A 57,671-nucleotide genomic window follows, 5' to 3' on the forward strand; every position below is an offset into this window, starting at 1 on the left:
CGAGCACGCCCTCCCAGTCGACCCCGTTCAGGCCGGGGTGCCAGAAGTTGTCCCGCATGACACGGCCGGTCTCCTCGTACATCTGGCGCCACTCGGCGGCCGGGTCGACGATCTGGCGGACCCTGCCGAGGTCGACGGTGATGTTGGTGTCGCTGTCCTCGTCGCCGGAGGCCCGCCGGTCGCTGGGGACGACCTTGAGGCGGCCCTCGGTCCAGAGCAGCAGGCGCTTGCCGTCGCCGCTGACCTCGAAGCCGTCGGCGTCGCCGGCCAGGTGCTCGACGCGGAGCTGGGCGAGGTCGTAGCGCTCCAGGTCGTTGCCCGGGTCGGAGGCGTCCGGGGTGGCGCGGGAGGCGCCGAGGACGCCGGTGACCGGGTGGCGCAGCCAGAGGACGCCGTCCTTGGCGGCGCGCAGCCGCGAGTAGCGGCCGGCCTCGACCGGGAAGGGCACGATGCGGTCGGCGAGGCCCTCGATGTCGATGCGGGTGGTGGGGGTGCCCTCGCTGTCGGGGGTCTCCTCGCGGTCCGGCGTCTCGAAGGGCCGGCCGTGGCGCTGCGGGCCGAAGGGCGAGGGGGTGGTCGCGGCGAGGGTGATCAGGTGGGGGCGGGCGCCCTCGACGAAGGCCAGGTCGAAGGCGTGCTCGTCGTAGACCGGGTCGAAGGAGCGGGTGGAGAGGAAGGCGAGGTGCTTGCCGTCCAGGGTGAAGGCGGGCGCGTGGTCCCGGAAGCGCAGCGGGGTGGCCTCGCTGACCGACAGATCGGTGGTGTTGGCCAGCTTGAGCTGGCGCAGCGGGTCGGGGCCGGGGTGGGACCAGGCGAGCCAGGAGGAGTCGGGCGAGAAGACCAGGCCGGTGGCGTCGCCGTTCTCGCTCCGGTCGACCTCGCGGACCTCGCCGGACTCGCGCTCGACGAGCAGCACCCGGCCGTCGTGCGAGGCGACGGCGGCGCGGCTGCCGTCGGGCGCCACGGCGAGGGCGAGGACCCGGCCGAGCCGTCCGGCGGCGAGGCGGCGCGGGGTGGCGCCGGGGGCGAGGCCGGTGGCGGGGGCGAACTCCAGGGCGTCGTCGCCCTCGGCGTCCGTCACCCACACCACCCATTCCTCGCCGTCGGCGCGGAAGGCGCGCGGCAGCCGGGTGCGCACCCCGGGGGTGGCGGCGAGGGCGCGGGCGGGGCCGGAGCGGTGGGTGACCCAGTGGACGCCGCCGCGCACCGAGACGGCGCTGCCGCGGCCGGTGTGGTCCGGGGAGGCGGCGCCGAGCCAGCGGGCGGCGTTGACCGGGTAGGGCTGGAGGTCGGTGCGGGAGCCGCCGAGGCGGATGTCGAGCCGGCGCGGCTCGGCGCCGTCCAGGTCGTCCAGCGTCCACAGCTCACCGGCGCTGGTGTAGACGACGCGGGTGCCGTCGGTGGCGGCCTGGCGGGCGTAGAAGCCGCCGAGTGGGGTGTGGCGGCGCAGGTCGCCGCCGTCGGCGAGGGAGGAGTAGAGGGCGCCGGTGCCCTCGTGGTCGCTGAGGAAGGCGAGGCGGTCCCCGGTCCAGAAGGGGTACTCGATCTGGCCGTCGAGGTCCTCGTGCAGCCGGACGAACTCGCCGTCGCCCTGGGCGTCGATCCAGAGCTTGCCGGCCGTGCCGCCCCGGTAGCGCTTCCACCAGGCGGCGTCGCGGCTCGCGGCGGACAGCAGCACGGTGCGCGGTCCGAGGGCGACCTCCCCGACGTGGCCGTAGGGAAGGGTCTCGGCGGGGCCCCCGTCGAGGGGCACGGCGCGGGCCCAGGTGCGGCGGACGCTGGCCTCGCCGTGGGCGCCGAGGGCGAGGACCCGGCCGTCCCGGGTCCAGCCGCGCACCTGGGTGCGCGCACCGCCCCAGTGGGTGAGCCGACGGGCGGGGCCGCCGTCCACGGGGGCGACGTGCACCTCGGGGGCACCGTCGCGGGTGGAGGTCCAGGCGACCGTGGTGCCGTCGGGCGAGATCCGCGGATGGCTGACCGGTACGTTGTCGGCGCTGACGCGCCAGGCGCGGCCACCGTCGAGCGGGGCGAGCCACACGTCGTCCTCGGCGGTGAAGGCGACCAACTCACCGTGCGGATGCGGGAACCGGAGATAGGCAGGCGCTGCGGGCTGTGTCACCCCCTCAGCCTATGCAGCCCCGGCGGCCGACCGACAGGGGTTCGGATCACTTCACCACGTCGAGGGCGGGACGGGGCCCATGACCGGAGGGGTGGGGACGGGCCGGGACGCCGGCCCGGCACACGCCGTCCGGCCGGGGCGCCGGTCGGCCGGGGCGCCGGGTGCGGCGGGGGGCCAAGCGCCCGGCGCGCCCCGTGGTTTCAGGACCAGCGGCCCGTGCGGGTCAGCAGGAGGGCCGCCGCCGCCGTACCGGCGGTGGAGGTGCGCAGGACGCTGCGGCCCAGCCGGTACGGGCGGGCGCCCGCCTCCGCGAAGAGCGCCAGCTCCTCCGGGGAGACCCCGCCCTCGGGCCCGACGACTAGCACGAGGTGACCGGCGGCGGGGAGCGCGGCTTTGGCCAGCGGTTCCTCGCCGCTCTCGTGGAGCACCGCGGCGAAGTCGGCGGTGGCCAGCAGCGCGGCGACCTGCTTGCCGGTCATCGCGTCCGCGACCTCGGGGAAGCGGGTGCGCCGGGACTGCTTCCCGGCCTCGCGGGCCGTCGCCCGCCACTTGCCGAGCGCCTTCGCCCCGCGCTCGCCGCGCCACTGCGTGACGCAGCGGGACGCCGCCCAGGGCACGATCGCGTCGACGCCGACCTCGGTCATCGTCTCCACCGCCAGTTCCCCGCGGTCGCCCTTGGGGAGGGCCTGGACGACGGTGATGCGGGGCTCCTCGGGGGCGTCCTCGCGGACCGTCCCCAGGCCGGTGACGACCAGGCGGTCCTTGCCCTCGGCGGCCCGGACCAGGCCCTCGGCCCAGCGTCCGTGCCCGTCGGTGAGGACGAGCGCCTCGCCGGGCCGCAGCCGCTTCACGGAGACCGCGTGCCGCCCCTCGGGACCGTCGAGGACGTACTCCCCGCCGGGGACGTCCTCGGACCGCAGGGAGCCGACCACGAACACGGGTGCCGTCATCAGCCCGCGCCTCCCCCGGTGTAGTGCGCCAACTCGGCCCCGGCGGTGGCCAGTTCGTCGACCAGCAGCTCGACCAGCCGCCCGGCGGGCAGTTCCCGGGCCAGCCGGTGCCCCTGGCCCGCCCACAGCGCCATGCCCTGCGCGTCGCCCGCCCTGGCCGCCGCCCCGCGCAGCGGCGCGGTGAGGTGGTGGACGTCCGGGTAGGCGGCGGGGACGTACGGCCCGTGCTCCCGCACGAAGCGGTTGACCAGCGCGCGGGCCGGGCGGCCGGAGAAGGCGCGGGTGAGTTCGGTCCGGACGTACAGCGGGTCGGTGAGGGCCCGCTTGTGCAGGGCGTGGGCGCCGGACTCGGAGGCGGCGACGAAGGCGGTGCCGAGCTGGGCCGCGTCGGCGCCGGCGGCGAGCACGGCGGCGATCTGGCCGCCGCGCATGATGCCGCCCGCGGCGACGATCGGCAGGTCCACGGCCTCGCGCACCTGGGTGATCAGCGCCAGCAGCCCGATGCCGGCCGCGTCGGTCTCCGGGTCGTCCCGGTGCCGCCCCTGGTGGCCGCCGGCCTCCACCCCCTGGGCGATCACCGCGTCGGCGCCGGACCGTTCGACGGCCCTGGCCTCCTCCGCGGTGGTCGCCGTGGCCAGGACGAAGCTGCCGGCGCGGTGCAGGGACTCGACGGCCTCGGGGCCGGGGACGCCGAAGTGGAACGAGACCACCGGCACCGGGTTGTCCAGCAGCACCGCGAGCTTGGCGTCGTAGCCGTCGTCGCGTCCGCTGTCGGGGTCGCCCAGCTCGGTCTCGTACCAGACGGCCTCCCCGGCGAGCTGGTGGGCGTAGACGCCGACGGCGGCGGGGTCGGCGGTCTCCGGCTGCGGCATGAACAGGTTGACCCCGAAGGGGTGGCCCGTCAGTCCCCGGAGCTGCTTGATCTCCTGGTACATCCCGTCCGCGGTCTTGTACCCGGCGGCCAGGAACCCGAGCCCGCCCGCCTCGGAGACCGCGGCGGCGAGCCGCGGCACGGCGACGCCGCCGGCCATGGGCGCCTGCACGATCGGGTAGGGGAAGAGATCGGTCAGTGCGGAGGACATGACCGCATGGTGTCATGCCTCCTGGGCAAGTCCGAACCCGACCGTCCGCCCGGCACCGGCGGGCCGGGCCCCGGGCAAGCCGGACAATCCCGAACACGCCGGGCGGGCCCCGCCGGACGGGCCCCGGACCGGACGGCGCGGGGCCGGACCGCCCGGAGGCACGCCCGGCCCCGCGCGGGTGTCAGCGGCCGTTGAAGGCGTCCTTCAGCCGGGAGAACAGGCCCTGCTGGCCGGGCTGGAACTGGCCCTGGGGGCGCTCCTCGCCGCGCAGCTCGGCCAGTTCGCGCAGCACGCGCTCCTGGTCGGGGTCGAGCTTGGTCGGGGTGGTGACCTCGACGTGCACGATCAGGTCGCCCCGGCCGCCGCCGCGCAGATGCGTGACGCCCCGGCCGTGCAGCGGGATCGACTGGCCGGACTGGGTGCCCGGGCGGATGTCGATCTCCTCCATGCCGTCCAGCGTCTCCAGCGGCACCTTGGTGCCGAGGGCCGCCGCCGTCATGGGGATGGTGACCGTGCAGTGCAGGTCGTCGCCCCGGCGCTGGAAGGTCGGGTGCGGCAGCTCCTGGATCTCGACGTAGAGGTCGCCGGCCGGACCGCCGCCGGGGCCGACCTCGCCCTCGCCCGCGAGCTGGATGCGCGTGCCGTTGTCGACGCCCGCCGGGATCTTCACCGTGAGCGTCCGCCGGGAGCGGATGCGCCCGTCGCCCGCGCACTCGGGGCAGGGGGTGGGGACCACGGTGCCGAAGCCCTGGCACTGGGGGCAGGGCCGGGAGGTCATGACCTGGCCCAGGAAGGACCGGGTGACCTGCGAGACCTCACCGCGTCCGCGGCACATGTCGCAGGTCTGCGCCGAGGTGCCGGGCGCCGCGCCCTCGCCGTTGCAGGTGTTGCAGACGACCGCGGTGTCGACCTGGATGTCCTTGGTGGTGCCGAACGCGGCCTCGTCCAGCTCCACCTCGATGCGGATCATGGCGTCCTGGCCCCGGCGGGTGCGCGAGCGCGGTCCGCGCTGCGACGCCGTGCCGAAGAAGGCGTCCATGATGTCCGAGAAGTTCCCGAAGCCGCCCGCGCCGAAGCCGCCGGCCCCCGCGCCGCCCGACTGGGACAGCGGATCGCCGCCGAGGTCGTAGACCTGCTTCTTCTGCGGGTCGGAGAGGACCTCGTAGGCGGCGTTGATCTCCTTGAACCGCTCCTGCGTCTTCGGATCGGGGTTGACGTCCGGGTGCAGCTCGCGCGCGAGCCTCCGGAACGCCTTCTTGATCTCGTCCTGGGACGCGTCGCGGCGCACGCCGAGTACGGCGTAGTAGTCCGTGGCCACCTACGACTCCGCCAGGATCTGTCCGACGTACCGTGCCACTGCGCGTACCGCTCCCATCGTTCCCGGGTAGTCCATGCGGGTCGGTCCGACCACGCCGAGCTTGGCAACCGCCTCGCCGCCCGAACCGTAACCGACCGACACGACGGACGTGGAGTTGAGTCCCTCGTGGGCGTTCTCGTGACCGATCCGTACGGTCACGCCCGCGTCCTTCGACTCACCGAGCAGCTTGAGGAGCACGACCTGCTCCTCCAGCGCCTCCAGGACGGGCCTGATCACAAGGGGGAAGTCGTGCCCGAAGCGGGTGAGATTGGCGGTGCCGCCGATCATCAGCCGCTCCTCGTTCTCCTCGACCAGCGTCTCCAGGAGAACGGAGAGCACGGTCGAGACCGTACCGCGGTCCTCGGCCTCGAAGGCGTCCGCCAGGTCCTCGACCAGGCTCGGCACATCCGTGAACCGGCGCCCCACGACACGGCTGTTGAGCCGCGCCCGCAGGTCGGCGAGGAAGACCTCGCCGAACGGCGCCGGACAGTCGACGACACGCTGCTCGACCCGGCCGGTGTCCGTGATCAGCACGAGCATCAGCCGCGCGGGCGCGAGGGCCAGCAGCTCCACGTGCCGCACGGTCGAGCGGGTCAGCGAGGGGTACTGCACCACGGCTACCTGCCGGGTGAGCTGCGCGAGCAGCCGCACCGTGCGGGCCACCACGTCGTCGAGGTCGACGGCGCCCTCCAGGAAGTTCTGGATGGCGCGCCGCTCCGGGGCGGTCATCGGCTTGACGCCCGCCAGCCGGTCGACGAAGAGCCGGTAGCCCTTGTCGGTGGGGATGCGCCCGGCACTGGTGTGCGGCTGGGCGATGAACCCCTCCTCCTCCAGGGCCGCCATGTCGTTGCGCACGGTGGCCGGGGAGACGCCGAGGTTGTGCCGCTCGGTGAGGGCCTTGGAGCCGACGGGCTCCTCGGTGCCGACATAGTCCTGGACGATGGCGCGCAGGACCTTCAGCCTGCGTTCACTGAGCACCGCGCGCACCTCCTGAAGTCGTCGCCCCACGTCGCCTGGTCCGTCCTGGCACTCATCGGGCGCGAGTGCCAGACTTCCCCGGCCCAGTGTACGGCCGTGGGGTACGCCCGGGGCAAGGCCGGTGCCGCGCCGCTAGCGTCGTCGCCATGAGCGTGGGATGGGAAGAGGCGGGCTGGGAACGGGTGGCGGCCGGGGTCGGGCGGTGCCGGCTGCCGGTGTGGGACTGCACGGCGGGGCTGGTCGTCGGCACGGACGCGGTCCTGCTGGTCGACGCGGGGTCGAGCCTGGCCGAGGGCGCCCGGCTGCGGGCGGCGGCCGAGCGGCTGACCGGCCGCCGTGTGACGCATGTCGCGCTGACCCACCCGCACTTCGACCACGTCCTCGGGGCGGCGGTGTTCGCCGGGGCGGAGGTCCTCGGGGCGGCCGGGACCCGGGCGCTGTTCGCGCCGGGCGGACGGGGCCGGGAGGCGCTGCGGGCGGACGCGGTGGCCAACGGGCTGGACCCGCGGCTCGCTGCGGAGGCGGTGGACGCGCTGGCGCCGGCGCGGCACGAGGTGACCGGCGGGCGGGAAGTCGACCTGGGCGGCGGGCGGCGCGCCCTGCTGACCGCGGTGGGCCCCGGGCACACCGGGCACGACCTGGCGGTGCTGGTGCCGGGCGACCCGGCGGTGGTCTTCTGCGGCGATCTGGTCGAGGAGTCCGGCCCGCCCCAGGCCGGGCCGGACGCGGCGCCCTCGCACTGGCCGCCGGCACTGGACCGGCTGCTGGAGCTGGGCGGGGAGGACGCCCGGTACGTGCCCGGTCACGGAGCGGTGGTCGACGCCGCCTTCGTACGGGCCCAACGGGACGCGCTGGCCGACCGGTTCGGCGTGTCGCGCTGATCGGGCGCCGCGCGTTCCTCGTATCGTCACCCGAATGCGCCAGTACTCCGCCGATATGACCCCTCCCTGGAAGAAGCCGGGTCCCGCGCCCGAGGTCCCCGCCGAACCGGGACTGGTCGTCGAGGAGCCCGGCACCGGGTTCTGCGGCGCGGTGGTGGGCTGCGAGGCGGGCACGGTCACCCTGGAGGACCGCTTCGGCAAGCGCCGGGTCTTCCCCATGGAGCCGCGCGGCTTCCTGCTGGAGGGCCGCGTCGTGACCCTGACCCGCCCCGGACGCGGTCCGGTCCGCCCCACCCGCACCGCGTCCGGCTCGGTCGCCGTCCCCGGCGCCCGCGCCCGGGTCGCCCGCGCCGGGCGCATCTACGTCGAGGGGCGGCACGACGCGGAGCTGGTCGAGAAGGTGTGGGGCGACGACCTGCGCGTGGAGGGCGTGGTCGTGGAGTACCTGGGCGGCGTGGACGACCTGCCGTCCGTCGTCGACGAGTTCGCGCCCGGCCCGGACGCCCGGCTCGGCGTGCTGGTGGACCATCTGGTGCCGGGCTCCAAGGAGTGGCGCATCGCGCAGGCGGTGACCGGTGACGACGTGCTGGTGGTCGGCCACCCCTACATCGACGTCTGGGAGGCGGTGAAGCCGTCGTCCGTGGGCATCGCGGCGTGGCCACGGGTGCCCAGGGGCGAGGACTGGAAGACGGGGGTCTGCCGGGCGCTGGGGTGGCCCGCCGACAACACCGGCGCCGCGTGGCAGCACATCCTGGGCCGGGTGGGCTCGTACAAGGACCTCGAACCGGCGCTGCTGGGCAGCGTGGAACGGCTGATCGACCATGTGACGGCGTGATCCGCGCGGGGCGCGCTCCGGGTGCCCCGCGACGGGGCGGGTGCGGCCTCCGCGGCCCGGCCGTGGCGGCGGGCGGTCCCGCACGCGCGGTGCGGAGGGCTCACCGCCGGTCCGCACCGGGTGGGGCCTCGCCGCCGGTCCGGCCCTTGGCACGGTGCCCGCGGGGGCGGACCTCGGGGCGGCCGCCCGGAGGGGCCGGCGGGGTGTGACGGGCGGCCCGCGCGGGGCGGCACCGCGCCCGGACCGGCTCAGGGGACGGGGCCCTGTGCGGCGGGGCCCGTACGACGTGCGGCAGGCGGCGGGGACGGCGCGGGGCGACCCTGCGGGGAGCGGCTCGCGGCAGGGGCGGCGCGGAGGGACCGCCCGCGAGGGGGGCGGGAGCCGTGCCCGTGAGGGGGTCGGCCCCGCTGGTCGCCGTCCCGGCCGAAGAGGTCCACGCGGAGGAGCGGGACCACGGCCACCGCACCGAGCAGCAGGCCGAGGGGTGCGACGAAGCCGAGGGCACGGCCCTCCGGGGGCGGGGCGGGGCCACGCCGTTCGTCCCCCGCCTCCCGCGATGGGACCCCGCTCCCCCACCGCGCGGGCCCCGGGGCGCACCGGCGGGCCCGCGCGGCGGCGCGGCGGGCCCCGGAAGGGCCCGGCGGGGTCGCGGGCCCGGGAAGGGCCGCTCAGTCGACCAGGTCGCGCACCACCGCGTCCGCCAGCAGTCGTCCGCGCAGCGTCAGCACCGCCCGTCCCCGCCCGTACGCCTCCTCCTGGAGGAGGCCGTCGGACAGCGCGCGGCGGGAGGCGGCGAGCCCCGCCTCGCGCAGCAGGTCCAGCGGCACGCCCTCGCGCAGCCGCAGTTCCAGGAGGACCCGCTCCACCCGCCGGTCCTCCTCGGTGAGCACCTCCCGCCCGGCCCCCGGGGAGCGTCCGGCCGCCAGGGCCGCCGCATAGGCGCCGGGGTGCTTCACGTTCCACCAGCGGACCCCGCCGACGTGCGAGTGGGCGCCCGGTCCGGCCCCCCACCAGTCCGCGCCCCGCCAGTACAGCTCGTTGTGCAGGCAGCGCCCGGCCTCGGAGGAGGCCCAGTTCGACACCTCGTACCAGGCGAAGCCCGCCGCCGACAGGGTCTCCTCGGCGATCAGGTACCGGTCGGCGTGCTCGTCGTCGTCGGTCATGGGCACCTCGCCCCGCCGGATGCGCCGGGCGAGCCCGGTGCCCTCCTCGACGATCAGCGCGTAGGCGGAGACATGGTCGGGCCCCGCGCCGAGCGCCGCGTCCAGGGAGGCCCGCCAGTCGTCGTCGGACTCGCCGGGGGTGCCGTAGATCAGGTCGAGGTTGACGTGCTCGAAGCCCGCCGCGCGGGCCTCCGCGACGCACTCCTCGGGCCGGCCGGGCGTGTGGGTGCGGTCCAGCACCTCCAGCACGTGGCGCCTGGCGCTCTGCATGCCGAAGGAGATCCGGTTGAAGCCGCCCGCGCGCAGGGCGGCGAGGTACTCGGGGCCGACCGAGTCCGGGTTGGCCTCCGTCGTAATCTCCGCGTCCGCCGCGAGCCCGAACTCCTCGCGCACCGCGCTCAGCATCCGGACCAGGTCGGCGGCGTCCAGCAGGGTCGGCGTGCCGCCGCCGACGAAGACGGTGCGGACCTCCCGGGGGTCGTCGCCGAGGACCGCGCGGGCGAGGCGGACCTCGTCGGCCAGGGTGGCGGCGTAGTTGTCGCGGGAGGCGAGGACGCCGCCGGTGCCGCGCAGTTCCGTGGCGGTGTAGGTGTTGAAGTCGCAGTAGCCGCAGCGGGTGGCGCAGTACGGGACGTGCAGGTAGAAGCCGAGGGGGCGGTCCGCCGCCCCGGCGAGCGCGGCGGCGGGCAGCGCGCCGTCGGCGGGGACGGGTTCGCCGTCGGGAAGTGCGGAGGGCATGCGTTCCATTGTCCCGTACGCCCGCGGGTGCGGTTCCCCCGTCCTCCCGGACGGGCCGGGACGGGCCGAGCCGGGACAGGCCGGGACGGGATGGGACAGGCCGGGCCGCGACAGGCCGGGACGGGCGGGCGCGGCGGGCGCGGCGACCGTCCGGGAAGGCGGCGAGCGCGGCGAGCACGGGGCACGGCGAGCGCGGGAGCGCGGGCACGGACCGCGCGGCCGGGGCCACGGCACGCGGGGGCGGGGCACGACCGGGGTCGGCCGCAGCGGGACGGGGGCGCGGCGGCGCGGGCGCGGCCGGTCCGGTCCCCGGGCCGTGAAGGGCGGGGCGTCCGCGCCCTCACTCGGCCTGGAGCACCAGCAGTGCCAGGTCGTCCCCCGGCGGCTCGGCGCCGAACTCGTGCACCAGCCGCCTGATCCGCTCCGCGACGAGCCCCGCGTCCAGCCCCGCGCACCCGGCGAGCGCCGCCGCGAGCCCGTCGCCGTCGTCGAACTGGCGGGAGCCGTCGCGCCGCTCGGTGACGCCGTCGGTGACGCACAGCAGGACGTCCCCGGAGCACAGCTCGAACGTCTCGCTGGTGTACGTCGCGTCCTCGACGACGCCGAGGAGGGTCTGCGGTTCCGCGACCGCGCGCACGGTGCCGTCGGGCGCGAGCAGCAGCGGCAGCGGATGCCCGGCGGAGGCCAGGGTGCAGCGGACGCCTCCGTCGACGGGGACCAGCTCGCCGTAGAGGAGGGACAGGAAGCGGGTCTGCGGACCGTCGCCCGGGGCAACCGGACGGCCTCCGGCGGCCACCAGGGCGCGCGCCGCGGCGTCGGCGGCCTCGGTGGCGTCGTCGAGGAGGAGCTGGTTGAGCCGGTCGAGCACGTCGGGGACCTCGTACCCCTCGCGGGCGAGCAGCCGCAGCCAGGGCCGGGCCAGGCCGATGACGACGGCGGCCTCGGGGCCCTTGCCCTGGACGTCGCCGACGGCGAAGCACCAGCGGCCCTCACCGGCCGGGAAGAGGTCGTAGAAGTCGCCGCTGGGGCCGCCCTTGTCGCAGGGCTCGTGGACGAGGGCGCTGCGCACCCCGGGGATCTCGGCCACCGCGCCGGGCAGCAGACCGCGCTGGAGGACGGCGCTGATGGTGGCCTGCCGGGCGTACTGGCGGGCGGCGCCGATGGCGAGCGCCACCCGGCGGCCGAGGTCCTCGACGAGGCCGCCGATCTCCTCGGGGAAGCAGGAGGTGCCGGCCCGCCCGATGACCAGGGTCCCCAGCGGCCTGCCCCCGGCGGCCAGCCGGTAGGCGAGCGCGGCGCCGTGGGCGCCGAGCGAGCCGCCGGGCCAGGGGTGGACGACGGGGCCCGCGTGCCAGGGGCCGCCTGGGCGGGGCGGGTCCTTCTCCAGGGCGCGGCGCAGTTCGTCGACGTGGTCCTCGTTGCCGTGCCAGACGCGGGGCGGGCGCAGTCCGGCGGTGCCGCCGGTGCCGTCGGCCCAGGCCCCGCGCGCCTCGTCCTCCAGCCACACCGCGCACCAGTCGGCGAGCCGGGGCACGATGAGCTGCCCGGCGAGGGAGGCGACCAGGTCCTCGTCGAGCTGCCCGGCCAGCAGGTCGGACGCCTCCGCGAGGAAGGAGAGGGCGCCCCGGCCGAGCCACTCCCGGTCCCGGATCCCGCGCCAGTCGGAGCCGGGGCCGGCGTCGGGCCACGGGGGGCGCCCCGGGCCGGGCCACCGCCGGAGGTCGTGTCCGGGGGCGTCGGCCGCTCCCTCCCCGTCGGCGGGCAGCCGGGCCCACACCGTCTTGGCGCCGGCACGGTGGGTGACGCCCCAGGAGTCCGCGAGCCGGGCGACCAGGCCCAGGCCGCGGCCGTACTCCTCGGGGAGCCCGCCCGGCGCGCCGCCCGGTCCCTCGCCGCCGTGCGAGGCGCAGTCGGGGTGGCGGTCCATGACCTCGACGACGAGCGTGCCGGACTCCTCCAGCAGACAGGCCACCTCGATGTCCGTACCGGCGTGCACCACGGCGTTGGTGACCAGTTCGCTGACGGTGAGCAGGGCGTCGGAGGCCAGCCGCTCGGTGAGGAGCGCGGCGCCGGGCAGGCCGCGCGCGGTCCACTCCGTGAAGGCGGACCGCAGCAGCGCGCGGGCGGAGCCCGGGGCGAGGGAGCTGCCGAGCATGATCACGTGGGCCCGCGCGTCCTCCGCCGCGGGCGCGCCGGTCGCGCCCCCGGGCGCACCGGCGGCGGGCGGGTGCGCCCCCTCGGCGCGTGGAACGGTCTCCCTCTGCGTCGGAATGGCCCCCATGGGCGGTCTCCCCCGGGCAAGTGCGTGCGGTGGGTCCGCAGTCGCCGACAGAGTGACAGACCGACCCGGTACGGAAGCAAGGAGTTACCGAAGTGGTCCGCCTTGAGGGAGAACCATGCTACCCGGATGGTCGAATCCGTCCGGAAACCGGACATATTTGAGCGACGGGCATATTCGTCCTCCGCCCGGGAGGGACGCGGGGGACCGGCCCCGACGCCGCGGACCCGGCCCTCGCCGCGCGGGCCGGGCGGGGCCCGCACGGGGCCGCGCGTCCGGGTCCGCCGCGGGGCGGGCGGCGGTCGGCCGGATCCCGCGCGGCGCGTCCGCCGCGGCCGGGCGCGCCGCCCCCGCGCCGCCCCGCGCCCGGCTATGCCTCGCGCGCGCCCTCGTACATCTGGTCGATGAGGTCCTTGTACTCGCGCTCCACCACCGGCCGCTTGAGCTTCAGGCTCGGGGTGACCTCGCCGTGCTCCACGTCGAGGTCGCGGGACAGGAGGCGGAACTTCTTGATGGTCTGCCAGCGCTGGAGGCCCTCGTTCAGCTCCGTGACGTAGCCGTCGACCATCGCGACCGCCGCCGGGTCCCCGACGACCTCGGCGTAGGTCCGGCCCTCCAGGCCGTTCTCCGCCGCCCACTTCATGATCGCGGGCTCGTCCAGGGAGATGAGCGCCGTGCAGTAGTTCCGGGCGGCGCCGTGCACGAGGATGTTGGAGACGTAGGGGCAGACCGCCTTGAACCGGCCCTCGATCTCGGCCGGCGCGATGTACTTGCCGCCGGAGGTCTTGATCAGGTCCTTCTTGCGGTCGGTGATGCTCAGATAGCCGTCGACGGACAGCTCGCCGATGTCGCCGGTGTGCAGCCAGCCGTCCGGCTCCAGCACCTCGGCGGTCTTGTCGGGGTGCCGGTGGTAGCCCTCCATGATGCCGGGGCCGCGCATGAGGATCTCGCCGTCGTCCGCGACGCGCACCTCGGTGCCGGGCAGCGGCTTGCCGACGGTGCCGGTGCGGTAGGCCTCGCCCGGGTTGACGAAGGAGGCGGCGGAGGACTCGGTGAGGCCGTAGCCCTCCAGGATGTGCACGCCGGCGCCGGCGAAGAAGTAGCCGATGTCGGGGGCGAGGGCCGCGCTGCCGGAGATGCAGGCGCGCAGCCGCCCGCCGAAGGCCGCGCGCAGCTTGGCGTAGACGAGCCGGTCGGCGACGCCGTGCCGGGCGGTGAGACCGAGCGGGGCGCTCGCGGTGCCGGTCCGCCGGAAGGAGTCCTGGGTGACCCGGGCGTACTCGCGGGCGACACCGACGGCCCACTGGAAGATCCGGTACTTGGCGGCGCCGCCCTCCTTCGCCTTGGCCGCGACGCCGTTGTAGACCTTCTCGAAGATGCGCGGCACGGCCGCCATGTACGTGGGCCGCACCACCGGCAGGTTCTCGATGATCCGGTCGACCCGGCCGTCGACGGCGGTGATGTGGCCGACCTCGATCTGGCCCGAGAGCAGCACCTTGCCGAAGACGTGGGCCAGCGGCAGCCAGAGGTACTGGACGTCGTCCCCGTTGATCAGGCCGGTGGCCGCGATGGCCTTGGCCATGTAGGACCAGTTGTCGTGCGGCAGGCGGACGCCCTTGGGGCGGCCGGTGGTGCCGGAGGTGTAGATCAGGGTGGCGAGCTGGTCCCCGGTGAGGGAGCCCACCCGCTCCTTGATGAGCTGCGGCTCCCGCTCCAGGCGGGCCGCGCCCCGGCGCTCCAGCTCGTCCAGGGTGAGCACCCGCTCGTCCGAGGTGTCGGCGCCCTCCGGGTCGATCACCACGACATGGGTGAGGTCCGGCAGCTCGGCCAGCCGCTCGCGGGCCTTGGCGAGCTGGACGGCGTCCTCGGCGACCAGGACCCGGCTCTCGGAGTCGGACAGGATGTAGGCGGACTCGTCGGAGTTGGTCTGCGGATAGACCGTGGTCGTCGCGGCGCCCGCGCACATGATGCCGAGGTCGGTGAGGATCCACTCCAGCCGGGTGGAGGAGGCGAGGGCGACCCGCTGCTCGGGCCGCACGCCCAGCTCGATCAGCCCGGCGGCGATCCGGTCGACCCGCTCGGCGGCCTGCGCCCAGGTCATCGACCGCCACTCGTCCGGGCCCTCGCCCGACACGGGGGGCACCGGGTAGCGGTACGCCTCGGCGTCCGGCGTGGCCGCCACGCGCTCCAGGAAGAGTCCCGCCACGGAGGGCGGGCGGTTCTCGATCAGTGCTTGTGTGTCGCTCACGACATCCTCCGGGCCCGCGACGGTGCGGCTGGCTCAGGTGTGGCTGGTTTTCACTCTCGGACGGTGGTTCGGTGCGGTGCGGGTGCGGCCGGGACGGCACGGTTCGGGGTGAGGGCACGGCCTGCCCCGGGCCGTTGCTTAACTCGCGAGTAACTACGGGGGTGGATTCAGACTAAGGGGCGACCGGCCGGGACGTAAGACTCCGCGCCCGGACACTTCCGCCGGGGAGCCGCCCGTGACGTGCGAAGGGGCCCGCCGCGCGCCGGGCGCGGCGGGCCCCTGGGCGTCCGCCGCGTCCGCCGCGCCCGCGGCGGGCGGCGGACGGCGGCGGCGGACCGGGCGCTACTTCTTGTTCTTGGCCGAGGCCGAGCCGTCGTCACTCGACAGCACCGCGATGAAGGCCTCCTGCGGCACCTCCACCGAGCCGACCATCTTCATCCGCTTCTTGCCCTCCTTCTGCTTCTCCAGCAGCTTCCGCTTGCGGGAGATGTCACCGCCGTAGCACTTGGCGAGGACGTCCTTGCGGATGGCGCGGATGGTCTCGCGGGCGATGACCCGGGAGCCGATGGCGGCCTGGACCGGCACCTCGAAGTTCTGCCGCGGGATCAGCTCCCGCAGCTTGGCCACGAGCCGCACGCCGTACGCGTACGCCTGGTCCTTGTGGGTGATGGCGGAGAAGGCGTCCACCTTGTCGCCGTGGAGCAGGATGTCGACCTTGACCAGGGAACTGCTCTGCTCGCCCGTGGGCTCGTAGTCCAGGGAGGCGTAGCCGCGGGTCTTGGACTTGAGCTGGTCGAAGAAGTCGAAGACGATCTCCGCGAGGGGGAGGGTGTAGCGGATCTCCACCCGGTCCTCGGAGAGGTAGTCCATGCCGAGGAGGGTCCCGCGCCGGGTCTGGCACAGCTCCATGATGGCGCCGATGAACTCGGTCGGGGCGAGGATCGTCGCCCGGACGACCGGCTCGAAGACCTCCTCGATCTTGCCCTCGGGGAACTCGCTCGGGTTGGTGACGACGTGCTCCACGCCGTCCTCCATGATCACCCGGTAGACCACGTTGGGCGCGGTGGCGATCAGGTCGAGGCCGAACTCGCGCTCCAGGCGCTCGCGGATCACGTCGAGGTGCAGCAGGCCGAGGAAGCCGACGCGGAAGCCGAAGCCGAGGGCGGCGGAGGTCTCCGGCTCGTAGACCAGCGCGGCGTCGTTGAGCTGGAGCTTGTCGAGGGCCTCGCGCAGCTCCGGGTAGTCCGAGCCGTCCAGCGGGTAGAGGCCGGAGAACACCATCGGCTTGGGGTCCTTGTACCCCCCGAGGGCCTCCTCGGCGCCCTTGTGCTGGGTGGTGACGGTGTCACCGACCTTGGACTGGCGCACGTCCTTCACACCGGTGATCAGGTAGCCCACCTCGCCGACGCCGAGGCCGTCGGCGGGGAGCATCTCCGGCGAGTTGGTGCCGATCTCCAGCAGCTCGTGGGTCGCGCCGGTGGACATCATCCGGATGCGGTCGCGCTTGTTGAGCTGGCCGTCGATGACCCGGACGTAGGTGACCACCCCGCGGTACGAGTCGTAGACCGAGTCGAAGATCATCGCGCGGGCCGGGGCGTCCTTGACGCCGACCGGGGCGGGGATCTCGGCGACCACCTTGTCCAGCAGCGCCTCGACCCCGAGACCGGTCTTCGCGGACACCCTGAGCACGTCGCCGGGCTCGCAGCCGACCAGGTTGGCCAGCTCCTCGGCGAACTTCTCGGGCTGCGCGGCCGGCAGGTCGATCTTGTTCAGCACCGGGATGATCGTGAGGTCGTTCTCCATCGCCAGGTACAGGTTGGCGAGGGTCTGCGCCTCGATGCCCTGGGCGGCGTCGACGAGCAGGACCGTCCCCTCGCACGCGGCGAGCGAGCGCGAGACCTCGTAGGTGAAGTCGACGTGCCCGGGGGTGTCGATCATGTTGAGGATGTGCGTGCTGCCCTTGTCGTGGGTGGGGGCCCACGGCAGGCGCACCGCCTGGGACTTGATCGTGATGCCGCGCTCGCGCTCGATGTCCATGCGGTCGAGGTACTGGGCGCGCATCTGCCGCTGCTCGACCACACCGGTCAACTGGAGCATCCGGTCGGCGAGCGTGGACTTGCCGTGGTCGATGTGCGCGATGATGCAGAAGTTGCGGATCAGAGCCGGGTCGGTACGGCTCGGCTCGGGCACATGGCTAGGGATCGCGGGCACGCAGGGTCCTGATTCTTGAGGCGTCCGCAGTGTCTGCGGTCTCGGGTCGGATCGTTACGCAGCCTCCATCGTCCCACGGGTGGGGACCGTGGCGGGGTCCGGGCGGGCCCCCGGCCGGGTCGGGGCCGGGCCGGAGCCGGGCCCGGGGCCGTCCCCGGGGGCCCGGGGGCGGGGAGCCGGGCGGTCCGCGGGGCGGGGGCCGGGTGCTTTTGGGAGGTCCGGCGGGCCGCTGGTAGTGTGGGTGGCTGTGTCCCGTGCCCTCGATCGGTACGGGACACGTCGGTACATATCGAAAGAGAAGGCTCATTTCGTGGCGAACATCAAGTCCCAGATCAAGCGGAACAAGACCAACGAGAAGGCCCGGCTGCGCAACAAGGCCGTCAAGTCCTCTCTGAAGACCGCGATCCGCAAGGCCCGCGAGGCCGCTGCCGCGGGTGACGCCGAGAAGGCCACCGAGTACCAGCGCCTCGCCGCGCGTCAGCTCGACAAGGCCGTCTCGAAGGGCGTCATCCACAAGAACCAGGCCGCCAACAAGAAGTCGGCGCTGGCGCAGAAGGTCGTCGCCCTCAAGGGCTGAAGTTCCTGACTTGACCGCCGGGAGGAACCAGAGCGGGCCCTCTCTCATCCGCTCCCACCCGGCATCCCGTGACCCGCGCGCGGCCGCGTTCGCGAGTCGGGTCGACTTTCACACCCCCGTGAGGAGCATCGAGCCCTCTACCTCGATTCACGGACAGACTTCGTAGTGCGCCACGCTGCGACAACGCCCCCGGACCCACTCCGGGGGCGTTGCTGTGTCATCACGACGGGTCGGCCGGGGCGCAGCGCGTCGCCCCGGCTCGAGGCCGGAGGGCGTCGGGCCGGTGCCCGTCGCGGTCCGGGCCGCGGGCGTCCGCCGTCTACGCGGCCGACCTGCGGCGCCTCGTCGGCCAGATCACCGCCCTCACCGACCTGCCCGACACGACCCGCCTCCCGCTCGGCGAACTCCACGCGGCCCTCGCCCTCGACGACCCGCCGCCCTCATCGCCCCCCCCTGGCCGCCGCCCGCCCCCACCTGGCCGCCACCCACCCCGACCTCGCCGCCCGGCTCGACGCCCTCACCACCCCGTAGCCCTCCGCGGCCTCGGTGGGCGCGGCCGACCAGTGGCGTGCCCGCCGGTTCCACGCCGTCCCGGCGTCCGGCACCGTGCTGCGTCCGGCCGCCTCCGGCGATCCGCGGGCATCGACAGGACGCCTGTTCGGAGGTGGCCTGAATCCGGCCACTCATTCGTGTGAGCCGCGCATATGTGGCTCTGTGGAAGAGCAGGACCGGTGCGGCGGGCCGCCCTGACCCATGGGCCTCTTCTCGTGGAGCGGGTGACCCGGACCGACCACCGGAACAGATCCAGGAGGCATTCATGGCCACCGAGTTGCAGGAGAGCTTCTACCGCCGGATCGACGCCGTGCTGCGATCGAGGGACGAGGGGCAGATCGCCTGGTTCCTCAAGGACACCCAGTACGTGCGCTACGACCTGAAGACCGACGAGGGCGTCAACGGAGCGAAGCCGATCGCGGGGCACTGGGCAGGACTCCCGGACTCCTTCACCCGAGGCATCGACGCCGCACTCAACCGCCGCGACCAGCCGACCGTGGGCTACCTGTTCAAGGACGACCAGTACGTCCGCTACAACCTGGAGGCCGACGAGGCCGCGCCCGGGTACCCGAAGACCATCGCGGAGGGATGGACGGGCCTGCCCGCCGCGTTCCAGCAGGGCCTCGACGCGGCGGTCAACCACCCGAGCGACGACGAGATCGTCTGGTTCTTCAAGGACGACCAGTACGTCCGCTACAACGTCCCCGAGGACAAGGTCGTCGTCGGCCCAAGGCGATCAAGGGCAACTGGCCCGGCCTGCCGGACTCCTTCAACCGCGGCATCGACGCCGCCGCCCCCCACCCCACCAACCGCGACAAGGTCTACCTGTTCAAGGACGACCAGTACGTCCGCTACGACCTCGAAGCCGACCGCGCCGACACCGGCTACCCCCAGCCCATCAAGGGCAACTGGCACTTCTTCAGCTGACCACAGCCGACCTGGGCACCGGCCCCCGGCCGAGCCGACGGCACCGGCCGGACCGGCCGCCAGGCCCCCGCCCGAAGCGATCCGCGCCCACGTTCGCGCCGGTCGGGGCGCGGCAGGGGGGCGAGGCGGAGCAGGCCGCGGGGCGCCCGTCCGCCCCTGCGGCGCCGCTCCGGCACCTGAACCGCTCGCCCACCTCGGTGGCCGCGGAGTCAGGCATGTCCGCCACGCCGCGCTCGGGTCTTCTCGTCGTCACCGTCCTCGACGAGACCAGCGAGTCGTACGTGTCGGTCTCGTACGGCCCACCGGTGTTCGGACGGCTCGGCAGGAGGTCGCCGTCCTGAGGGGAGTACCCGAAGACGGCATGGATCATCCGGAGAACAGGGTGATCACGCCGTGATCGGGCGCGCGCCCGGGTACTGCGGGAAGTGGTCAGACGCCGAACGCGGGAGGGTACTGGATGGTGCCGGTCGGGACGGGGCGGGCGTCGTCGAGGGCAAGAGCCATCATCGCTTCGTCGGGTACGTCGAAGGGTGCGCGGATGCCGAGGCGGGATGCGGGAGCGAAGCCGAACCGCGGATAGTAGGCGGCATGGCCCAGTACGAGGACGAGGTTCTCCCCCATGGCCCGGGCAGCGTCCAGGGCAGCGCGAATGGCGGCGGAACCGGCGCCGGTTCGCCGGGCCGAGGGCAGCACGGCGCACGGGGCCAGGGCGAGAGCGGGCCGGCCGTCGACATGGCAGCGAGTGAGCAGGGCGTACCCGACCGGGGCGCCGTCGGGGGTGGCGGCGATCATCGACAGGCCGTCCAACCAGGCACCGGGGTCCGCGCGCAGGGCGTCGACGATGCCGGCCTCTGCGGCCGTGGGAAAGGCTGCGAGGAGAATGTCCCGGACGGCGGAGACGTCCTCGGCGGTTTCGGGGCGAGCGGTCCAGGTGGTCATGGTTCCCTTCAAGGGTTTCGTGGGTGCGAAGCGGGCAGGCCACGTCCCGCCGGGCGGGCACGCGACGGTGCGCGGCGCCTCCGGACGGACCGGCGGGGAGCACCCCCGTCGGGCCCGGCCGGCGCGGGGTGCCGGCTCGACGCGCTCACCCTCCGGTGCGCGGCCCTGCGCGCCGCCCGGAGCCGACGGGCTTCTGCGTGCCAACTCTCGCTCATTCGGTGGTCGTTGGACTTCTGCGGTTGTCGTGACGGACACGGATCAGGGGCGGGCGCTGGGCGGCGGGGCGACGAACGGGTGACGACCGGTGTCGCTCATGAGTCGGGCCGCGAGATCACCGAACCGACTGCGGCGACACGGTCGGCCAAGTCGCCCGCAGGGATGTCGATGAGTTCGAAACCGAACGAACGGTAGCTCTGTTCATAGATCTTCTCGAATACGAGCGACTCCTGGAAACCGATCCGCCGGGCGCTGGTGGTCTCACAGAATCCCAGATTGCGGACGAACAGCACCTGTCGCTCGTAGACCTCCTCGGCAGTGATCCGCTGGATCTCTGCCGTCAGCGCACTGGACACCGGCCGCCCCAGGTAGTGCGCGAGCGCGTGGGTGCAGACGGGCGACCGGTCGAACACCTGGACGGAGTCCGTGGCCGGGGTTCCCAGCTGCCGTTGCTTCTGCAGTTCGACGACCTCGTCGATGAAGGATGCCCGCGCCCACGGCTCGGCCTCGCCCCGAGCCTGCGCTCGTGCGATGACCGCGGTCGCGGCCTCCTCGACCACCTCGAAGCCCTGCCTTGCGAGACATCGCAGGATCGATGTCTTGCCCGCGCCCGGCGTGCCGGTGAGAACGTACCGCCGCATGCTCAGAGACCTTTCGTGCGTCATGGGACTGGTCCACCGCTGCCCGGCAGAGCTCTCGTGAAGACATCGAGCCGGTGGGCCCCGGAGAGAGTTGTCGTCCAGCCGTGTCCGCTCGGTCACGGCCCGCCTGCGGGACACCATCGCCGAACGCGGCTGGCCGCCGTCCACCTGGACCGGGGCGGACGACCGAAGGTTCCGCCCGGTTGCGGCCGAGTTCGGTGCCGTGGGCGCATGGCTGCCGGGGCAGGTGCCGACCGGGATGTCGAGCGCCCCGGTGGTGGGATGGGGCGACAGTCGGTGTCCACGGGACCGGACGCGGACCAACTTCATGGGCTCCCGATGCCACGACGGTACGGGAGCGTCGCGGCTCTCTCTCCCCCCGCTCCGAACGGTAGACGTCGGTTCAGACAGCCTGGCCGCGGCCCCGGGAGCGGGCCGCTCGGGCGATGGTGACGACGGCTCTCTCCAGGGCGTACTCGGGGTCGTCCCCGCCGCCCTTGACGCCAGCGTCGGCCTCGGCGACCGCGCGCAGGGCCACGGACACTCCGTCGGGGGTCCAGCCGCGCATCTGCTGCCGGACCCGGTCGATCTTCCAGGGCGGCATGCCCAGCTCACGGGCGAGGTCGGCGGGACGGCCGCCGCGCGCGGAGGACAGCTTGCCGATGGCCCGCACGCCCTGCGCCAGGGCGCTGGTGATCAGCACCGGCGCCACCCCCGTCGCCAGCGACCAGCGCAGCGCCTCCAGCGCCTCCGCCGTCCGGCCCTCGACCGCGCGGTCCGCGACGGTGAAGCTGGAGGCCTCGGCACGCCCGGTGTAGTAGCGGCCGACGACCGCCTCGTCGATGGTGCCCTCCACGTCCGCCACGAGCTGTGACACCGCCGACGCCAGCTCCCGCAGATCGCTGCCGATCGCGTCCACCAGCGTCTGGCACGCCTCGGGCGTGGCCGACCGCCCCGCCGCGCGGAACTCGGCCCGGACGAAGCCCAGCCGGTCCGCGGGCTTCGTCATCCTCGGGCAGGCCACCTCGCGCGCGCCCGCCTTGCGCGCGGCGTCCAGCAGGCCCTTGCCCTTGGCGCCGCCCGCATGCAGCAGGACGAGGGTGATCTCCTCGGCGGGCGAGGAGACGTACGCCTTCACGTCCTTGACCGTGTCGGCCGAGAGGTCCTGCGCGTCGCGCACGACGACGACCTTGCGCTCGGAGAAGAGCGAGGGGCTGGTCAACTCGGCGAGGGTGCCGGGCTGCAACTGGTCGGGGGTGAGATCGCGCACGTCCGTGTCGGCGTCGGCGGCCCTCGCCGCGGCCACCACCTCCTGCACGGCGCGGTCGAGCAGGAGGTCCTCCTGGCCCACGGCGAGCGTCACCGGGGCGAGGAGGTCGTCGTTCGCAGTCTTCCTGGCCATCGCGCCAAGCATCCCACGCGCCACTGACAACGCGTCCCGCACCGGCACCCCACGCCCCCGGCCGGCGCCTCCCGTCCGGCGGCGGGCGTCACGGCTCCTCGCGCCAGCCGTCCCACTCGCCCGCGAACGCGTCCAGCGCGGCGGCGTCCAGCCGCCCGGCCGCGTCCCGCAGGACGACGAGCCACTGGGCGTCCTCGGCGTCGTCCTCTCCGGCCAGGGCGTCCCGGAGGAGCCGCGGCTCCTCGTCGACCCCGAACCGCTCCCCGAGCGCCTCCGCCGCCTCCTCCGCGGCGTCGCGGTCGGGCAGCACCAGCACATGTCGCACATCGTTCACGGGAGCCATTGTCGGGCACCGCCGGGGACGCTGCGGACCGGTCAGCCCTTGGGCACCAACTGCACGTCCAGTTCGACGCGGATGCTCGGCCCGACCACCGCGATCCCCCGCGCCAGCATCGTCTGCCAGCTCATGGTGAAGTCGTCGCGGTGCAGTTCGGTGGTGGCCCGGCAGGCCGCGCGGACCTCGCCCTCCACGCCGTTGCCCAGCCCGAGGTACTCCAGGTCCAGCGTGACGGTGCGCGTCACGCCGTGCAGCGACAGGGCGCCGGTGAGGCCCCACTTGCCGCCGCCCCGGTGGGCGAGCCGGTCGCCGTAGAACTCCAGGACCGGGAACCGCTCCACGTCCAGGAAGTCGGCCGAGCGCAGATGGTCGTCCCGCATCCGCACGTTGGTGTCGATGGAGGCCGCGTCGATCACCACGTGCATCGCGCTGCGCTCCACCTCGTCCGCGATGCGCACCACCCCGGCGAAGGAGTTGAACCGCCCGTGGACGCGGGCCAGTCCGATGTGCCGCGCGGTGAACGCGATCGAGGAGTGTGTGGGCTCGATCTCCCAGTCGCCCGGCGCGGGCTGCTCCGGCGGCCGGGCCGCCCGGAGCGTGATGTCACCGAGCGGGGCGAGGGAGTCCTCGGCCACCGCCACGGACGCCCGGTAGGGGGTGTGGCCCTCGGCGGACACCGCGAGCCGGTACTCCCCCGCCGGCACCGTCGCCACGAACGACCCGTACGGGTCCGTGCCGCCGCCGACCACCTTGCGCCCCATGGCGTCGGTGACCGAGAACTCCGCGTGCGGCACCGGCTCGTGGACCGGGTCGAGCACCCGGCAGCTCAGCACCCCGGCGCTGGGCGGTGTCCGCACCGCCGCCAGGGGGCCCGTCCGTCGCGTACGCCGTGTTCGGTTTCCCAGCCAGCGGCCGATCATCTGCGACACCCTCTGTGTGACCCGAAAGAACTGTTACCAAAAGCCCATTCGAACATCCATGGCGCTTTACCGCCAACACAGGGTCACAAGATGGGAATTCTCACACTCCGGACACATCCGGCACTCGGTCGAGCACGATGCCGAACCTCTCCCGGTACACCGTCAGCACCTCCTCGTCCGTCGCCAGGTCCCGTTCCTCCCGGTGCCCGTCGGCGGCCGTCACCACCAGCCTGCGGCCGCGGAGCGTGACCCGCCCGCCGTCCTCGGTGAGCCGGGAGCAGACCGGCGACGTCACGAACCGCGACCGCGGCGAGGTGCTGTGCCACCACGCCCCGGTCACGAAGTCGGACAGCGCGCGGGGCGTCGTCTCCAGCCGGTAGACCGGCGTCCCGTCGCGCAGCACGTCCAGGTCGCCGGGGCCCGCCGAGCCGCCCGCCGTGTCCCGGCCGCCGGGCGCGGGGCCCGCCCCGGTCACCCGGAAGACGCCCCCCGGCTCGTGCTGGTCGCCCCGCTCCCCGAGGTCGAGCGGATGGTGGCTGTGCGCGCCGAACCCGATGTCGGCCAGGAGGTCACCGCCGTCCTCCGTCCGCACCCGCAGCGCCATGTGGTCGTACGGGATGCCGAGCCGGCCGCCGTCCCCGTAGGTCCGCGCGGCGAGCAGCTCGACCTCGTAGCCGAGCGAGCGGAGCAGGGCCCCGAAGAGCCCGTTCAGCTCGTAACAGAACCCGCCGCGCCGGGCGCCCGCCACCTTCTCCCACAGCCGCCCCTCCTCCAGCACGATCTCCTCGCCGAGGTGCACGGACAGGTTCTCGAAGGGCACCTCCACCAGGTGCCGCAGGTGCAGCTCCCGCAGCGCCCCGGCGGTGGGGCGGGCCGGACGCCGGGCACCGATGCGGCGGAGGAGGAGGTCTGCCTGGGCGGTTTCCATGGGTTCAGTCTGCCTCCCGCTCCGTCGCCACCCGCAGGGAGGTCGCGGTGCCCGTGACCGCCACAGAGCCCTCACGGTCCGTCCGCAGCACGGCCGCGCCCAGTGCGCGCAGGGCGGCCAGGGTCCCGGGGGCGGGGTGACCGTAGGAGTTGTGCGCACCGCAACTGATCAGCGCCAGCCTCGGGGCGGCAGTCCGCATCAGACCCGCGTCCTGGTGGGCGGAGCCGTGGTGCGCCACCTTCACCACGTCCACCCGCCCCACGGCCCCCGCCGCGCCCGGCGAGCCCAGCAGCCGCCGCTGCGCCGGGGGTTCGAGATCGCCCAGGAGCAGCAGGCGCAGTCCTCCGGTGCGGACCAGCAGGGTGACACTGGCGTCGTTCGGGCCCTCCCCGGGCACCGGGGGCTCCGGCCCCGGCCAGAGCACCCGCCACTCCAGGGACCCCGCCCGGCGCCGCTCCCCGGACACCGCCCGCCGCACGGGGATGCGCCGCGCCGCCGCCTGCCGGCGGACGGACTCCGCCTGCTCCGGCGGCTGTTCCAGGGCCGTCGTCTCGATCGCCGCCACCGAGCGGCCCCGCAGCACCCCGGGCAGCCCGGCGACGTGGTCGGCGTGGAAGTGGGTGAGGACGACGAGCGGGACGCGGGTGACGCCGAGCGAACGCAGACAGCGGTCCACGCGCTCCGGATCGGGACCGGCGTCCACCACCACGCCCGCGCCCCCGCCCGCCGCGAGCACCAGCGCGTCCCCCTGGCCGACGTCGCACATCACCAGCCGCCAGTCCGGCGGCGGCCAGCCCGTGAGGACCCGGACCAGGGGCGGCGGCCGCATCACCGCCAGCACCAGCAGCACCGCGCACAGGACGCACCACCACGGGTGCCGGAGCAGCCGACGGCCGGTCAGCAGCAGGGCCGCGATGACGAGGGCGAGCAGCGCGGCCCCGCCCCAGTCCCCCGGCCAGTCCACCCCCGACCCGGGCAGCGCCGCCCCGGCGCGGGCCACCCCGGCGATCCACCGGGCCGGCCAGGAGGCGCACCAGGCCAGCGCCTCGGCCACCGGCATCGCCAGCGGGGCCGCCGCCAGCGCCGCGAAGCCCAGCACGGTGGCCGGCGCCACCGCGAACTCCACGAGCAGGTTGCACGGCACCCCCACCAGGCTCACCCGGGCCGACAGCACGGCGACCACCGGCGCGCACAGGGCCTGGGCGGCGGCGGTGGCGGCCAGCGCCTCCGCGAGCCTCGGCGGGACCCGGCGGCGGCGCAGGGCCGCGCTCCATCCCGGGGCGATGGTGAGCAGGGCCCCGGTGGCGAGCACGGAGAGCAGGAAGCCGTAGGCGCGCGCCAGCCACGGGTCGTACAGCACCAGCAGCAGGACCGCCGTGGCCAGGGCCGGGATCAGGGACCGGCGCCGCCCGGTGGCGAGGGCGAGCAGCGCGACGGAACCGCAGGCCGCGGCCCGCAGCACGCTCGGGTCCGGGCGGCAGACCAGGACGAAGCCCACCGCGAGCAGCCCGCCGAGCAGCGCGGTGGCCCGCAGCGGCAGGCCGACGCGGGGCGCCAGGCCGCGCCGCTCGCTGTGCCGGGCGAGACCGGGCGGGCCCAGCAGCAGGGCCAGCAGAATCGTGAAGTTCGCGCCGGACACGGCCAGGACGTGCGCGAGATCCGTCTCCTTGAACGCCCGGTCCAGCTCCGGGGTGATCCGCGAGGTGTCCCCGACGACCAGCCCGGGGAGCAGCGCCCGCGCGTCACCGGGCAGACCGGCGGTGGCCTCGCGCAGCCCTGCGCGCAGCCGTCCCGCGAACCGCTGCGGGGCCGAGGGGCCCGCCGTCACCTCCGGCGCTCCCCGGGCCCGCACCCGCAGCACGGCGGCGATCCGGTCCCCGCGGGTCAGCGGCGGCGCCGTGCGCGCGGTCACCCGCAGCCGGGTCGTCGGCAGCAGCCCGAGCCAGCTCGGGGCGACCGGCTCCCCGGCGGCGGCGCCCGGCCGCACGGCACCCACGTCGACGAGGAGCAGCACCGGTGTCCTGGTCACCGCCGCCGCTCCGTCGGGGCCGGTCACCTCGCGCACGTCGGCCTCGATGAGGACGGTGGGCGGCACCGCCCGGTCCCCGTTCACCCGGGGCCGGGTGAGCCGGGGGTCGGCGGTGACCTCCACCTCCGCGGTGACGGTGGCCGCCCGCCGCGCCAGCCCGGGCAGCGGGCCGCGGCGCAGGTCGGCGCCGTGCAGCGCGGCCGATGCGGCGGCAGCGGCGACGCAGAGGAGGACGGCGGCGACCGCCACCCGGGTCGGCCGCCCCCACGCGGTGCGCCGGTGCGCCCGGTCCCGACGCGCCGTCAGCAGCAGCGCGCCCGCCAGGACCGCGCTGCCGGTCACGAGACCGACGGCCCATCCGGACGGCAGCCCCGTCGTCACCGCGGCCGTCGCCCAGGCCGCGAGTGCGGGCGGCACCAGCCGCAGGTCCGCCGGTGCCTCCTGCCGGGGCCGGGCGGCGCCGAGCCGGTGCCCGGAGGCGGCGTGCACGGACGCGCGCCGGCCGCCGGTGGCTCCGGCGGGACGGCCGGGGCCGCCGGGACACCCGGCAGGGCCGGGGCCGGGGCCGAGGCCGGGACCGGGGCCGGGACCGGGGCCGGGACCGGTTCCGGGCCTTCGACCGCCCCTGCCAGGACCGGGGGCTTGGCGGGGGCCAGGGGCCCCGCCGCCCCGGCCCGGACCGCGGTCCGGGCGGGCGCCGGAACCTCCGCCGCTCCCACCGCCCCCACCGCCCCTATCAGGAGCGCGCCCCGTGCCGGCAGCACAGCCGGGAACGGGTCCGGAAGCCGGACGCGGATCGGGGTCGAAGCCTGCTTGAGGACGACGGTGGGGAGTGGGGACGGTACCGGTCCCGAGGCGGAGGACGGGGACGGGACCGGAGCCGGGAGCAGATCCAGGACCAGGGCCGGGTGCGGGTCCCGGGGCCGGACCGGGGCCGGAGCCGGGGGCGTGGCCGGCACAGGAGCCGGAGGCATGGCTGGCACAGGGGCTGAAGCCGGGGGCGAGGCCGAGGCCACGGCCATGGTCGACACCGGGGCTGGCTCCGTGGCCCCCGTGGGCATGGGGGCCGGAGCCGGGGCGGAGGGCGGGATCGGGGCCTGGGGCCGCGAACGGTGGCCTCATGGCCGTACGAGGTCGCGCAGATCGGCGAAGCGGCGCTCGCCGATCCCGTTGACCTCCCGGAGTTCGTCCACGGAGCGGAAGCCTCCGTGCCGGGTGCGGTAGTCGACGATGTGCTGGGCCAGCACGGGGCCGACGCCGGGCAGTGTGTCGAGCTGATCGACGGTGGCCGTGCCGAGGGAGACCGGAGCACCGGGGGCCGGGGCTCCCGGCACGGTGCCCGCCCCCTGCGGGCCCGGATCGGGCGGCTGGGTCGCGCCCACGATCACCTGCTCACCGTCCACGAGGAAGCGGGCGCGGTTCAGCCCGTCGGTGCTCGTACCGGGCCGCACCCCGCCGGCCGCGCGCAGGGCGTCCGCGACGCGGGACCCGGCCGGCAGCCGGTGCACGCCGGGCTCACGGACCTTGCCGCCGACGTCCACCACGATCCCGGGCGCCGCCGACGCCGTGGGTGCGGGCGCGGCCGGGACCGGTCCCGCCTCCGGGGCCCTGACATCGAGGGCCGCCTGCCGGACCACCTCGGGGGCGGCAACGGAGTGGGGGCGCGCGGCCCGGTAGTGCTGGACGGCGAAGGCGGCGGCGACCAGCAGCAGTACGGCGAGGGCGGCCACACCGCGCCGTTCCATCCCGCACCGGGCCTGGAGCCATACCGGCATCCGCTCCCGCAGCGCCCACCCGGCCCGCTCCCGCCAGGCCGCCCCGGCGACGCGCTCTCCGGCACCGCTCGCTCCGGCACCGGCTGCCCCGGCACCGGTCTCCCCGTCGCCGGACCTCCCCGGCCGGAGGGCCGCCCCTCCCTGGTACGTCTCCGACCGGTACGCCTCCGCGCCGGGCCTCTCCTCACGGGTGTGCTCAGCACGAATCCGGTCGGCGCGGGTCGCGTCGGTGCCATTCCCTTCGACGCGGCCCCTGTTGGTGCGGGTCTCCTCGGCGCGGAACTCCTCGGCGCTGTACTTCTCCGGAGACACGTCCCCAGGGGCACCTGCCGAAGGCGGCCCGGCGAAGCCCGGTCCCCTCCCGGCCCCGTGCCGCCTCCCGGCCGTGCCCTCCGGATCGACTCCGTCCCACGACTCGGCCCCTTGCCTACGCCCACGTACCCAGCCCTGTTCCGAGGCCAGTGGGGCCGGGGTCGGGGCGGGAACAGAAACCGAAACAGCGGCAGCGGCAGCGGCAGCGGCAGGGACCTGAACGGGGAAGGCGTCCGGCTGCCGTCCCTCCGAGGGCTCCGGCCCTTCCGCCCGGCCCGCCTCTCCGGCCGCCCAGGTGCCAACGGCTCCGCGCCATGCGCCGGCCGTCACCTCCTCACCGTGCCGGCCCCCGTCCGCCGGGAACGCCCTCGGCTCCGGCTGCGGCTCCCAGTCGTCCAACGGCCCCGCCGACCGGGCGGCACCGGCCGACCCGTCCCAGGTATCGGCCGCCCGGCCGTCGTCATCTCCTTTCGCCTCTGGTCCGGCGGGCGGGCTCGGCACCGGTCCGCGCTCCCCGTCCGGCCGCGCCCCAGCCACCCCCGCCCGCGCGGTCCCGCCCTGCCTCCCCGTCAGGTGGGCGGGACGACCGGGCCCGCCGCTCGGCACCGCCCAATGGCCCCAGGCGCGTGGGAGAGGTCCGGGGTGGGGCACCGAATCCGCCCGCAGGGGCGTCCGGGTACCGGCAGTTGCGTCCGCTGCGACGAACTCCTCCGATTGCGGGAGCCGTTGGGGTGGAGCGAAGAGGGCCTCCGCCCGTCGGCGGATTCCGTCCGCCCCTGCGGATCGGTGCGGGGCACCGGGCGGTGAAGTGTCCCCACTCTCCGGCAGCCGGGCGCGGGGTGCGCGCCGGTGGCGGAGACGGCCGTCGGAGGCGGATGCCCGGCCCGGACCGCTGCTCGCGGCCCCCGTGCGGGAAGGAGATCGAAGTGCCATGGGCCGAGGATGGAACGGCTCGGCCCCTTCGCGATGATCATGGTCGATTCCGGTGGATCACGGCCCGGTTGTGGACAACTCCATCACCCTCGGAGGTGATGAGCCCCCTCACGGCTGACGGCGGCTCACCCGTCCGTGCGATCGAGCCGTCACGCCCCGGGCTGAACCTGACCACCAGTCGCCCCGCGCCGAATCCCGGGGGCCACCGCCGAACACCCCGTCACCCGACGCCCACCCGCTCAGTCGTCACGGGTCAGCGGTCAGCCTCAGCCGCCGAGTCGGGACCACCGGCGCGTCACCCCTCGCCCGGCCACGCGACGCAGGCCGCGCCACACCACCCGTGGCGCCCCGCCCTCGTCGACGCGGACGCGGACGCGTCACCGCACCCCCCGCGCACGCTCCGGCGCGCCCCGCGGACGCGCGCCCCGCCCACGCCCCACCCGCCGGGCGCCCTCCACGGCCGCCGGGGTCCCGCCCGCGCCCGGCCGGTCGACGCCCTACCGCGCCGACACCACCACCCCCAGCAACCCCGGCCCCGTGTGCGCCCCGATCACCGCGCCGACCTCGCTGACATGCAGGTCGGCCAGTCCCGGTACGCGTTCGCGCAGCCGGTCGGCCAGGGCCGACGCCCGTTCGGGGGCGGCGAGATGGTGGACGGCGATGTCGACCGGGCCGCTCCCGGCCCGCTCGGCGGCGATCTCCTCCAGCCGGGCGATGGCCTTGGAGGCGGTCCGCACCTTCTCCAGCGGCTCCACCCGCCCGTCGGCCAGCCGCAGCAGCGGCTTCACGGCCAGCGCGGAGCCGAGCAGGGCCTGCGCCGCGCCGATGCGCCCGCCCCGGCGCAGATAGTCGAGGGTGTCGACGTAGAAGTAGGCGGAGGTGCCCGCCGCGCGCTTCTCCGCGGCGGCGACGGCCTCGTCCACGGTGCCGCCCTCCTCCGCCGTCTCCGCGGCGGCGAGCGCGCAGAAGCCCAGGGCCATCGCGAGCATGCGGGTGTCCACCACCCGCACCGGGACGGACGCCCCGCGCGCGGCGAGTACGGCGGCGTCGTAGGTGCCCGAGAGTTCGGCGGAGAGGTGGAGGGAGACGATGCCCTCGGCACCGGACTCGGCGATCCTGCGGTAGGTCTCGGCGAACAGCTCGGGGCTGGGGCGGGAGGTGGTGACCGGGCGCCGCTTCTGCAGGGCCAGGGCGAGCGAGCGGGTCGAGATCTCGGTGCCCTCCTCCAGGGCGCGGTCCCCCAGGACCACCGTCAGCGGCACCGCCGTGATCCCGTGCCGCCCCATCGTCTCGGCCGGGAGGTAGGCCGTGGAATCGGTGACGATCGCGACATGGCAGGACATGAGCTGGAGGTTACCTGCCGTAGTGACGACACGGCAGCCCGGCCCCGGCGCCCGGCCTCCCCGGGCCGCTGATCAGGTCGTGTTCTCCGGACGGGTGCGCCGCTGCCAGGGAGGGACGGGCCGCGGGGCGGGCGGGGTGATGGCGGGGCGCGGGTCCTCCTGCGCCGGGGCCTTCGGCCAGGACGGCGCGGTGCCGGAGGCCGGGGCGGCCTGCGGCGGGGAGGCAGGGGCGGCGGGCGGGGGCTCGGCCCCGGTCCAGTGGCGCAGGGCGCCCGCCTCGACGTCGATCTGCGCGCTCAGCGAGTCAAGGTCGTCGTCCGCGAAGCGGCGGGCGCGGTCCCGGGCTGCCCAGCGCAGGGACTCGGCGGAGCCCGTCACCCGCCCGGTGCGCTCGCGCAGTTCGGGCAGCCGGGCGGCGAGGGTGGTGCGGTCGGGCTCGCCCTCCAGTCGGCGCAGCTCGTCGTCGAGTTCGTGCCCGTGGGCGCTGAGCCGCTCGAACAGGGCCAGGGACTCCTTGAGCGACTGGTCCTCGGCGACGCCCGCGTACAGGGCGTCCTGGGTGGCGCGCATCGAGGTGCGCAGCGAGAGGCGCAGCTCCGCGATCTCGGCCGCGGGGCCCGCCTGGAGGAAGGACCTGGCCCGCAGGGTGTGGTCCTCGACCTTGCGGCGCGCCTGGTGGATGTGGCGGTCGGCGCTGCGCTTGGCCGCGCCCACGGCCTTGACCGTCGCGTAGACGCCCAGCACCACCGCGAGCACGAAGAGCAGGACGACGATGGTGATCACTGCTTCCACGAAGCTCCTCCTCCGACCGGCCGGCCGCGTTCCGCGCCGCTCCTCCACGGTAACCGCAACGACCGGCCCCGTGGGGCCCCGGGAACCCGGACCCTGCCCGTAGGGGACTACCCCGAGGCGCTCCCGCCACCCGCGCCCCGCGCGAAACCGGCACCTCCCGGGACCGGCGCCCCGGCACCGGCACCTCCCGGGACCGGGACCGGGTCCATCCGGACGACGACCCGCGCGACCCGCGCGACCACGCGCCCGCGGTCCCGCACAGCGGCGGGGGCCCGGCCGACCGGCGACCGGGCCCCGTCCGCGCCGGGGCGGCCCGGGTCCCCGGAGCCGCCCCGCTCCCGGTCACGCCGGGACGATGTTCACCAGCTTCGGCGCCCGCACGATGACCTTGCGGACCCCGGCCCCGTCCAGCGCGGCGGTGATCCGCTCGTCGGCCAGGGCCGCCTTCTCCAGCTCCTCCGCGGAGATGGCCGGGTCGACCTCCAGCCGGGCCTTGACCTTGCCCTTGACCTGGACGACGCAGGTCACGGTCTCATCGGTCACGTACGCCGGGTCCGCCACCGGGAAGTCCCGGTGCACCACCGAGTCGGTGTGGCCCAGCCTGCGCCACAGCTCCTCCGCGATGTGCGGGGCCAGCGGCGCGATCATCAGCACCAGCGGCTCAGCCACCGCGCGCGGCACGGCGCCGCCCGTCTTGGTCAGGTGGTTGTTCAGCTCGGTGATCTTGGCGATGGCGGTGTTGAACCGCATGCCCTCCAGATCGCCGCGGACCCCGTCGACCGCCTTGTGCAGCGCGCGCAGGGTGTCCTCGGCGGGCTCGGTGTCGACGACGGTCACCTCGCCGCTCTCCTCGTCGACGACGTTGCGCCACAGCCGCTGCAGCAGCCGGTACTGGCCCACGACGGCGCGCGTCTCCCACGGCCGGGAGACGTCCAGCGGCCCCATCGCCATCTCGTACAGGCGCAGGGTGTCCGCCCCGTACTCGGCGCAGATCTCGTCCGGGGTGACCGCGTTCTTCAGCGACTTGCCCATCTTGCCCAGCAGCCGGGAGACCCGCTCGCCCTGGTAGTAGTGGGCGCCGTCGCGCTCCTCGACCTCGGCGGCCGGCACCGCGATGCCCCGGCCGTCGCGGTAGACGTAGGCCTGGATCATGCCCTGGTTGAACAGGCGGTGGAAGGGCTCGGCCGACGAGACGAACCCCAGGTCGAACAGGACCTTGGACCAGAAGCGCGCGTACAGCAGGTGCAGCACGGCGTGCTCGGCGCCGCCGACGTACAGGTCGACGCCGCCATGGGGCATGCCGTCGCGCGGGCCCATCCAGTACCGCTCGATCTCCGGGTCGACCAGCTTCTCGGAGTTGTGCGGGTCCAGGTAGCGCAGCTCGTACCAGCAGGATCCGGCCCAGTTGGGCATGGTGTTGGTCTCGCGGCGGTACCGGCGGGGGCCGCGCCCGTCGCCCAGGTCCAGGGTGACGTGGACCCATTCCTCGTTGCGCGACAGCGGGGTCTCGGGCCGGGTGTCGGCGTCGTCCGGGTCGAAGGTGCGCGGCGAGTAGTCCTCGACCTCGGGCAGCTCCAGCGGCAGCATCGACTCGGGCAGGGCGTGGGCGACGCCGTCCTCGTCGTAGACGATGGGGAAGGGCTCGCCCCAGTACCGCTGGCGGCTGAACAGCCAGTCGCGCAGCCGGAAGTTGATGGTGCCCTCGCCGGTGCCGGTCCGCTCCAGCCACTCGGTGACACGGGCCTTGGCCTCGGCGACGGGCAGGCCGTCCAGGGAGATCTCGCCGTTGGCGGAGTTGATGATCCTCGCGTCGTGGGCGGCGTAGGCGTCCTCCCACGTCGCGGTGTCGGTGCCGCGGCCGTCGGTGGGCTCGACGATGCAGCGGACGGGCAGGCCGAAGGCGCGCGCGAACTCGAAGTCGCGCTGGTCACCGGCCGGGACGGCCATGATGGCGCCGGTGCCGTAGCCCATCAGGACGTAGTCGGCGATGAAGACCGGGACGGGCTCGCCGGTGGCCGGGTTGGTGGCGTGGGCGCCGATGAAGACGCCCGTCTTGTCCTTGGCCTCGGCCTGGCGCTCGACGTCGGACTTGGCGGCGGCCTGCGCGCGGTACGCGGCGACGGCCTCGGCCGGGGTGGCGTGGCCGCCGGTCCACTCCTCCCGGGTGCCCTCCGGCCAGGTGTCCCCGGTGAACTTCTCGACCAGCGGGTGCTCGGGCGCCAGCACCATGTACGTCGCGCCGAACAGGGTGTCCGGGCGGGTGGTGAAGACGCTGACGCGCTCGCCGTCCAGGGGGAAGTCGACGCGGGCGCCCTCGGAGCGGCCGATCCAGTTGCGCTGCTGCAGCTTGATGGCCTCGGGCCAGTCCAGCTCGTCCAGGTCGGTCAGCAGACGGTCGGCGTAGGCCGTGATCCGCATGTTCCACTGGCGCAGCTTGGACTTGAAGACGGGGAAGTTGCCGCGCTCGGAGCGTCCGTCGGCGGTGACCTCCTCGTTGGCCAGCACGGTGCCCAGGCCGGGGCACCAGTTGACGGGGGCGTCGGAGGCGTAGGCCAGACGGTGTCCGCCCAGGACCTCGGCGCGTTCGGCCCCGGTCAGCCCGTCCCAGGAGCCGCCGCCGGGCAGGGCGCGCTCGCCGGAGGCGAACTGCGCGACCAGTTCGTCGATGGGGCGGGCCCGGCGCGCCTCCTCGTCGTACCAGGAGTTGAACATCCGCAGGAAGATCCACTGGGTCCAGCGGTAGTACTCCGGGTCGATGGTGGCGAACGACCGGCGCTGGTCGTGGCCCAGGCCCAGGCGGCGCAGTTGGGCGCGCATGTTGCCGATGTTGGACTCGGTGGAGACGCGGGGGTGGGTGCCGGTCTGCACGGCGTACTGCTCGGCGGGCAGGCCGAACGCGTCGAAGCCCAGGGTGTGCAGGACGTTGTGGCCGGTCATCCGCTGGAAGCGGGCGGAGACGTCGGTGGCGATGTAGCCCAGCGGGTGGCCGACGTGCAGGCCCGCGCCCGAGGGGTACGGGAACATGTCCATGATGAACTTCTTGGGCCGGGCGACCAGCTCCGGGTCGCCCGCCAGGTCGCCCTTGGGGTTCGGCGCGGCGTAGGTGCCCTCGGCGTCCCAGAAGTCCTGCCAGCGTGCCTCGATCTCGGCGGCCAGGGCGGCCGTGTAGCGGTGCGGCGCGGTGTCGGCCGCCACGGGGGCGGTCGCCGCGGGGTTCGTCTCGCTCATGATCCTCAAAGCTCCATCGATCGTCTCTGCCGTCGGCCGCGACTTCCAGAAATGAAAAATCCCCTCGCACAGGAGGGGACGCCGCGCCGATTCCGGCCACCGGGCTTCGGCCGGGGTCGGGACTGATCAGCGCGGCTCGCTAAGCAGAAGGCGTACGGCACGCATGGCGTCAGGGTACCGCAGTCGTCGAGAGCGCCGCGACGAGCGGCCTCACCCTGCGTGACCGCCACCGGGACGAAGGGGCCGGGGAATGGGCGGGCGCGGGAGGCGGAAGGGGTGGCGGGGAAAGAGGGGAACGGCAAACCCCCCGGATCATTGATGGCCACCGATCCGGGGGGTTTTCTGTGGAGCTAAGGAGAATTGAACTCCTGACCTCCTGCATGCCATGCAGGCGCTCTACCAACTGAGCTATAGCCCCTTGCTTTTGTCCGCCCGGTTTCCCCGGCGGCGACGCCAACATTACACGGTCACCGGGGTCCAACACCAAATCGTTTCCGTTCTGCCCGGATACGGTGCGGGATGCGGCCCGGACGCGTCCCGCCGCACCGGCGGGCGGGCCTCCGGACGGGCGGCCACCGGACCCGGCACCGCCCCGGCCCTCCAGCCGGCCATCGGCCCCCGGCCGGCCCCGGCCCCCTCGGCCGCCGCCCGGGCCACCGGGTGCTCGGCCCGTCACGAAGGCGCTCAGGCCGTCACGAAGGAGTAGAAGCGCTTGAGGGTGCAGTGCTCCTCCAGGAGCCGGCCGTAGATCGGCTCGCCCTCCAGCTCGCGGTACGTCTCGATCGGGTCGCCCTTTATGATCAGCGCCCGCGCGCACTCCTCGCACCAGTACTGGTAGTCCGGATTGACCGGTTCCATGTCGCGGACGATCGGCGTGCCGCTGCCGCACCAGTCGCACTTCCGCCTGTGTGCACCCATGGCTCAGCCCCGGCGGTGGCCGAGGGCCGCGCTCGCGCGGCAGCCGCCGACGGGACCGGCGGGAACCCGCGCCGCCCGGGCGGAACCGGGAAGGGGAAGGCTGGTGGTGCGCGGTGTCACCGCTCCGTCGGTGAGGTGACCGACCTCCCCGAGGATGCTCGCAGACATCGCCACTCCCTCCCGTCGGGCCGCGTCCCCTTCCGGCCGTTTGATTCTGCCATGACCGGGCCGACACGGTCAGCGACGCTTCGGTACCGGTCCGGACACGGACCTGGTGGAACGTATGCCCAGTGACCGGGGCGGCTCACGCCTGGGGGCACGAAAAAACCCGCCCCCCGAGGGGGACGGGATTCGTCCGTGAACTGTGGAGCTAAGGAGAATTGAACTCCTGACCTCCTGCATGCCATGCAGGCGCTCTACCAACTGAGCTATAGCCCCTTGTCACCACCCGGCCGGGCCGTGTGGTCCTCCGCTCCGCTCCGCGGGGCGAACAAGAAGAACTTTAGCCTGCGACCTGCCGGAAAGTGAAATCCGGGGTCCGGGGCCTCTCCCGGCCCCGCGACGGGCGGGCGGAGGACGGGCGGCGGGCCCCGGGCAGGCCGGTGGACGGACCCGTGAGCGGACCCTGGCGTGCCCGGCGCGGACCGCTTCCCGCGCCCGGCGGCGCCCGCCTCGCACCCCGCTCCCCGCACCGCACCCGCGTCCGCGCCGACCTGGACCCGGACGGCCCGGACCCGGAGGACCCAGCCCCGAGGGACCGGCCCCGCCGGGACCTCAGTCGTCGTCGCCGAGGACCGGTTCCGGCAGGGTGCCGGCGTTGTGCTCCAGCAGCCGCCAGCCCCGGGCGCCCTCGCCCAGCACGGACCAGCAGCAGTTGATCAGGCCGCCCAGGCCCTCCCAGCTCCGCGGTTCCAGGCCGAGGAGGCGGCCGATGGTGGTGCGGATGGCGCCGCCGTGGCTGACCACGACGAGCGTGCCGTCCTCCGGGAGCCGCTCGGCGTGCCGGAGCACCACGGGGGCGGCGCGGTCGGCGACCTCCGTCTCCAGCTCGCCGCCGCCCCGGCGGACCGGCTCGCCGCGCTTCCACGCCGCGTACTCCTCGCCGTGCCGGGCGATGATCTCGTCGTGGGTGAGCCCCTGCCAGACACCGGCGTAGGTCTCCCGCAGATCCTTCTCGTGGACGGTCTCCAGGCCGGTGAGCGCGGCCAGGTGGGCGGCCGTGTCGGCGGCCCGCCGCAGGTCGGAGGCAACGATGGCGTCGGGGCACAGGGCGGCCAGCAGTCGGGCGGCGCGCCGGGCCTGGGCCGCACCGGTCGCGTTCAGCCCGATGTCGGTGGAGCCCTGGAAGCGGTGCTCCAGGTTCCAGTCGGTCTGGCCGTGCCGCCAGAGGACGATGCGGCGGCCCCGGCCCCTGGTGCCCGGCGCCGCCCCGCCCGCCGCGCCGGTCACCAGTCGTCCCCGGGCTCCGCCGCCTCCTCCTCGGCCTGCCGCTTGGCGTGCTCCTCGGCCCTGCCGCGGGTCGCCCGCGCGTCCTCGGGCAGCTCCAGTTCGGGGCAGTCCTTCCACAGCCGCTCCAGGGCGTAGAAGACCCGCTCCTCGCTGTGCTGGACGTGGACGACGATGTCGACGTAGTCGAGGAGGATCCAGCGGGCCTCGCGGTCTCCCTCGCGGCGCACCGGCTTGGCGCCGAGTTCCTTGCTGAGCCGCTCCTCGATCTCGTCGACGATCGACTTGACCTGGCGGTCGTTGGGGGCGGAGGCCAGCAGGAAGGCGTCCGTGATCGACAGCACGTCGCTGACGTCGTAGGCGATGATGTCGTGCGCGAGCTTGTCGGCCGCCGCCTGCGCGGCGGTGGTGATGAGTTCCAGAGAGCGGTCGGTCGCGGTCACTGCGTGGCTTTCCGTCGGCGGTCGTGTGAATCCCAAGGATCGCACGACCGCCGACGGCGCCTTGCCCGCCGGACCACGACCGCCGCCGGCGGCCCCGCCCGCCGGACGGGGCTCCGGTCCCCCGGGTTCTTTCGTTTGGATCGGGCCGGACCCCGCGAGCCCGGCATGATCCGAACGAGAGGCCCTAAGAGCTGTCCCCCTGCTCCGCCGGGCGGTAGTCCTGGCCGAGGGTGACGGCGACGTCCGCGTTGGACCCGACCTCGCCCTGGCGGACCGCGGAGACGGGAAGGCCGAGGGTCTGGGCGACCTGGACGGCGTCCTCCTTGTCACCGGGCTCCGCGTAGACCACCTCGGAGGCGGCCGCGGGGGTCCCCGCGCTGCCGCCCTGCACGACCGTGAAGCCGCCGTTGACCAGGGTGACGCGGGCCTTGCCGGTGCGGTCCTCGACGCCGGTGGCGTTGCGGACGCGGACGCTGACGGGGGCGTCCTCGTCGGGGCTCTTGGCGGTGCCGCCCAGGACGTCCTTGACGATGCCGTCGGCCGCCTCGGCGCCGAGCGCGCCGCCCTCGCCGACGGGCAGCAGCGCGGTGCCGAAGTCACCGCCCTTGGCGAGGTCGGAGAGCCCGGCGAGGAAGGTGCCGAGGTCCTTCTCGGTCAGCGGGGGGTCGAGGACCTGGCCGAGGGTCTGCACGGTGACGGTGGCGGCCTCCGGGTCGGAGGAGAGCTTGCGCAGCACGCCGTTCAGGACCTGCCCGAACCGCTGCAACTGGGCGTCGGCGGACTCCCCCCCGCCCCGGTGGGTGGCGTAGGCGACGGCCATCTTCCCGCTCAGGCTCTGCTTGGCGCCCCGGTGCACCAGGGGCGCGGCGCCCTTCTTCCCGGCGTCGGGGTCGGGCACGTCGGCGTCGGTGTCGACCTCGATGCCGCCGACGAGGTCGACGAGGATCTGCAGGAAGGGGGTGTCCAGCCGCCAGGTGCCCTCGATCTCGGTGCCGAGGACCGAGTCCAGCGCGGTCCGGGTGGCGTCGGGACCGGCCTCGTCCACCGAGTCGGCGAGCGTGGTGGTGCTGCCGTCGTCGCCGGTCAGGGCCAGGGAGTTGGGCAGCAGCACGGCGGTGCCGCGCCGGGTGGTGGTGTTGTTGACCAGCAGCGCGGTGGAGGTGGAGCCCCGCTTGGTGTCGTGCAGGTGGACGGCGATCACGTCGCGCTTCTGGGCGCCGGCCGCCACCGGGGCCCCGCTTCCGGAGCCGGACGAGGACGTCCCGGGCAGCTTCCCGGTGTACCAGAGGGCCCCGACGCCGCCGGCCACGACCAGGGCCAGGACGACGGTCAGCACGAGGATCCGGCGGCGGGCCCGTCGGCGGGCCTCCTCGCGGCGCTCGGTGCGGTTCTCGGTGAACTTGAGCCAGTCGATGACGTCCTGGGAGTCGCCGGCGGGCTCCTCGACGAAGGCGAACTGCTCGGTGCGGTAGTCGTCCGGGGCGGGAGAGCCGGGGTCCCCGGCCGACGGGTCCCCGGCCGCTCCGCCGTGGCCGTCGGCCGCGCCCCCGTGGGTGCCGCGGCCGTCGGAGCCGGGGCCCCCGGCTCCGTCCGGGCCTTGCTCACCGCCCGGTCCGCCCCGGCCGTCGAAGCCGTCGGTCGGCGCGGCGTGGGCGGATCGTCCGCCGGATCCCGTCCGGGGCGGGATGCCGCGGTCCTGCCCGGCCTCATGGGGCCGGGTGCCGTCCGGCGTCAGCTGCCCGTAGGGGTCGTACGGCTGCTGCGGAACGGCGGTGTCGCCGTCCGGCTGCTGCGGGGCGGCGGTGCCGCCGTAGCCGTCGTACGTCCCGTAGGTGCCGTAGGGGTCCTGGGCGGGCTGCTGGACGCCCGCGCCGTAGCCGCCCTGGGTGCCGTAGGGGTCGTAGGGGGCGGGCTGCTGCTGCCCGGCGGCATAGGGGTCGTAGCCGTAGCCGTAGCCGTAGCCCTGCCCCTGCCCCTGCCCCTGCCCCTGCCCGTCCCCGTGGCCGCCGCCCTGGGCGACATGCCCGCCCTGCGCGGCGTGCCCGCCCCGGTCGTCGTACGGGGTGCCCTGCCCGTAGGGGTCGTACGGCTGCCGGTGCGCGCCCTGGGCCGGGAAGCGGTCGGGGGACGGCTGCTGGGGTTCGGTCCGGCCGTACACCGGGCGGCCGTACTCGTCGTAGCCAACGATGTCGTACGGGGTGGCGGTGCCGTCGTCGTGTCCCGCGTCGTATCGGTCGTTCACCGGTGGCCCTCTCGGTTCACTCGCCGCGGTAGAGCTGTCGCTTGTCGATGTAGCGCACGACGCCGTCCGGCACCAGGTACCAGACGGGGTCGCCCTTGGCGACCCTGGCCCGGCAGTCGGTGGAGGAGATGGCCAGGGCCGGCACCTCGACGAGCGAGACCCCGCCCTTGGGCAGTCCGGCGTCCGTCAGATGGTGTCCCGGCCGGGTGACGCCGATGAAGTGCGCGAGGGAGAAGAGCTCCTCGCTGTCGCGCCAGGTGAGGATCTGGGCCAGGGCGTCGGCACCGGTGATGAAGAAGAGTTCGGACTCGGGGTTGAGGGCGCGCAGGTCGCGCAGGGTGTCCACGGTGTAGGTGGGGCCGCCGCGGTCGATGTCGATGCGGCTCACCGAGAACTGCGGGTTCTCGACGGTGGCGACGACCGTCATCAGATAGCGGTCCTCCGCCGCGGAGACCGTGCGGTGGCTCTTCTGCCAGGGCTGGCCGGTGGGGACGAACACCACCTCGTCCAGCCGGAACTGCGCGGCGACCTCACTGGCCGCCACCAGGTGCCCGTGGTGGATCGGGTCGAAGGTGCCGCCCATGACGCCGAGCCTGCGCCTGCCGGGCACCGCCGTCGTGCCCGCCGGGCCCGTCACCGGGTGCGGGCCGAGGGCGCGGCCGGTCGGCGTGCGGTCCCGCTCGCCTCTCGCCGTGCCGTGCGCCGGGCCGGTAGGCATGTCCTGCTCTCCCATGCGTGCAGACCCTACCGGCCCGGCCAGGACCCCCCGTCCGCCAGATCCCCCGGAACGCGGTGGGTTCAGCGGTCGCGGTTGAAACGGGTCGTGATCCACAACAGGAGCATCAGGATGATGAACGCGCTCAGGCCGACGGCGAGGGGGTTGAGGCTGTCGTGGTTGCCGCCGTGACCCTCGCCCCCCTCGGACGCGACGGTGACCAACTGGACAGCGGTGCTGTGGAAGCTCATCTTCGGCAGGACCTATCAGGTGTGGGCGGGATAAGGACGTCGGCTCATCGTATGCGGGCTGTCCACGGACGATCACGCCGACTCCGCCGTTGGGCCGGTCCGGGGAACCTCCGGAGCGCCTCAGTCGTCCTTCTGCCTGTAGCCCCGCAGCAGGAACCACGCGGTCAGCGCGGAGCCCACCACCATCACGATCAGCAGTGTCCGCAGGAGGTTGCCCGCCCCCTCGTGCTCGGCGGCGGCCTCGGCGAGCCGGAGGGCGTGGGGGAAGTGCTCCATGGCGTGTACTCCTTCGCTGTGCTGCCCGTCCACGGTAGCGCCGCCTAGGCTGGACCAGGCCCCGGGGGCACGGCGGACCCGGGAGGGGGCCCGCGGGGGCCCGACCCCGGAGGGTCCGGGGCGCCGCGCCGTCCACACCGGCCGTCAGCCGGCCGCCACACGGTCACACAGACGCACATGGGGGAAGACATGTCCGACGGCCAGCAGCACACCGGGCGGGAGAGGACTCCGGGCAGGCAGCGCAGGCGCTACCCCGGGATCTCCTCGCGGGCCTACGAGCACCCCGCGGACCGCAGCGCCCTCGTCGCGCTTGCGCAGGCTCAGCGGGTTCGACACGGTCTTCAAGGCGCTGAGCGGCCTGCTGCCCGAGCGGAGCCTGCGGCTGCTGTTCCTGTCCGACTCGGTGCGGGTCTCCGACCGGCAGTTCGCACACCTCAACGACATGCTGCGGGACGCCTGCTACATCCTGGACCTGGAGAAGGTCCCGCCGATGTACGTGAACCAGGACCCGGTGCCGAACGCGATGTGCGTCGGCCTGGACGAACCGATCATCGTCGTCACCACGGGGCTGGTCGAGCTGCTGGACGAGGAGGAGATGCGCGCGGTCATCGGCCACGAGGTCGGGCACGCGCTCTCCGGGCACGCCGTCTACCGCACCATCCTGCTGTTCCTGACCTCCCTCGCGGTCCGGGTCGCGTGGATCCCGCTGGGCAACCTCGCGATCATGGGGATCGTGACGGCGCTGCGCGAGTGGTTCCGCAAGTCGGAGCTGTCCGCCGACCGCGCCGGGCTCCTGGTCGGCCAGGACCTGCACGCCTCGATGCGGGGCCTGATGAAGATCGCGGGCGGCAACCACCTGCACGAGATGAACGTGGACGCGTTCCTGGAGCAGGCCAAGGAGTACGAGGCCGGGGGCGATCTGCGCGACTCCGTGCTGAAGATCCTGAACGTGCTGCCCCGCTCGCACCCGTTCACCACGGTGCGCGCGGCCGAGCTGAAGAAGTGGGAGTCCTCCCGGGACTTCCAGCGGATCATGGAGGGCCACTACCCGCGCCGCGAGGAGGACGGGGACGCCTCGGTCCGGGACTCCTTCCGCGAGTCGGCGGCCGGCTACGCCGCGCACGTGCGCGGCTCCAAGGACCCGCTGATGAAGCTGGTCAACGACATCGCGGGCGGGGCCGGGGACCTCGGCGACCGGGTCCGCCGCGGCTTCGGCGGCTTCACCTCGGCCCGGTCCGGGAAGTCCGGCGACGGCCCGGCGGCACCGGGCGGCTCCGGTCCGGGCACGGGGGCGGGCCCGGACGGCACGGCCGGCCCCGACGGGCCCGGTGGTGCGGGGAGCGCGGGCGGCACCGGTGGTCCCGGGGACACCGATGGGCCCGGCGGTCCCGGCGACGTCTCCCCCGGCGGCAGGGACTGAGCGTCCGCCGGTGGCGCCCCGCGCCGGGTCCACCGGCAATTCCGCGTACCCGTCCCGGCGGTCGCGCGACGGGCGGCGCCGGATGCCGGGGCGGCCCGGGACGCGGCCGACGGACGGCCCGCACCCCGCTCCCCTGCCCCACCGGCGGTGAAGCCCCACCGGCGGTGAAGCGGGCGCCCCGGCGCGAACCGAATGACCCCGGGGGCGCCGCCCGTGGCCCCGCCCCCGCGGGGGCCACCGCCCCGCCCGGCCCCCGCTCACACCCTGGGCTGGGCCTCCCGCGCCAGCGTCCCGCACAGGACCGTGGCCCCGGAGGTGCTGTACGGATCGGTGACGGCGGGCGCCGCGGGCCCCGCGCTCTGCCCGGCGAGCAGCGGGCGCAGCCGGCTCGCGGCGTCCTCCCCGCAGGACAGCGGCCCCGCCTGGACCTGGGCGCTGACCAGCCGCGTGCGGTGCAGCCGCAGGTTCTCCCGGTCGAAGTGGAGGCGCAGCTCGCGCCGCACGGTGAACAGCGAGACCCGGGCGTGGGGGTCGCCGGGTGCCCGCAGCGCGTAGACGAAGACGTGGTCGGCGGTGACCTCCAGGGTGGAGGAGTCGCTCTCCCGGGCGCGCAGCACGCCCCGCACCCGGATCTCGTCGTCGGCCAGCACCGCCCGGGACGGGTCGAAGCGCACCAGCCATCCGGTGGGCGCGTGCCGCCCGTCCGCGGCGGGATGGGCGAGTCCCTCGTCGAACTGGGCGAACTGGCGGCTGTCGAGCAGCGTCCGCACCGGGCGGACGTCGCGTCCGGCGAGCACGGCCGGGTCGAGCGAGGAGCGGACGATGTAGTCCTTGGCGGTGATCAGGGCGTCCCGCACCTGCTCGTCCGAGAAGTGCGCGGTGGGCCGCGTGTCCGGCAGCGGGATGCCCGCGGCCCCGGCGCTCAGCCGGGCGGCGGGGCTGTGCGCGTACAGCTCGGCGGCGTCGTCCGCGCCGGGGACCCGGTCCTGGGGCGCGAGCGGGACGACGGTGGTGCGCGCCGGGCGGTCGGCCGCTCCCCCGCCCGGCTCCTGGATGGAGTGCCGCACGCCGAGGTAGACCGCGGTGCCGAAGGCGAGGGCGATCAGAACGACGAGGGCGATGGCCTGCCGGGGCAGGCCCCGGTGCAGCGGGGGGCGGCGGCGAACGGCGGGCGTGTGGTCGCCCAGGCGCTCGCGGGCGGAGAACTCCTGGAGCCGGGCAGCGCGGATGAACGACTCGTCGAAGACGACGGATCGGTATTCGTCCTCTCCGCCCGGAGGAGTGCCCTCCGGCGGGTCACCATGCCCTCCCATACCTTCAGGGTAGGTTTCGGCGGGCCCCGGTAAACGCGCCGGTGCGGGGGACTTCGTCCGGCGCCGCGGACGCGGCCGGGCAGGTCAGGGGCCGCCCGGCAGCGCCGGCACGGCGGAGGGGACGCGGTCGGCGGCGCCGGACGGGCCGAGGGCGCCGCCCTGCTCCGGGCCGGTGGAGGCGGGGGCCGGGGCCCGGCCGGGGGCACCGCCCGCGGCGGCGCCGCGGTAGACGGCGACGAAGGCCAGGGCGACCATGCCGATGCCCATCAGGAGGGCGAGCAGCCAGGCGACGGGCCGGTGCCAGCGCACGGGGCCGTAGGTCGCGGGGGCGCCGTAGGGCCGGTCGAGGGGGTCGACGTCGTCGTCGGGGTCCGGGAGGTCGGAGTCGGGTCCGAAGGGGTCGTAGCCGTCGTCGTAGCGCTCGCCCCGGGCGTGGCCCCGGTGGGCGGCCTCCGCCTCGGCGGCCTCGGCCCGCGCCTCCGCGGCGGCCAGCAGGCGCTCGACGGCGCTCGGCTCGCGGACGGTGGCGGCGCGTACGAAGTCCTCGTCGAAGACCACGGAGGCGAACTCTTCGTCCGACCCTCCGCGGTCGTGGTCGTCGTCGGGATTCCAGCCGTCGGGAAACGGCGAACCCCCCACGTCCTCCGGCACGGATCCAGAGTAGACCCGGGGGGTCGCTTCGGACAGGCGATGGGGGAAATCCGCCCGGCGGCTAAGGCCCCGTCCGGTCAGCCCCGCACGTGTCCGTCGCCGGTGACGATGTACTTGGTGCTGGTGAGCTCCGGCAGGCCCATGGGGCCCCGGGCGTGCAGCTTCTGGGTGGAGATGCCGATCTCGGCGCCGAAGCCGAACTGGCCCCCGTCGGTGAAGCGGGTGGAGGCGTTCACGGCGACGGTGGTGGAGTCGACCAGCTGGGTGAATCGACGGGCGGCCTGCTGCGAGGTGGTGACGATGGCCTCGGTGTGGCCGGAGGTCCACAGCCGGATGTGCTCGACCGCCCGGTCCAGCGAGTCCACCACCGCGGCGGCGATGTCGTAGGAGAGGTACTCGGTCTCCCAGTCCTCGGGAGTGGCCGGGACGACGGTGGCCCGGGAGCCCCGGGCGTACGCCGCCACCCGCTCGTCGGCGTGCACGGTGACCCCGGCGTCCGCGAGGGCGTCCAGGGCGCGCGGCAGGAACGCGGCGGCGATGTCCTGGTGGACGAGAAGGGTCTCGGCGGCGTTGCAGACGCTGGGCCGCTGGGCCTTGGAGTTGACGAGGATGTCGACGGCCGTGTCGAGGTCGGCCTGCGCGTCGACGTAGACGTGGCAGTTGCCGGTGCCGGTCTCGATGACGGGGACGGTGGACTCCTGGACGACGGTGTTGATCAGCGAGGCGCCGCCGCGCGGGATGAGCACGTCTACCAGGCCGCGGGCGCGCATCAGCTCGCGCACGCTCTCCCGGCTCTCGCCCGGCACGAGCTGTACGGCGTCGGCGGGCAGCCCGGCCCCGCCGATGGCGTCGCGGATCACCCGGACGAGGGCGGTGTTGGAGCGGTACGCCGAGGAGGAGCCGCGCAGCAGCGCCGCGTTCCCGGACTTCAGGCAGAGGGCGGCGGCGTCGGCGGTCACGTTGGGCCGGCCCTCGTAGATGATGCCGACCACCCCGAGCGGGACCCTGACCTGCCGCAGGTCGATGCCGTTGGGCAGGGTGGAGCCGCGGACGACCTCGCCGACCGGGTCGGGCAGCGCGACGACGTCGCGGACGTCGGCGGCGACGGCGCGGAGCCGCTCCGGGGTCAGGACCAGCCGGTCGATCATGGCCTCGGGGGTGCCCCCGGCCCGGGCCGCGGCCACGTCCTGGGCGTTGGCCTCGACGATCTCGCTCGTACGGACCTCCAGCGCGTCGGCGACGGCGAGCAGCGCGTCGTCCTTCGCGGCCCGCGGCAGCGGCGCGAGGTCGGCCGCGGCGGCCTTGGCCCGGTAGGCGGCCCGGGTGACCGGGGACATCGAGTCGTACGGCGAGAGCGTGGTCATGGGGGAAAGGGTAGTGCGCCGGGCCCGGGGTCCCGCTCCCGTTCCACACCCCGAGACATGGCCGCAGCCGGGTCCCCGGGCGGGGGCGGAACCGGTCAGAAGGGGTGGACGCCGACGGGGGTGGCCGGGGCGGGCCCGTATCCGGCGGCGATGCGCTGGTGGTAGGTGGCCCGGTCGATGACCTCCAGGCCGACGATCTCCCAGGGCGGCAGCCCCGCGGTCTGCCGATGCTCGCCCCAGAGGCGCAGGGCGACGGCCGCGGCGTCGTGCAGGTCCCGGGCCTCCTCCCAGTAGCGGATCTCGGCGTGGTCGTCGGCGTAGCGGCTGGTGAGCAGGAAGGGGTGGTCGTGGGCGAGCTGCTCCAGGGCGCGCCGGACCTCGGTGAGCGGGGCGCGGGCGCCGCTGACGCTGAGGGTGACGTGCCAGAGGCGCGGGGTGTGCGCGGGCTCCTCGCCCCGGAACCGGTCGCCGGCGGCGACGCTGGTCAGGGTCCGCTCCTCGCCGGGCTGGCGGGACCCGCCGCGGCCCCCGCCGCCCCGTCCCCCGCCGCTTCCGCCGCGGCCTCCCGGTCCGCCCCCGGCACGCCCGCTCACCGGGGAACCGGTGCGGCCGCCGGGGCCGCCCCCGGCCCGGGAGCCCGTGCCGCCGCGGTGGCCGGGTCCCCCGCGGGACGCCGGCCCTGGGCGCGCTCCGCTCACGACGGCCTCCTTCACCCACACGTCGGCCCGGTGGTCGGCCGGGCCCCGTCACTGTGAGGAAAGTTGAGCAGGCCCCGGAAGATCCCGGGGCGGTTTTGCGGAACGTCCACCACCGATTCGGGGACGATTCGGCCCATTACGGGTGCAGGATCACCAGATCGTCCCTGTGTACGACCTCGCGTTCGTACGCGGGTCCCAGTTCGCGCGCCAGTTCGCGGGTGGAGCGGCCGATCAGCCGGGGGATCTCCCGGGCGTCGAAGTTGACCATGCCGCGGGCCACCGCGCGCCCGGCGGTGTCCCTCAGCTCCACCGGGTCGCCCGCGCCGAAGTCGCCCTCGACGCCCGCGATCCCGGCCGGCAGCAGCGACTTGCGGCCCTCCACGACCGCCCGCACGGCCCCGTCGTCCAGGACGAGGGCGCCCTGCGGGGCGGAGGCGTGCTGGAGCCAGAGCAGCCGGTCGGCGGAGCGGCGGCCGGTGGGGTGGAAGTAGGTGCCGGTGTCGCCGCCGGTCAGGGCGTCGGCCGCGTGCACCGCGCTGGTGAGCACGACCGGGATGCCGGCGGCGGCGGCGATCCGGGCCGCCTCGACCTTGGTGACCATGCCGCCGGTGCCCACCCCGGCCCGGCCCGCGCTGCCGATCTCGACGTCCGCGAGGTCGGCGGGGCCGCGCACCTCCGCGATCCGCGAGGTCCCGGGGCGGGAGGGGTCGCCGTCGTAGACGCCGTCGACGTCGGAGAGCAGCACCAGCAGGTCGGCGTGGACGAGGTGGGCGACGAGGGCGGCGAGCCGGTCGTTGTCGCCGAAGCGGATCTCGTCGGTGGCGACGGTGTCGTTCTCGTTGACGACCGGGAAGGCGCCCATCGCCAGCAGCTTGTCCAGGGTGCGCGAGGCGTTGCGGTGCTGGGAGCGGCGGCTCATGTCGTCGGTGGTCAGCAGGACCTGGCCGACCCGGACGCCGTAGCGGGCGAAGGAGGCGGTGTAGCGGGCGACCAGGAGGCCCTGGCCGACGCTGGCGGCGGCCTGCTGGCGGGCCAGGTCGCGGGGGCGGCGGCGCAGCCCCAGCGGGGCCAGCCCGGCGGCGATGGCGCCGGAGGAGACGAGGACGACCTCCCGGTCCCCGCCGCGCGCCTTGGCCAGCACGTCGACGAGCGCGTCGACCCGGTCGGCGTCCAGTCCGCCGGACGCGGTGGTCAGCGAGGAGGAGCCGACCTTCACCACGACCCTGCGGGCCTCTCCCACGGTCTCCCTCGCCCCTGCCACAGTGCCGCCCGTCCTCTCCCGTCGCCCCGCGGCCGGTCCGGTCGCTCGCCGGTAATCTACGCGAAACCCGCGCCGCCCCGCGTGCCCGTCCGCAGCCCGGACGCGACCCCCCGGGACCCGGTGCCGCAAGGGTCCCGGACGGACGGGACGAGCCCGGGACGGACGGGCTGGACGGACGGGCGAGGGCGACCGGAGGAGCGCCGGAACAGCGCACACCGGGCGCACGACGCGCACCGCACCCGCACCCGCACCCGCACCCGCACCCGCACCGACGTCACCGGGCACGAGTTGCGGGAGCCGCACGAGCCGCAGGAGCTACGGGAGCTACGCCCGACGGTCGGCCCGCCGCTGCGGCGGAGCGAGCCGTGACGCGAGTCGGTTCGCGCACCGCCGCTCGCCGCGCCGCTCCTCTTCCACCTCCGCACGCCGCACCCGGCGGCGCCGGGGCGGCGGCGCCCGGAACGCCCACGCCGCCGCACCGCGCCTGCCCCCTTGTCGCGCCCGTCCTATCGCGCCACCCCCGCACCCGGGGCCGCCCCGCTGGGACCGCGGGCGCCCCCACCCCTCGGCAGTCGCCCCGCGCCGCGGCGGAGCGGCCGCCCCGCCGCTCATCCGACCGCACCCCCGTACCTGTCACAGCCTCGTCACGAATCACGCCGTCCCGTCCGCGGCGCCGGACCCGTCCGTGGCGTCGGCCGGTGCGGTGCGAGGGGCCGGCGGGCCGCCGTCCCGCGCGGCCGGCGAACGGCCGGGCCCCGGGCCGCCGGACACCTGCCGCGCGCGTCCCCCGCCCCCGCCCCGGGGACCTCCCGCCCCTTCCGCCTCGCCGCGTGTCCCGTTCGTCCCGTGACCGGCCCCTTCGTTCCGCCCGGCGCCGCCCGGGAGTTGGGCCCGCGCGCGGACCCGTTCCCGTGCCGGGGAAAGCCGCCGGGGCACGCGGGACACGGGGGACCGGAAGTACGGAAAGCCCAACAGGTTCCCGGATGTGAGGAAGTTCTCCCCGCGCGGCGCCCGGGGCGATTCATCCGCCCCGCGCGGGGCATTTGCCTCGGTGGCACGGCACGGGCCGTCCGGCTACCGTGCCCGCGGTAACTCCACGTGAATCCTTTACGCTGATGCGGCGGCGCGCTCCCGGCCCACCGGCGCCCGGAACGCTTCCGGGCACCAGCCCGCGGTCCCGTGGTCAGTTCTCGGAACAGGTTGTAAGGATGCCCAAACTCTCTCTCGTCGTCCCGGTCTACAAGGTGCAGGGCTATCTGCCCGAGTGCCTCGACTCCGTACTCGGACAGGACCGCGCGGACTTCGAGATCATCGCGGTCGACGATTGCTCACCCGACGGGTCCGGCGCAATTCTCGACGAGTACGCGGCACGGGACTCCCGCATTCATGTGATTCACCTCACGGAGAATGTCGGCCTGGGGCGGGCGCGCAACGCGGGGCTGGAAAAGGCCACCGGCGATTACGTGTTGTTCCTGGACAGTGACGACACCCTGTCCCCCGGCGCGCTGTCCGCGATCAGCGACCGGATCGATGCCACCGGCGAGCCGGAGATCCTCGTCTTCGACTACGCCCGCACCTACTGGGACGGGCGGGTCCGCCCCAACCTCCGCGCCGACCTGCTGAAGGCACAGGGCCCCGACGTCTTCCCGCTCACCGAGCGCCCGCAACTGCTGGACCTGCTCCAGATCGTGTGGAACAAGGCGTACCGGCGGGACTTCATCACCCGCACCGGCCTGACCTTCCCGCCCGGGTACTACGAGGACGCCCCCTGGACGTTCTGCTCGATGATCAGCGCCGAGCGGATCGCCGTCCTGGACCGGGTCTGCGTGCTCTACCGGCAGCGCCGCGAGGGCGGCAACATCCTCAAAACCGTCAGCCGCAAGCACTTCGACGTATTCGACCAGTACCAGCGGGTCTTCGACTACCTCGACGCGCACGAGGAACTCGCCCGGTGGCGCGCGCCGCTGTTCCGCAAGATGGCCGACCACTACCTGACCGTCCTGGAGCGCCCCGGCCGCCTCCCGCAGGACGCGCGGGCGGAGTTCTTCCACCGCGCCTCGGCGGACTACCGCGCCCGCCTCCCCGAGGGGTTCGAGCGCCCGGCCGCCGGCCGCGGCCACAAGTACGCCCTGCTGGAGCGCGACGCCTACGCCACCATGGTCAGCGCCCTGGCCGCGGTGAAGCTCCGCCGGCGCGTGCGGACCCGTGCCCGCACCGCCATCAACCGCTCCAAGCGCGGCGCGATGGGCGCCTTCTACCAGTCGCAGCTCCGGCTGCCGCTGGACGAGAACCTGGTGCTGTTCTCCGCCTACTGGAGCCGCAGCGTCTCCTGCAACCCCGCCGCCATCGACGCCGAACTGGCCCGCCGGGCACCGCACATGCGCCGCGTCTGGGCGATCCGGCCGGAGTCCGCGGCCGCGGTGCCGGAGGGCGTGCGGGCGGTCCGGGTGGGCTCACGGGAGTACTGGGCCGCCGTGGCGCGCGCCAAGTACCTCGTGAACAACGTGAACTTCGGGGACTCGGTCGTCAAGCGCGAGGGCCAGATCCATGTGCAGACCCACCACGGCACCCCGCTGAAGACCATGGGCCTGGACCAGCAGAAGTACCCGGCCTCCACCGACATGGACTTCGAGAAGCTCCTGGAGCGGTGCGACCGCTGGGACTTCAGCGTCAGCTCCAACCGGTTCTCCACGGTTGTGTGGGAGCGGGTCTACCCCTGCTCGTACACCACCCTGGAGACCGGCTACCCGCGCAACGACGTGCTCGTCAACGCCACCGCCGAGGACGTGCGCGCGGCCCGGGCGGCGCTGGGACTGGCCGACGGCGCCCGGGTGTTCCTCTACATGCCGACGCACCGCGAGTACCAGCCGGGCTTCACCCCGCCGCTGGACCTGGCCCGGCTCGCCACCGAACTCGGCCCGGACGCCACGGTGCTGGTCCGCGGCCACTACTTCTACGGCGGCTCCCCGCACATCGCGGAGCTGCGCCGCACCGGACGCGTCCTCGACGTCTCCGGGCACGCCCGGGTGGAGGAGCTGTACCTCGCCGCGGACGCGCTGATCACGGACTACTCCTCGGCGATGTTCGACTACGCCGTGCTGGACCGGCCCGTCATCAGCTACGTCCCCGACTGGGACGTGTACTCGGCCGTCCGCGGTACCTACTTCGACCTGCTCCGGGAGCCGCCCGGCGTGGTCGCCACCACCCAGGCGGAACTGATCGGGCTGCTCGCGTCGGGCGCCTACGACAGCCCGGAGACGACCGCGCTGCGGGACGCCTTCCGCCGTCGCTTCTGCGAGTTCGACGACGGGCACGCGGCCGAACGCGTCGTCCGGCGCGTCTTCCTCGGTGACGAGAGCCCCCTGCCCATCGTCCCGTTCGACGACCGCTCCCACGCCCCGACCCCCGCCCAGGCGCTCGCACCGGTCGAGCGGGCCTGACCCGGAAAGGAGATCACCAAGCCATGGCCCCTCGGCTCAGTGTCATCGTCCCCATCTACGACGTGGAGCGCTACCTCCCCGACTGCCTGGACTCGCTCGCGGCGCAGACCTTCCGCGACTTCGAGGTCCTGATGGTGGACGACGGTTCGCCCGACGGCTCCGCCGACATCGCCGCGGAATACGCCTCCCGGGACCCGCGGTTCAAGCTCATACGCAAGGAGAACGGCGGACTCGGCGCGGCCCGCAACACCGGCGCCTCCCAGCTGTCGCCCGAGTCGGAGTTCCTGACCTTCGTCGACAGCGACGACCTCATACCCCCGGACGCCTACCGGCTGATGGTCGGCAGCCTGGACGAGAGCGGCTCCGACTTCGCCACCGGCAACGTCTTCCACCTCAAGGGCGAGAAGTCCTGGCAGGTCCCGCTGATGCGGATGCTGGCCGGCGAGGCCCGGGTGAGCACCCACATATCCCGCTACGCCAAGCTCGTCGCCGACCGCATCGCCTGCAACAAGGTCTTCCGCCGCTCCTTCTGGGACAAGCACGGCTTCGCCTTCCCCGAGGGCCGGCTGTACGAGGACACCCCGGTCACCCTGCGGGCCCACTACCTGGCCGAGAACGTCGACGTCATCTCGGAGCCCTGCTACTACTGGCGGCTGCGCGAGGGCGAGTCCGCCCCCTCGATCACCCAGCGCCGCACCGACCCGGCCGGTGTCCGCGACCGCGTCACCTCCGTGATGGAGATCAGCTCCTTCCTCGCCGGTCGGAGCGGTGAGACCAACGCCCGGCTCAAGCGCGAGTACGACACCCGCGTCCTCATGGACGACCTGCGGCTCTTCCTCAACGTGGTGCCGGACGGCGACGAGGAGTACCGCGCCGAGTTCCTGCGCTCCGCCAACCGCTTCCTCGACAGCATCGACCCCAAGCTCGTCATGGAGCTGCCGGCCGAACTGCGCGTGCAGTGGCTGCTGGTGCGCAAGCACCAGATGGAGGAGCTGATCGCCCTCCTGGCCGGGCAGCGCCGCCGGGAGACGCCCGAGGTCAGCGGTCTGCTCCGGAAGTACGCCTCGTTCCCCTCGCTGGCCGGCGCGGACCTCCAGCTCCCCCGGGGCGCCCTCCGCATCGACCAGCACCTGAGGATGCGGGCCCCGCTCCAGGAGATCAAGTGGGTCGACGGCAAGCTGGTGCTGTCCGGCAACGCCTGGATCGACAAGATCGACCTGGCCTCGCGGCACTCCTCGGTCAAGGTCCTCCAGCTCCGCAAGGACCGCTCCCGGCGCCGCGTCCTGCTGCCGGCCCGCGGCGTGCAGCGCCCCGAGGTCACCACCAACTCCGGCCAGGACCGCTACAACTACGACTGGGCGGGCTGGGAGGTCACCCTCGACCCGGCCAAGCTCCGCAAGGGCGGCGAGTGGCAGGAGGCGCTCTGGCACGTGGGCCTGGGCATCTTCGCCTCCGGCCTGGTGCGCCGGCACTCCGTCCACTCCAGCGGCGGCGCGCCGTGCAACTTCCCGCCGTACCACTGGCTGAGCCCGGACTTCCGGCTGATGCCGGCCGTCGAGCGGGGCGCGCTGAAGCTGCGCATCGAGAAGGTCCGCGCCCTGATCACCGACCGGGCCCTGGAGGGCGACCGGATCCGGGTGAGCGGTGAGATCCGCGAGCCGCTGGCCGAGGGCGAGCGGGTGACGCTGCGGGTGAAGAACCAGAAGGGCGCCGAGACCTTCGACTACCCCGTCACCGTCGAACGCGTCGGGGACCGCCAGGAGTTCTCCGTCCTGGTGCCGGTCGCCGACGTGGCCCTGGTCTTCCACGAGGGCGTCGACGAGATCGCCCAGCCGGAGAAGCGGACCTGGTCCACCGTGCTGGTCGCCACCGACGCGCGGGGCGGCGAGCGGCGCTTCGGCACCGTGATGCGCGAGGGGCTGGGCGACGCCGAGTTCCCGCTGCCCGACTCCCTCGGGGAGCAGGCGCACCTGGTGCAGGTCGCGGTGATCGCGGGCCACACCGGCTTCCTGAAGTTCTCCGGCCGCACCCGCCGGGCCGTGCTCGAGGGCGCGGAGGTCCAAGACGGGCGGATCACCCTCTCCGCCCGGGTCGACCCGCGGCTCACCGGCTCCCGCTTCCTGCTCAAGCCGCGCAGCCGGTACGAGGAGCGGTTCGTCGAGACCACCTGGGGCGAGGACGGCCGCTTCGAGGTGGCCTTCGACCCGTCCCTCCTCGGCGGCGACGGCGGGGCGCCGCTGCGCGCCGGACGCTGGAACATCTTCCTGCGGCCGGACGAGGAGGGCGTGCCCGACGTGCCCTTCGTCATCGACCGGCTGGCCTCCGACGCCTTCCCGGTCCAGGCCGAACTGCGCGGCCGGCGCTACTGGCTGGAGAACCGCTGGGGCGACTTCCCGCAGCTCAACGCCCGCTCCGAGCTGAGCGACCTGGAGCGCGGCCCGTACCGCCAGCGGCAGTTGCGCGCCGAGGTCTACGAGCCGCTGTTCCAGCAGCCGCTGAAGGAGCAGGTCTTCTATCTGAGCTACAACGGCAAGCAGTTCTCCGACAGCCCGCGCGCCATGTACGAGGAGCTGGTGCGCCGCGGCTCGGAGCTGAAGCACCTCTGGGCGGTCCGCGACGGCCAGGTCACGCTGCCCGAGGGCGTGGAGCCGGTCCGGATGTGGGGCCGGGAGTGGTACGAGGCGCTGGCCTCCAGCCGCTACATCGTCACCAACGCCCACCTGCCCGACTGGGTGGTGCGCCGTCCCGGCCAGGTCATCGTGCAGACCTGGCACGGCACGATGCTGAAGAAGATCGGGCACGACATCGAGACGCTGCACTTCGACCGCGAGTACCAGAACCGCCTGGCGCTGGAGGCGAAGAACTGGAGTCTGCTCGTCTCCTCCAACCGCTTCTCCACGCCGATCCTGAAGCGCGCCTTCTCCTACGAGGGCGAGATCCAGGAGGCGGGCTACCCACGCAACGACTACCTGTACTCGCCCGAGCGGGACGGCATCGCGGAGCGGGTCAAGGAGCGGCTGGGGCTGCCCGCCGGGAAGAAGGTCGTGCTGTACGCGCCGACCTGGCGGGACGACCAGTCGCACAGCGCCGGGCAGTACCGCTTCGACCTGCGCATCGATCTGGACGACGCGCGGCGGCGGCTGGGCGACGACCACGTGCTGCTGATCCGCCGCCACTCCAACGTGGTGGACGCGGTGCCGGGCGCGGGCAACGGGTTCGTCTTCGACGTCTCGGAGTACCCGGACATCGCGGACCTCTACCTCGCGGCCGACATGATGATCACGGACTACTCGTCGGTGATGTTCGACTACGCGCACCTGAAGCGGCCGATGCTGTTCTTCACCTACGACCTGGAGCACTACCGGGACACGCTGCGCGGGTTCTACTTCGACTTCGAGCAGGACTCCCCCGGACCGCTGATCAACAACTCCAAGGAGCTGGTGGACGCGATCCGGGACGTCGACCGGGTGCGGACGGAGTACCAGGAGCGGTTCGACCGCTTCCACCACCTCTTCTGCGACCTGGACGACGGCGGCGCCTCGGCGCGGGTCGTGGACCGGATGCTGGAGCAGGCCCGGGAGCTGTGATCCGGCCCTGAGCCCCCGGAACGGGCCGGGCCCCGCGCACGACGCGCGGGGCCCGGCCCGTTCCCATGACCGCCGCCCGCCGGTCGCCGGTCGCCGGTCGCCGGTCGCCGGTCGCCGGTCGCCGACGGTCAGCCGTCCCCCGTGCCGCGCAGCCGCCGCCCGATGCGCCGCCGCCCGGCGGCCAGGATGCGGGACGGGGTGTAACGGCGGCGCGGGGTGCGGCACGGCGCGGCGGCGGGGGCTGCCGGGGCGGCGGGCGCGGGCTTCGGCTTGGCCGCCTGCTTCGGCCGGGGGACCAGGGTGGTCAGGGCGGTCAGCTCCTCGAGGGAGCCCTCCCGGATCAGCCGGCACCGGAGCCGGGCCAGCGGCGGCAGCGACTCCACCACCTCACCGGGGAAGCAGGTGTCCATCAGCTCGTCGGCGAGTTCCATGTACCGGCGGCGCGTCGGCTCGGGCAGCGCGGCGAACCGCCCCCCGAAGCGGCCGAGCACCTCCAGGCTGAGCCAGCGGTAGAGCAGCGAGTTGCGCCGCTCACCGGCGGGGACGTGCCGGGCGACGATCTCCACCACGTCGCGGACGTTGCCGTAGAACGGCTCCGGGTCGGGCACCTGCTGGGTCAGGTGGGGGAAGTCGTCGCGGTGGACGAGGTAGTAGCAGTCGTAGTCCGCGACCACGGAGATGGAACGGGCGAGCAGATAGGCGGGGACGACGAAGACCTGCTCCTCGGCCAGCCGCAGGCCCTCGGCGAACCGCAGCCCGTGCTCCACCACCAGCGAGCGCCGGAAGAGCTTCTGGGCGGTCAGCGACCAGACGGCCTTGGCGGTGAAGACGTCACCGCCCTCGACGTTCCGGCGGAACGGGGTGACGGGGGCCGAGCGGCCCACCCCCTTGATCCGGCCGAGCACCACGTCGGAGGCGTTGCGCTCGGCCGCCGCCACCATCCGTTCCAGCCCCTCGGTGCCGAGGTAGTCGTCCGGGTCCGCGAAGAACAGGAACTCCCCGCGTGCCATGGCGACGGCCCGGTTGCGGGGGCCGCCCGGGGCACCGGAGTTCTCCTGGTGGACCACCCTGATCCGGCCGGGGTGCCGATCGGCCCAGGCGTCGAGGAGCGCACCGCTCCCGTCGGTGGAGCCGTCGTCCACCGCCACGACCTCGACGCTGCCGAAGCCGATCGACTGGTCGACGATCGACTGGAGGCACTGCGGCAGGTGTTCGGCGGCGTTGTAGACCGGGATGATCACCGACACCTTGGGGTGGTCGGTCGGTTGCGTGTCGGCGGGCGCGAAGCCCATATCGTCTCCCCCAGAGCGCGCGACAAAGGGACTTTCTCCCTAAGAGCGCCCTCTGGGGCAACCGGTTTCACCACGGGGCGAACACTGATTCAAGATTACGTAACGGACAATTGGTTGCGTTCGTTTTCGGACTCAGAAGGGCTCGAAGTCGTCAAACTCGCGCTGGTGCTCATCGCGCTCGGCCTGGCGGTCGCGGCGGCGCTGGGCGGCCGGGCGGGGTGCCTCGAAGCGGTGGTCCTCACCGCGCCGGCCCAGCATCTCGGCCCCGGCGGTCACCGAGGGCTCCCAGTCGAAGACGACCGCGTTCTCCTCGGGGCCGATGGCGACGCCGTCGCCACCGCGCGCCCCGGCCTTCATCAGCGCGGCCTCGACACCGAGGCGGTTCAGCCGGTCGGAGAGGTAGCCGACGGCCTCGTCGTTGGTGAAGTCGGTCTGGCGGACCCAGCGTTCGGGCTTCTCGCCGCGCACCCGGAACAGCCCGTCCTCCTCCTGGGTGACGGTGAAGCCCGTGTCGTCGACGGCCCGCGGCCGGATGACGATGCGGGTCGCCTCCTCCCGGGGGCGGTCGGCGCGCGCCTTGGCGACCAGCTCGGCCAGCGCGTACGACAGCTCCTTGAGTCCCTTGTGGGCCACCGCCGACACCTCGAAGACCCGCAGGCCGCGCGCCTCCAGATCGGGCCGGACCAGCTCCGCGAGGTCCCGACCGTCGGGCACGTCGGTCTTGTTGAGGACGACCAGCCGCGGCCGGTTCCCGAGCCCGCCGTACTGGCGCAGCTCCTCCTCGATCGTGTCCAGGTCGGAGACCGGGTCGCGGTCCGACTCCAGCGTCGCGGTGTCCAGCACGTGCACCAGCACGCTGCACCGCTCGACGTGGCGCAGGAACTCCAGGCCCAGGCCGCGCCCCTGGCTGGCGCCGGGGATCAGCCCGGGCACGTCGGCGATGGTGTAGACGGTCGAACCGGCCGTCACCACACCGAGGTTGGGGACCAGGGTGGTGAACGGGTAGTCGGCGATCTTCGGCTTGGCGGCGCTGAGCACGGAGATCAGCGAGGACTTGCCGGCGCTCGGGTAGCCGACCAGCGCCACGTCGGCGACGGTCTTCAGCTCCAGGACGACGTCCCGCAGGTCCCCCGGCTCACCGAGCAGCGCGAAGCCGGGCGCCTTGCGCCGGGCGGAGGAGAGCGCCGCGTTGCCGAGGCCGCCCCGGCCGCCCTGGGCGGCGACGAAGGAGGTGCCGTGCCCGACCAGGTCGGCCAGGACGTTGCCCGCCCTGTCGAGGACGACGGTGCCGTCGGGGACCACCAGCACCAGGTCCTGGCCGTCCTTGCCGGAGCGGTTGCCGCCCTCGCCGGGCCTGCCGTTGGTGGCCTTGCGGTGCGGGGAGTGGTGGTAGTCCAGCAGCGTGGTGACCGACTGGTCGACGGTGAGGATCACGTCGCCGCCCCGGCCGCCGTTGCCGCCGTCCGGGCCGCCCAGCGGCTTGAACTTCTCACGGTGGACGGAGGCACAGCCGTGGCCTCCGTTACCCGCGGCGACGTGCAGCTCGACGCGGTCCACGAAGGTGGTCATGGTGGGGTGCCTCCAGAAAGTGCGGATGTCTCAGTATCAACACGCGAAAGGCGGACCCGCTTCCCGGCCGGGAAGTGAGGTCCGCCTCGCGAAG

41 protein-coding genes, 2 tRNA genes and 1 pseudogene (1 of these 44 cut by a window edge) are annotated in these 57,671 nt (G+C 74.5%); 7 read left to right on the plus strand and 37 right to left on the minus strand.

Annotated features, from left to right (window positions below; all coding sequences use genetic code 11):
• From GTY84_RS03845 to hrcA, 5 genes are all read right to left on the minus strand, one after another.
• Window positions 1-2,119 carry the 5' portion of a S41 family peptidase gene (locus GTY84_RS03845; RefSeq protein ID WP_161224658.1) on the minus strand. The gene continues 1,076 nt to the left of window position 1, outside the view, so 2,119 of the gene's 3,195 nt are visible here — the first part of the coding sequence; its start codon is at window positions 2,117-2,119; the stop codon falls past the left edge of the window.
• Window positions 2,120-2,319: 200 nt separating this feature from the next.
• Window positions 2,320-3,069 carry a 16S rRNA (uracil(1498)-N(3))-methyltransferase gene (locus GTY84_RS03850; RefSeq protein WP_161224659.1) on the minus strand — a complete coding sequence of 250 codons (750 nt, stop codon included), beginning with the start codon at window positions 3,067-3,069 and terminating at the stop codon, window positions 2,320-2,322.
• Window positions 3,069-4,151: a nitronate monooxygenase gene (locus GTY84_RS03855; protein ID WP_161224660.1), complete on the minus strand. Its 1,083-nt coding sequence runs from the start codon at window positions 4,149-4,151 to the stop codon at window positions 3,069-3,071. The genes GTY84_RS03850 and GTY84_RS03855 overlap by 1 nt, the downstream gene beginning before the upstream one ends.
• Before the next feature lie 181 nt (window positions 4,152-4,332).
• Complete coding sequence (gene dnaJ, locus GTY84_RS03860) at window positions 4,333-5,469, minus strand: molecular chaperone DnaJ (RefSeq protein WP_161224661.1); 1,137 nt, start codon at window positions 5,467-5,469, stop codon at window positions 4,333-4,335.
• Complete coding sequence (hrcA, locus tag GTY84_RS03865; RefSeq protein WP_161224699.1) at window positions 5,470-6,486, minus strand: heat-inducible transcriptional repressor HrcA; 1,017 nt, start codon at window positions 6,484-6,486, stop codon at window positions 5,470-5,472.
• Between the two features lie 146 nt (window positions 6,487-6,632).
• Here hrcA and GTY84_RS03870 point away from each other — a divergent pair, with 146 nt between their 5' ends.
• On the plus strand, window positions 6,633-7,367 hold the full coding sequence (locus GTY84_RS03870) for an MBL fold metallo-hydrolase (protein WP_161224662.1): 735 nt from the start codon (window positions 6,633-6,635) through the stop codon (window positions 7,365-7,367).
• Between the two features lie 34 nt (window positions 7,368-7,401).
• A complete protein-coding gene (locus tag GTY84_RS03875) occupies window positions 7,402-8,202 on the plus strand; it encodes a DUF3097 domain-containing protein (protein WP_161224663.1) in 801 nt (266 codons plus the stop codon).
• A gap of 668 nt (window positions 8,203-8,870) precedes the next feature.
• Here the strand turns inward: GTY84_RS03875 and hemW are convergent.
• The 4 genes from hemW to lepA form a co-directional block, all read right to left on the minus strand.
• On the minus strand, window positions 8,871-10,103 hold the full coding sequence (hemW, locus tag GTY84_RS03880; protein WP_161224664.1) for a radical SAM family heme chaperone HemW: 1,233 nt from the start codon (window positions 10,101-10,103) through the stop codon (window positions 8,871-8,873).
• 340 nt (window positions 10,104-10,443) lie between these two features.
• Window positions 10,444-12,384, minus strand: a complete 1,941-nt coding sequence (locus GTY84_RS03885; RefSeq protein ID WP_161224665.1) for an ATP-binding SpoIIE family protein phosphatase — start codon at window positions 12,382-12,384, stop codon at window positions 10,444-10,446.
• Between the two features lie 367 nt (window positions 12,385-12,751).
• On the minus strand, window positions 12,752-14,629 hold the full coding sequence (locus GTY84_RS03890) for an AMP-dependent synthetase/ligase (RefSeq protein WP_161224666.1): 1,878 nt from the start codon (window positions 14,627-14,629) through the stop codon (window positions 12,752-12,754).
• 342 nt (window positions 14,630-14,971) lie between these two features.
• The gene (gene lepA, locus GTY84_RS03895) at window positions 14,972-16,840 is read right to left on the minus strand and encodes a translation elongation factor 4 (protein ID WP_161224667.1); all 1,869 of its coding nucleotides are present in this window, start codon (window positions 16,838-16,840) and stop codon (window positions 14,972-14,974) included.
• 310 nt (window positions 16,841-17,150) lie between these two features.
• On the opposite strand from lepA, the gene rpsT reads away from it, so the two are divergent.
• Together rpsT and GTY84_RS03905 are read left to right on the plus strand one after the other, a co-directional pair.
• On the plus strand, window positions 17,151-17,417 hold the full coding sequence (gene rpsT / locus GTY84_RS03900) for a 30S ribosomal protein S20 (RefSeq protein ID WP_161224668.1): 267 nt from the start codon (window positions 17,151-17,153) through the stop codon (window positions 17,415-17,417).
• An 817-nt stretch (window positions 17,418-18,234) separates the two neighbouring features.
• Window positions 18,235-19,293, plus strand: coding sequence for a hemopexin repeat-containing protein (locus tag GTY84_RS03905; protein ID WP_161224669.1), 1,059 nt, complete (start codon window positions 18,235-18,237; stop codon window positions 19,291-19,293).
• A 32-nt stretch (window positions 19,294-19,325) separates the two neighbouring features.
• Here GTY84_RS03905 and GTY84_RS03910 read toward each other — a convergent pair whose 3' ends face one another.
• The 21 genes from GTY84_RS03910 to GTY84_RS32845 form a co-directional block, all read right to left on the minus strand.
• Window positions 19,326-19,835 (minus strand): N-acetyltransferase, encoded by a 510-nt coding sequence (locus GTY84_RS03910; protein WP_161224670.1) that lies wholly within the window; start codon window positions 19,833-19,835, stop codon window positions 19,326-19,328.
• 311 nt (window positions 19,836-20,146) lie between these two features.
• Window positions 20,147-20,692 carry an AAA family ATPase gene (locus GTY84_RS03915; protein WP_161224671.1) on the minus strand — a complete coding sequence of 182 codons (546 nt, stop codon included), beginning with the start codon at window positions 20,690-20,692 and terminating at the stop codon, window positions 20,147-20,149.
• Window positions 20,693-21,095: 403 nt separating this feature from the next.
• Window positions 21,096-22,094: a DNA polymerase III subunit delta gene (holA, locus tag GTY84_RS03920; protein ID WP_202549122.1), complete on the minus strand. Its 999-nt coding sequence runs from the start codon at window positions 22,092-22,094 to the stop codon at window positions 21,096-21,098.
• 88 nt (window positions 22,095-22,182) lie between these two features.
• Entirely contained in the window at window positions 22,183-22,428 is a 246-nt protein-coding gene (locus GTY84_RS03925) for a hypothetical protein (RefSeq protein ID WP_161224673.1), read from the minus strand.
• A 41-nt stretch (window positions 22,429-22,469) separates the two neighbouring features.
• Window positions 22,470-23,351, minus strand: a complete 882-nt coding sequence (locus GTY84_RS03930) for a YceI family protein (RefSeq protein ID WP_161224700.1) — start codon at window positions 23,349-23,351, stop codon at window positions 22,470-22,472.
• 100 nt (window positions 23,352-23,451) lie between these two features.
• On the minus strand, window positions 23,452-24,279 hold the full coding sequence (locus tag GTY84_RS03935) for an arylamine N-acetyltransferase (RefSeq protein ID WP_161224674.1): 828 nt from the start codon (window positions 24,277-24,279) through the stop codon (window positions 23,452-23,454).
• Window positions 24,280-24,283: 4 nt separating this feature from the next.
• Window positions 24,284-26,797, minus strand: a complete 2,514-nt coding sequence (locus GTY84_RS03940; protein WP_161224675.1) for a ComEC/Rec2 family competence protein — start codon at window positions 26,795-26,797, stop codon at window positions 24,284-24,286.
• Between the two features lie 629 nt (window positions 26,798-27,426).
• Window positions 27,427-28,395 (minus strand): ComEA family DNA-binding protein, encoded by a 969-nt coding sequence (locus GTY84_RS03945; protein ID WP_345943333.1) that lies wholly within the window; start codon window positions 28,393-28,395, stop codon window positions 27,427-27,429.
• Between the two features lie 1,430 nt (window positions 28,396-29,825).
• Complete coding sequence (locus tag GTY84_RS03950; protein ID WP_161224676.1) at window positions 29,826-30,671, minus strand: DegV family protein; 846 nt, start codon at window positions 30,669-30,671, stop codon at window positions 29,826-29,828.
• Between the two features lie 72 nt (window positions 30,672-30,743).
• A complete protein-coding gene (locus tag GTY84_RS03955; RefSeq protein ID WP_161224677.1) occupies window positions 30,744-31,463 on the minus strand; it encodes a hypothetical protein in 720 nt (239 codons plus the stop codon).
• Between the two features lie 342 nt (window positions 31,464-31,805).
• Entirely contained in the window at window positions 31,806-34,691 is a 2,886-nt protein-coding gene (gene leuS / locus GTY84_RS03960) for a leucine--tRNA ligase (RefSeq protein WP_161224678.1), read from the minus strand.
• Between the two features lie 345 nt (window positions 34,692-35,036).
• Window positions 35,037-35,109, minus strand: a tRNA-Ala gene (locus GTY84_RS03965).
• A gap of 266 nt (window positions 35,110-35,375) precedes the next feature.
• The gene (locus tag GTY84_RS03970; RefSeq protein ID WP_003976229.1) at window positions 35,376-35,609 is read right to left on the minus strand and encodes a hypothetical protein; all 234 of its coding nucleotides are present in this window, start codon (window positions 35,607-35,609) and stop codon (window positions 35,376-35,378) included.
• Window positions 35,610-35,612: 3 nt separating this feature from the next.
• Entirely contained in the window at window positions 35,613-35,777 is a 165-nt protein-coding gene (locus GTY84_RS03975; RefSeq protein ID WP_161224679.1) for a hypothetical protein, read from the minus strand.
• Window positions 35,778-35,974: 197 nt separating this feature from the next.
• Window positions 35,975-36,047, minus strand: a tRNA-Ala gene (locus GTY84_RS03980).
• 336 nt (window positions 36,048-36,383) lie between these two features.
• Entirely contained in the window at window positions 36,384-37,058 is a 675-nt protein-coding gene (locus tag GTY84_RS03985) for a histidine phosphatase family protein (protein WP_161224680.1), read from the minus strand.
• On the minus strand, window positions 37,055-37,498 hold the full coding sequence (rsfS, locus tag GTY84_RS03990; RefSeq protein WP_161224681.1) for a ribosome silencing factor: 444 nt from the start codon (window positions 37,496-37,498) through the stop codon (window positions 37,055-37,057). Before rsfS ends, GTY84_RS03985 begins: the two co-directional genes overlap by 4 nt.
• Window positions 37,499-37,682: 184 nt before the next feature.
• On the minus strand, window positions 37,683-39,740 hold the full coding sequence (locus GTY84_RS03995; protein WP_161224682.1) for an LCP family protein: 2,058 nt from the start codon (window positions 39,738-39,740) through the stop codon (window positions 37,683-37,685).
• Window positions 39,741-39,756: 16 nt separating this feature from the next.
• On the minus strand, window positions 39,757-40,473 hold the full coding sequence (gene nadD, locus GTY84_RS04000) for a nicotinate-nucleotide adenylyltransferase (RefSeq protein ID WP_161224683.1): 717 nt from the start codon (window positions 40,471-40,473) through the stop codon (window positions 39,757-39,759).
• A 65-nt stretch (window positions 40,474-40,538) separates the two neighbouring features.
• A complete protein-coding gene (locus GTY84_RS32840) occupies window positions 40,539-40,706 on the minus strand; it encodes a hypothetical protein (protein ID WP_202549125.1) in 168 nt (55 codons plus the stop codon).
• Between the two features lie 120 nt (window positions 40,707-40,826).
• Window positions 40,827-40,982, minus strand: a complete 156-nt coding sequence (locus GTY84_RS32845) for a hypothetical protein (protein WP_202549126.1) — start codon at window positions 40,980-40,982, stop codon at window positions 40,827-40,829.
• Between the two features lie 189 nt (window positions 40,983-41,171).
• On the opposite strand from GTY84_RS32845, the pseudogene GTY84_RS04005 reads away from it, so the two are divergent.
• A pseudogene (locus tag GTY84_RS04005) lies at window positions 41,172-42,402 on the plus strand (M48 family metallopeptidase).
• 257 nt (window positions 42,403-42,659) lie between these two features.
• Here GTY84_RS04005 and GTY84_RS04010 read toward each other — a convergent pair.
• From GTY84_RS04010 to proB, 5 genes are all read right to left on the minus strand, one after another.
• Complete coding sequence (locus GTY84_RS04010) at window positions 42,660-43,715, minus strand: hypothetical protein (RefSeq protein ID WP_161224684.1); 1,056 nt, start codon at window positions 43,713-43,715, stop codon at window positions 42,660-42,662.
• A gap of 84 nt (window positions 43,716-43,799) precedes the next feature.
• Window positions 43,800-44,366, minus strand: coding sequence for a hypothetical protein (locus GTY84_RS04015; protein ID WP_161224685.1), 567 nt, complete (start codon window positions 44,364-44,366; stop codon window positions 43,800-43,802).
• A gap of 77 nt (window positions 44,367-44,443) precedes the next feature.
• Window positions 44,444-45,730, minus strand: a complete 1,287-nt coding sequence (locus tag GTY84_RS04020; RefSeq protein WP_161224686.1) for a glutamate-5-semialdehyde dehydrogenase — start codon at window positions 45,728-45,730, stop codon at window positions 44,444-44,446.
• A gap of 95 nt (window positions 45,731-45,825) precedes the next feature.
• On the minus strand, window positions 45,826-46,323 hold the full coding sequence (locus tag GTY84_RS04025) for a hypothetical protein (RefSeq protein ID WP_161224687.1): 498 nt from the start codon (window positions 46,321-46,323) through the stop codon (window positions 45,826-45,828).
• A gap of 241 nt (window positions 46,324-46,564) precedes the next feature.
• Complete coding sequence (proB, locus tag GTY84_RS04030; protein ID WP_161224688.1) at window positions 46,565-47,689, minus strand: glutamate 5-kinase; 1,125 nt, start codon at window positions 47,687-47,689, stop codon at window positions 46,565-46,567.
• 1,208 nt (window positions 47,690-48,897) lie between these two features.
• On the opposite strand from proB, the gene GTY84_RS04035 reads away from it, so the two are divergent.
• Window positions 48,898-51,129 carry a bifunctional glycosyltransferase/CDP-glycerol:glycerophosphate glycerophosphotransferase gene (locus tag GTY84_RS04035; RefSeq protein ID WP_161224689.1) on the plus strand — a complete coding sequence of 744 codons (2,232 nt, stop codon included), beginning with the start codon at window positions 48,898-48,900 and terminating at the stop codon, window positions 51,127-51,129.
• Between the two features lie 23 nt (window positions 51,130-51,152).
• Window positions 51,153-54,716 (plus strand): bifunctional glycosyltransferase/CDP-glycerol:glycerophosphate glycerophosphotransferase, encoded by a 3,564-nt coding sequence (locus tag GTY84_RS04040; protein ID WP_161224690.1) that lies wholly within the window; start codon window positions 51,153-51,155, stop codon window positions 54,714-54,716.
• 128 nt (window positions 54,717-54,844) lie between these two features.
• On the opposite strand, the gene GTY84_RS04045 is transcribed toward GTY84_RS04040, so the two are convergent.
• Together GTY84_RS04045 and obgE are read right to left on the minus strand one after the other, a co-directional pair.
• On the minus strand, window positions 54,845-56,008 hold the full coding sequence (locus GTY84_RS04045; protein WP_161224691.1) for a glycosyltransferase: 1,164 nt from the start codon (window positions 56,006-56,008) through the stop codon (window positions 54,845-54,847).
• 132 nt (window positions 56,009-56,140) lie between these two features.
• Entirely contained in the window at window positions 56,141-57,577 is a 1,437-nt protein-coding gene (gene obgE / locus GTY84_RS04050) for a GTPase ObgE (RefSeq protein WP_161224692.1), read from the minus strand.
• Between the last annotated feature and the right edge of the window lie 94 nt (window positions 57,578-57,671).

Origin of the sequence: Streptomyces sp. SID8352 (assembly GCF_009862265.1) — a bacterium.
Taxonomy (GTDB): Bacteria; Actinomycetota; Actinomycetes; order Streptomycetales; family Streptomycetaceae; genus Streptomyces.

Coding starts and splice junctions, on each gene's coding strand:
- GTY84_RS03885 (WP_161224665.1), bottom strand. CDS start 12,384: ATGGGGGCCATTCCGACGCAGAGGGAGACCGTTCCACGCGCCGAGGGG.
- leuS (WP_161224678.1), bottom strand. CDS start 34,691: ATGAGCGAGACGAACCCCGCGGCGACCGCCCCCGTGGCGGCCGACACC.
- GTY84_RS03905 (WP_161224669.1), top strand. CDS start 18,235: ATGGCCACCGAGTTGCAGGAGAGCTTCTACCGCCGGATCGACGCCGTG.
- GTY84_RS03910 (WP_161224670.1), bottom strand. CDS start 19,835: ATGACCACCTGGACCGCTCGCCCCGAAACCGCCGAGGACGTCTCCGCC.
- hemW (WP_161224664.1), bottom strand. CDS start 10,103: ATGCCCTCCGCACTTCCCGACGGCGAACCCGTCCCCGCCGACGGCGCG.
- GTY84_RS03870 (WP_161224662.1), top strand. CDS start 6,633: ATGAGCGTGGGATGGGAAGAGGCGGGCTGGGAACGGGTGGCGGCCGGG.
- nadD (WP_161224683.1), bottom strand. CDS start 40,473: ATGGGAGAGCAGGACATGCCTACCGGCCCGGCGCACGGCACGGCGAGA.
- GTY84_RS03915 (WP_161224671.1), bottom strand. CDS start 20,692: ATGCGGCGGTACGTTCTCACCGGCACGCCGGGCGCGGGCAAGACATCG.
- GTY84_RS03970 (WP_003976229.1), bottom strand. CDS start 35,609: ATGGGTGCACACAGGCGGAAGTGCGACTGGTGCGGCAGCGGCACGCCG.
- GTY84_RS03850 (WP_161224659.1), bottom strand. CDS start 3,069: ATGACGGCACCCGTGTTCGTGGTCGGCTCCCTGCGGTCCGAGGACGTC.
- GTY84_RS04020 (WP_161224686.1), bottom strand. CDS start 45,730: ATGACCACGCTCTCGCCGTACGACTCGATGTCCCCGGTCACCCGGGCC.
- obgE (WP_161224692.1), bottom strand. CDS start 57,577: ATGACCACCTTCGTGGACCGCGTCGAGCTGCACGTCGCCGCGGGTAAC.
- GTY84_RS04035 (WP_161224689.1), top strand. CDS start 48,898: ATGCCCAAACTCTCTCTCGTCGTCCCGGTCTACAAGGTGCAGGGCTAT.
- GTY84_RS03855 (WP_161224660.1), bottom strand. CDS start 4,151: ATGTCCTCCGCACTGACCGATCTCTTCCCCTACCCGATCGTGCAGGCG.
- GTY84_RS03875 (WP_161224663.1), top strand. CDS start 7,402: ATGCGCCAGTACTCCGCCGATATGACCCCTCCCTGGAAGAAGCCGGGT.
- GTY84_RS32840 (WP_202549125.1), bottom strand. CDS start 40,706: ATGAGCTTCCACAGCACCGCTGTCCAGTTGGTCACCGTCGCGTCCGAG.
- GTY84_RS04040 (WP_161224690.1), top strand. CDS start 51,153: ATGGCCCCTCGGCTCAGTGTCATCGTCCCCATCTACGACGTGGAGCGC.
- GTY84_RS04045 (WP_161224691.1), bottom strand. CDS start 56,008: ATGGGCTTCGCGCCCGCCGACACGCAACCGACCGACCACCCCAAGGTG.
- GTY84_RS32845 (WP_202549126.1), bottom strand. CDS start 40,982: ATGGAGCACTTCCCCCACGCCCTCCGGCTCGCCGAGGCCGCCGCCGAG.
- GTY84_RS03935 (WP_161224674.1), bottom strand. CDS start 24,279: ATGGAAACCGCCCAGGCAGACCTCCTCCTCCGCCGCATCGGTGCCCGG.
- GTY84_RS03975 (WP_161224679.1), bottom strand. CDS start 35,777: ATGTCTGCGAGCATCCTCGGGGAGGTCGGTCACCTCACCGACGGAGCG.
- GTY84_RS03930 (WP_161224700.1), bottom strand. CDS start 23,351: ATGATCGGCCGCTGGCTGGGAAACCGAACACGGCGTACGCGACGGACG.
- GTY84_RS04010 (WP_161224684.1), bottom strand. CDS start 43,715: ATGGGAGGGCATGGTGACCCGCCGGAGGGCACTCCTCCGGGCGGAGAG.
- GTY84_RS03950 (WP_161224676.1), bottom strand. CDS start 30,671: ATGTCCTGCCATGTCGCGATCGTCACCGATTCCACGGCCTACCTCCCG.
- holA (WP_202549122.1), bottom strand. CDS start 22,094: ATGGCCAGGAAGACTGCGAACGACGACCTCCTCGCCCCGGTGACGCTC.